Source organism: Bacillus solitudinis, from assembly GCF_002797395.1.
Lineage (GTDB): Bacteria > Bacillota > Bacilli > Bacillales > Bacillaceae_D > Halalkalibacter_A > Halalkalibacter_A solitudinis.
In genome coordinates this window covers 1,179,763-1,223,757 of record NZ_KZ454943.1, presented here as the reverse complement: position 1 = coordinate 1,223,757, position 43,995 = coordinate 1,179,763, and the positions used below count along the sequence as shown (strand labels likewise).

Genomic DNA, 43,995 nt, shown 5'->3' with positions numbered 1-43,995 from the left:
TCCTCAAATGCTTCTTCAGCCTATTGTTGAAAACGCTATTTTTCATGGAATTGTACCAACTGATAGAGAAGGTATAATTAAAATATCTGGACGGAAGATGGACGATGGAGTAGAAATAGTTATTCATGATAATGGTAGAGGAATGGAAAAGGAAAGATTAAGCCAGGTTCAACAAGCGGCATTCACACCTAATACGTCTGTTGGAATAGGTTTGCTTCATGTATTTGAGTCAGTCAACCTTTATTTTGAAAGTGATTCTACTGTAAAAGTCGAAAGTAGCACTAGTGGAACAATCGTTGAGCTTATCGTGAAACCGAAAAAACTGAGGTGAGGATCATGTATAACATCATAATCGTTGATGATGAGCCAGTCATCCGTTCTGGTTTAAAGGCTTCTGTAGAATGGGATAAAGAGGGATTATCTCTTCTAGGGGATTTTTCTAATGGGGAAGAGGCCTTTAGTATAATGAAGGAAAATCATGTGGACATTTTAATTACCGATATTAAAATGCCGATAATGGATGGCCTGACTCTCATGAAAAAAGCATTGAATCTCTACCCGAAATTAATAGTCATCTTAATTAGTAGTTATAATGAGTTTGCATATGTCAAAGAGGGTATAAAATACGGAGCAATTGATTACGTTTTAAAGCCTACATTAGAACAAGAAGAATTTTTACAATTAATTCAAAAATGCGTAAAAAGATTAGATGAAGAACAAAGTATTAAAAAAAAATTAACTCTTGTTGATCAGACTACGACCTTACGTGAACGGAAAATGGTAGAGCAAAAATTAAAACGTGTACTTTTAAATGATAATGATACTACTCATTATGAGGAAGTAAAAAAATTGATGTCTGGCTCTATTCTTGTTATATATATGAAGATGAACGATGTAGCAAACATTGAAGAGCAGTACGGGGGTTTATTTAAAAGCTTCATTCTCGAAGAAATTCAAGAGCACTTTTATACTAAATATGAGGAAGGTGTCTGCCTTACTATATGGAATGCAGATCTAGTCTTTTTCATGAATGTAGATCATGCCCCAGCAAAAACAATACATCAATTGAATGATGAAATGGTTAAGAAGTCTGGTTTGAGTTTTTCATTTGGTTATGATGTTATTACAGACTTATCTGAAGCGGATAAAGGTTTTAAACAAAGTGCCCTAGCTTGTGAAAGACGTTTTTTTCATCCTAAAGACATTGTTTTTTCCTATAAGGAGTCGAAAGAAAAGTCATTCAATCGATTTGATGCAAAACTGATGAAACAGTTTCTTTTGCCAACCGATGAGAAGAAGGTAGCTACGTGTATAGAAGAGAGATACGAGCAATGGAAGCAAGAAGAAATTCAGCCATCAGAAATTAAACAAGAAGCATGTGATCTATTAACAAACCTGTTTGGAAGTAAGCTCACCCTCTCCTTACTGCTTGATAAATGTGAAGATATCAAAAAAACAGAGTCATTAAATGAAATGTACTCTGCTCTTATTAAACAAATTGCAGAATGTATTCTCCTTATAACAAAGCTCCCTGTAAAGACTACTAAAGATAATGAGTTAATGGAAAGTGCGTTAAGCTATATTCATCATCATTATACAAGTGAGTTAACGCTCCAAATGGTTGCCGATCATATTCATATTAGTCGGAATTACTTTAGTATTTTGTTTAAACAATTTAGGGATCAAAAATTTATTGATTACGTTATCGAACTTCGGATTAAAAAGGCAACTGAATTGTTAATGAATACTTCGTTAAAAGTATACGAAGTTGCAGCAAGATCTGGTTTTAAAGATGTCAAGTACTTTAGTAAACTATTTAAAAGGATAACCGGCTATTCACCAGTTGACTTTCGGACTGAGCATCAAGAGTAGGAGGTGGCGATTATGAATATAATACGAAATGTTTTAAAGATTCTATGGTTGATCACTACAGTCATTATGACAACAGGTTGTGGAAACCAAACCATAATCGGAAACAGCCGTCCTGCATTAGATGCACAATCCTCAACAGAAGAGCTTGTTATTTGGCATACTTACAGTGAACAAGAAACACATGTGTTTGAAAATATCCTTATTCCATTATTTGAAGAGGAATTTCCAATGATTGATGTAGTGTCTGTTAGGAAACCCTATAATAATGAATTAAAGCAAGCCATTATTTCAAGAGCATCTTCTAATAAGCCCCCTGATATTATTCGAATGGACATTGTTTGGCTACCTACTTTTGCTCAACTGGGACTATTATATCCTGTGAGTGAGTTTGACGATTTTGATGAATTAAAGGAACAGTATTATGAAGAACCGTTACAATCCAACTATTATGACGGGAAACATTACGGTGTTCCTTTAAATACCAACACAAAAGTTTCAATTTATAACAAGGTGCTACTTGAAATGTCTGGGAGGGAAAGCCCACCTGAGACGATGAATGAGCTAATTGAAATGGTTGAAAGGAATCAGTTTGTCATTGGAATAGAAAATTTATCTACATGGGATTCACTACACTATTTTTATGGGCTTGGTGGCATGCTAACCGATCCAACTTATAAAAAAGCAACAGGATATTTGGACAGCATAAAAAGCATTACTGCTGTTAAGAAGCTTTTAACTCTTTATCAAACTGGGAATTTAGTAACAGCTGGTGGAAGATGGCAAGGTGTTTTAGAAGGGCGTTATTTTGTCATTGATGAAGGACCATGGTTTTACAGTGTTCATTCGCAAGAAAAGATTGATATTATTAATGAGTTAACGATTGCAGCACCATTCCCAATTAGTGATGGTAAAAGGGCCGTTTTAGGCGGAGAAAACTTAGTTATTTCAAAAGCGACAAAACATAAGGAAGCAGCATGGACATTTGTGAAATGGATGACAAACATAGAACCACAAACGTATTTAGCACAAACGGGTCTAATTCCATCGAATAAACATGTTGAATTAGCCGGTTTTTATGATCAATTCCCATATTATCAAGTGTATTTAAACAGTCTTGATGATGTACTTTTACGACCTACTGTCGCACAGTGGTGGAATATTGAAGAAATCTATGGTAAGTACTTTGAACTCATCTTTTCTGAAAGAATCAGTGTAGAAGATGGTTTATCTGAAGCGGCAAAAAAAATTGATGAAATTCTTGCAAAAGGGGAAAAAAGATAAATATGGAGAAGAATTGGTGGAAAGAAAGCGTTGTGTATCAAATATATCCTAGAAGTTTTATGGATAGTAATGGTGACGGTATTGGTGATATCAAAGGAATCACGTCAAAATTGGATTACTTAAAAGAACTGGGTATAGATGTCATATGGTTATCTCCTGTGTACAAATCACCAAATGATGATAACGGTTATGATATTAGTGACTATCAAACTATTATGGATGAGTTCGGTACTCTCGAGGATATGGACGAACTATTAGAAGAAATGCATGCTCGTGGGATGAAACTCATGATGGACTTGGTTGTTAATCATTCATCAGATGAACATGAATGGTTTGTAGAGTCTCGTAAATCAAAGGATAACCCGTATCGAGATTATTATATTTGGCGTCCTGGTAAGGCTGGAGAAGAACCGAACAATTGGACATCTTTCTTTAGTGGATCAGCATGGCAATATGATGATGCGACGGAGGAGTATTTCCTGCACCTTTTCAGTAAAAAACAGCCAGATTTGAACTGGGAAAATCCAACATTAAGAAGAGAAATTTATGACATGATGAAGTGGTGGCTAGATAAGGGAATCGATGGTTTCCGTATGGACGTTATTAACCTTATTTCAAAAGCAGAAGGATTACCAAGTGCTCCAGGTGGGAAAAAGTACGACTGGGGTGGAGAATTCTTTATGAACGGTCCACGTGCCCATGAATATTTGCAAGAGATGAACCGTGAAGTGCTTTCAAAGTATGACATGATTACAGTGGGGGAGTGCCCAGGTGCTTCCATTGAAGATGCTGCAAAGTATGCAAATCAAGAAGGTACAGAATTAAATATGATCTTCACGTTTGAACATATGGATTTAGATTCAGGTCCTGGCGGAAAATGGGACGTGAAATCATGGGATTTAACGGATTTGAAGGAAGTTATGACAAGATGGCAAAAAGGATTAGAAGGGAAAGGCTGGAACAGTCTTTACTTAAATAATCACGATCAGCCAAGGATGGTTTCGCGATTAGGGGATGACAAAGAGTATCGAGTGGAGTCTGCGAAAATGCTTGCAACATTCCTACATATGATGCAAGGGACACCCTATATTTACCAAGGTGAAGAGATTGGGATGACGAATGTTCGCTTTGAATCAATCGAAGATTATAACGACATTGAGATTCAAAACATGTACCGTGAAAAAGTGATAGAAGGTAGCGAGGATCACCAAAAAGTGATGGAAGCGATTTATGTGAAAGGGCGCGACAACGCACGAACACCCATACAATGGGATGATAGTGAAAACGCCGGCTTTTCTACTGGTGCTCCTTGGTTGAAAGTAAATCCAAACTATCGAGAAATCAATGCCAAAAGTGCATTAGAATATAGAGATTCTATTTTCTACTACTATCAAGAACTAATTAAACTAAGAAAAAAACATGACATCATTGTGTACGGCACCTATGATCTTATTTTAGAAGAAGATGAGAAAATTTATGCATATACACGTACGTTAGGTAACGAGAAACTCCTTATTATGTGTAACTTTACAGGAGAAAATACAAACTTTGAACTACCATCACATATTCAGTTTGAATCTACTCAATTGCTTATCAATAATTACCATGTTCAAAACAGTGTTGATCTTTCATCAATTATATTAAGACCTTATGAGTCTCGCGTATATCTTATAAACTAATGAGAAAAAAGCAGTTTAGTCTGCTTTTTTTTTTGTTTAGTTTGCAAAGCATACATCTATTAAACTCTTTTTCGAAGTAGGGTGTCTTATTTCTCTTTTAGGATATTGAAAAAAAGCACCTATATAAATAGATACTAAGTTTAAGACAAATTTATCTTAATAAAATGCACCTTCGTGATAATGTAAGCGGTTTACCGGAAGCGCTTACAGATAGATAATAAGCTTGTAATAGAAAGAATTTGATGTGATTTAAATGGGAGGGGTGAACGTGAAAACCGTCTAGAAGCTGTTGAAATACACGAAAGTTGGGCATTTCCTTAAGAAATGACTAAACGTTTCTTGTGAGAGTTATGTAATATATGAAAAATACTAAACACACGGAGGACATGATGAAAAGTAAAAACGTATTATTCCTAACTGCTTTGATGGTCTTATTACTTCTATTATCTGCTTGTACGGGAGAAAGTAGTACGAAAGAAACAATAAATGAGGAAGATACGGGTGAGATTACTGATTTTTCCAATTATATTGGTATAGACGAGGATGGTAGTGGCATACCAGATTGGCAGGAAAAAGAAATTGAATTAGTGTATGCAAGTAAATTCTATGGTGAAAATGATGAAACAAATCCGATATTTCTAAACATTCAAAAGTTCATGGAAATATACCCGAATATTACAGTCGTTCGTGATCGTCAGTTTGCAGCGGATGAAGAAGATCTTGTTCAAATGGAAATGCTAACTGCAAGAGCAAATGAACGGAATTTGCCTGATATTTTCTATTCCGCGATTGCAGCCGAAGCGTACGACAGAGAGTTAACGTTAGACTTAACTCCATATATAGAATCTGATTCGGAAGCTGATTGGATTTCTGAAAATGCTAAAAGTTTTATGAAAACCTATGATGGTGAAGAAATTTACGGGATTCCTTGGATGTCTGTCGCGCAATTTCCAGCAATAAACACAAAATTGCTTCGGGAAAATAACATTGCGATTCCATCTTATGACTGGACTTATCAGGACTACGAAGATTTAAGAAGTGAAGTGGCAAAGCTTACACCAGATAATCCTATCTTCCCAGGAATCATTGAATTTCAAGATCATGGCGCCCATTATTTTGATAGTATTCCAAATGGATGGTTAGGATACAATATTGAAACGCAAAAATGGGATTTTACTAACAGTAAAAAATATGGTGAATGGTTCGAACAAATGTCAAGGGAAGGAATAGAAGGATTACATTTCTATGATCTGACTGAGGAACAAAGAGCTCAGAAAGTAGGAAATTTAGGATGGGCATGGGGTGACGGTTTAGAAGCGATTAGCAATGTATGGATGTATGCGCTTAGTGGTGATGTTCAGGAAATAATAGTAAACCGTGAAATGGAGTTTGATATTTATCCAATGCCGGAGGCTCCTGAAGGCGGTACAACTAGCTTACGTGCTTACTATGATACCTTAAGTTTGTCGAGTGAACTAGAAGACGACCCAGTTAAAGCCGAAGCCGCGTTCCACTTGTTGAAGTGGCTTACGTACGGTGAGGAAGGATTGAAATCAAAATGGTCACTGATTGAAGAATATACAGGTCTACCTGAAGATGCCCCATTAAGAGCGGAAGTCGACTTGATGAATTTCGTTCAAGGTTGGCCGATTACAACGAATCCTGAAATATTACAGCAACACCCGCTTGTAAAGGGATTTCCTGAAGATAGCGAATTGGCGGTATATAACTTTGATGCTTTCAAAAATACGGAATTCCAACAGCAACTAGCTAATCCAATTCCATATCCAAGACAGATGCCGGCTGTTACAAACGTGTTTGGAAACTTAGATATTTGGGAGTTGCGAAACCAAATTAGAGATGAAGGTGTAAGGTACAGCGATATTGCTGCGGAGTGGGATACCATGATGAACGAGTATCTTGAAGAATACTTAAGACAATACACCAGATAATTAAACGGAATATTAATTGATCCATTTTAACAAATGATTTTAATTTAGGAAGGTCTAGGCTTTTCATTCACGATAAAGGAGTTTTCATCCAAAAAGTCAAATTAGTTTGCTTTAGCCAAACTTATGGCTGGAGGAAGACTCCTTTCCTATTATAGTAAGAAACTATCGATTTCTTTAGTAAAATTTGATTGTGTTAGGTTGGGATCAAATGACGATAAAAAAGAAAATCATATACTCAATTTCAGGTCTTTTAATGATTGCTTTTACTATTATTCTACTTATCGGTAAAGAAAATATGAATAATAGTTACGAAGAGCAATTATCAAAAGTCGATTATGAACGCAGTATGTCGGCGATTGAAACTTACATTAGTGCTTTTCAAACCGACAGCAATTATTATAGTGTCATGAAACAATGGGACAACGATCAGCAAGTCGTTCCTGATCAACGCTTTGACATTGATTATCTCAAAATTAGTGGTGGAGAAAGATATGAAAGCTCGAAAAGTAAAGGTTATGGAAGTGAAGTCATCTATCTTGAACCAGGAGATCAAATATCCTTTGATGTTGAAGCAACAGAGGAAGGACTGTATGAGTTTTGGCATGACTATTTAATTTTACAGGAAAGCCATTTAACACCTGAATTTGCTATTAAAATTAATGATGAAATTCAGTTCAATGAAATGAATAGGATCAGTCTTTCTATGGATTGGAAACCGATCGTTCTTGAAGGCGATCTTAAGTATGATAGATACGGTGATGAATTGAATCCTAGATCCGAGATGATTTCAGAATGGAAAAGGGACGGATTGATGGATCCTAGTCATTTTTTTACAGAACCTTTGAAATTCAAGCTCCGTAAAGGGATGAATTCAGTCACGATTTTATTGAATGAAGGTTATATTTTACTTGGAGATATCACGATCAAAAATACGGTTATTTCCACTCCAACCTATGAGGAATACCGCGCATTAACAAAGGGGCAAGAAGATGCATCGGAGAGAACTATTAAGATCGAAGCAGAAAATATGGCAACGAAAAGTAGGCAAAGCATTAGACCCCAGTATGTTAGAGATCCACAGGTTACGCCGTATGAGTACAAAACTAGAGTCCTTAATGTATTAGATGGTTACTCTTTTGGAGATAGCGGTGACAGTGTAGACTATCATTTTACTGTTGAAGAGAGCGGATATTATCATCTTACATTGAAATATTCTCAAGATACGAATAATGGGATGCCAACGTATAGAAAGATTGAAATAAATGATGAAGTGCCTTTTCAAGAGTTGGAATTATATATGTTTGACTATTCAAGTAACTGGAAGAATGAAACGCTAAAGGATACAAACGGCAATTATTATGAAATCTATCTAGACAAAGGTGAACATACGCTTACTTTGTCTAATAATAATTCGAATGTTAGGGATGTTTATCATGAACTGCTTATGACGCTGGAGGGAATTGATTCCATTTCTAGAGAGATGATGCGTTTAACCGGCGGTTTAGTAGATAGAAAGCGAGAGTGGAGAATTGAAAAGTATATTCCTGATATATCGGACTATTTATTTGGAATCGCAGGAAGAATCGAAGAACAGAAGCTTGCTCTCATAGAACAGACACAAAAGAATGATTTACCGGTGATCACAGAACTTGAGATTGCTCATAAATTGATCATGGAATTTGCAGAGAATCCTGATGATTTGCCACATTATATGACGAAATTCAATGAAGGTCCCTCTTCAGCGTACGGACGTATTCAAGCGATTTTGCCGATGCTTCTTTATAATCCGATGCATTTGGATACGTTTTATTTTCATAATCATATGGACTTACCTCGACCCAATGCGGGCGTTGTCACTAGTCTGAAAGAAGGTGCCAAGGCATTTGGCTATTCCTTTTTTAATCCAAAGTACAATGAGGCTGCAGTAGTTGATGATGATACCATTGAAGTTTGGGTTAACCAATCAAGATTGCATGTAGAAATTATGCAGCGAATGATTGACGAAGAATTCACACCCCAAACAGGAATAAATGTGAATCTATCTCTATTACCTGATGAAAACAAGGTAATCCTCTCGAATGCAGCAGATAGTACACCTGATGCCGCGTTAGGTATTAGTCATGGAAGGCCTTTTGAGCTAGCATTACGGGGGATCATTGAAGATTTAAGAACGTACGATGGTTTTTTTGAATTAGCAGAACAGTTTAATCCGAACTCCTTTATTCCGTTTATTTATGATGAAGGTGTATATGCGATTCCGGAAACGCAAGATGTAAAGCTGCTATTTTATCGTAAGGATATTATGGAGTTTTTGGGTGAAGAACCTCCGCAAACATGGGAGGAAGTTGTTAGTCTTATTCCAATGCTCCAAAGATATGACATGAATTTCTTTGTCCCTCTCGGAGCAGATAGTGCATACAAGGGATTTGATACAACAACTCCGTTTATTTATCAATTTGGAGGAGAACTGTATGACGAAACTGGAAGTACTAGCATCATCAATCAAGGGGGGGCATACGAAGCGTTCGACTTTATGACGAGCCTATTTACCGTCTATAATATGCCAGTTACAACATCCGAGTTTTACCAAAATTTCAGGAATGGTAAATCGCCAGTGGGTATAGGGGATGCGAATACGTATATTCAATTGAAGTATGCTGCACCTGAGTTGGCCGGACAATGGGGAACCTTACCGATCCCTGGGGTAAAAGACGATAAGGGAGTTATTGAACGCTGGGATCCAACGTACGGAAGCACAGGCATCATTTTTAGTGAGAGCGATAAAAAAGATGCATCCTGGGATTTTATAAAGTGGTGGACAAGTGCTAACACTCAAAGTGCGTTTTCATACGATATTCAATCGACATTAGGAAATCAGTTCCTCTATTTAACGGCTAATATTGATGGTTTTAGAAAGAGCGCGTGGCCTGCGGATTCCAGACTCGACATTTTAGACCAATGGGATTGGATCCAAACTACGGGCAAAGTTCCTGGCGATTATATGGTGGAACGTGAAATCAGTAATGCTTGGAATAAAGTGGTGTTCGAAAGAGAAAATCCAAGAGTCGCCATTGAACATGCAGTCAAAACGATCGATAGTGAATTGGAACGAAAGCTGAGTGAGTTTGGGTATATCGAGAATGGCCAATTAATTAGACCTTACATGGTTCCAACCATAGAAAATGTAGAGAATTGGGTGAGGATAGATGGAAAAGAACACTAATATAAATCAGCAGTCCGTAAATCGGCCGCCCCTAAATAGCTCTACTGAGCCAAAGAGCAGACAAATAAAGAAGCTGTTATATAAGGTCAAAAGTTCCCCTTATCTATTTATAATGCCTTACGCTACATTATTTACACTGCTCATTATCATGCCAGTGCTAGTCGCGGTAGTCTTATCTTTTACTTATTTTAATACCGTGGAATTTCCTGAATTTGTAGGATTCCAAAACTATATTGATTTATTTACAGGAGATACCGTTTTCTTGCAGCACGCAGTGTCGAGTACGTTATTATATGCGGTCATTGTTGGACCAATCGGATATATGATGGCTTTCTTTCTTGCCTGGATGCTTTCACAGGTTCCTCATAATGTCCGAACAATCTATACGGTTATTATTTATTCTCCCTCTGTAACAGGTCCTATCATGATGGCGATTGTATGGAGAGTTTTATTTAGTGGGGATCAGGTCGGCTATTTAAACTATTGGCTATTAGAATGGAACATTATTAAAGAGCCGGTGCAGTTTTTACAGTCACCTGAATTCTTAGTGCCGGTTATGATTTTTGTTGGACTTTGGGGAAGTATGGGTGTCGGTTTTCTCGCGATGTTAGCTGGTTTAATGAATATTGACAAAAGCTTGTACGAAGCTGCATACCTTGATGGGATTAGAAACAGGTGGCAAGAAATATTTTTCATTACGATCCCTTCGATGAAGCCACAGATGTTATTTGGTGCCGTAATGGCTATTATCGGCACATTTAATGCTTCTGGGATAGCCGCAACGCTTAGCGGAGGCACACCGCCTCCGCAATATGCCGGCTGGCTAATAGTTGACCACGCTAACGACTTTGGATTTATTCGGTACGAAATGGGTTACGCATCGGCAATTACCGTCGTACTATTGTTAATTGTTCTCATGTTCAATAAAATTAGCTACAAATTATTCGGAGAAAGCAAATAGTTCAATTACAAAACATAAAGAGTGGTGAGAGCTTTTGGCGAATTCAATTAAAATTAATCCGAGGAAGTTTCATAGAGATCAGTTGAAGTTTCATATTGCTTTGACGTTTCTTTCTATTTTTATGGCGCTTCCTATTATATTTATTTTTAACCATGCCTTTAAACCGTTTACAGAGTTATTTGCATATCCACCTAGGTTCTTTGTTCAATCGCCAACCTTGGAAAATTTCCGGTTGCTGATTAATTTTTCCGCTGAGTCGGGGATGCCCCTGTCAAGGTATGTATTTAATAGTTTGTACGTGACGATTCTAGTTATCTTGCTTACTTTGTTTATAAGCTCTTTGGCTTCATTCGCATTGTCCAAATTAGAGTTCAAAGGAAAAGAAACTTTTAATAAAGTTAATACGTTGGCATTAATATTTGTACCTTTAGCTGTTGCGATTCCGAGATTCTTTATTATTGTAAATTTAGGGATTTTCAATACGTATTGGGCGCATATTATACCGCTACTAGCAATGCCCATCGGGATATTTTTGCTCAAGCAATTTATTGATCAGATTCCAAACGAACTTCTTGAGGCTGCAAAAATCGATGGAGCAGGAAACATGAGAATTTACTGGAGTATCATCCTGCCTTTGGTCACGCCAGCACTGGTTACGGTAGCCATCTTAACCTTTCAGATCAGTTGGGGGAATGTTGAAAGCTCAGCTATCTTTATGGACAAAGAATCTATCAGGACGCTTCCGTTTTATATGGAAACATTAGTATCACAATCTGGCAATATAGTTGCTGGTGCCGGATTATCGGCGGTGGGCGGATTAATCATGTTTGTTCCTAATTTAATCTTATTTATTATTTTACAAAATAAAGTCATGAATTCCATGGCTCATACGGGGATTAAGTAATATGAGTATGTATTGGAAGATTATATTGTTACTAGGAATTATACTGATTGGCATTCATCCTAATTCGTATGCGTTTGCCGAAGCACCTTATTACACATATACGAGTGACGGTCAAGGAACCATTATTAAAACCCAGACGGGCTATACACCGGCCAATCAAATAAGCGTCATTAACGGTGAAAGATTAGGAATGCCAGAGCACGTATTTGTTGATAAAGAGGATTATATTTATATAACTGATAGTTCGCACAATAAAGTATATATATTGGATCGGCATTATCGCTACTATAATGAGTTGACGAGCGACAAGTTTAGTACTGTTCAAAGTTCATTTGTAACGGACGACTATATTTATGTTGTAGATAGCTCACAAAAAAAGATATTTATCTTTGACAAATCGACCCATGAATTTGTTAGAGAAATTGGTCAGCCTGATACACCCATTTTTAATGAAGGCTATGGTTTTAGTCCTACACATATTGCTGTTGATGTTAGAGGTAATATTTACGTCAGAAGCAGCGGATCTGTAAATGGTTTGATTATGCTAAACAGAGAGGGTGAATTTATTACATTTTTCGGTGCGAATCCGCTGAATGTGCCATTGTTAGACCAAGTTAGGTCATTCTTTTTAACAGAAGCACAACAAAGAAAACTCGAGAGGGTCTTTCCGGATGTGCCGAGTAATATCACAATTGATGAAAGGGGATTTATTTATACAGTTACATCATCCATTGAAACCAATCCGGTTAAAAAGTTTAACGTCTCGGGAACAAATTATTTCCCTGATGATTTAGTTGCAAACCATAATATGGAAAGTGTTTGGCTTGGAAAGCATAACAATGTGTACTCTATCACATCGGATGGATGGATATACGAGTATGATTCTGAAGGGGATTTACTGTTCTTGTTTGGGGGAAGCGATGTTAACTCAAGTCGGTACGGGCTTTTGAATCGACCAGTAAGCATTGCTTCTAATTCAGCTGATGATCTTATTGTCATTGACCAGGGAACTAGTAGAATCCAAACATATAGGTCAACACAATTCGCCGATGCAGTGCATAATGCAATGGGAGCCTATCAAGAAGGTGATTATACGAGGAGTAAAGAGTTATGGGAATACACGATGACGTATAACTCGATTTTTGATAATGCCCATATCGGTTTGGGTGACGCATTCCTTCGCGAAGGGGATCCTCATAAAGCATACGAAGAATTTTATGATGCTAAACACACCAAGGGGATTTCGGAAGCTTTTTGGGAAATTCGCCGATCATGGTTAGAAAATAACTTAAAAAACGTGTTCTTGATTATTGTATTTTTAGTGATTTTGGGTTCAACCCATAAGTTCTTGAACCGTAAGTATGACTATGGTCCAAGAGTATTAAAACGAATCAGTGTGCTAAGAAGAATAAAAATACTTGATGATCTGCTTTATATGTTTTCATTTATGAAGCAACCATTAAACGGTATTTATGAAATACAAGATCAAAACAGAGTAGCTAGACGGTCATCTAGTATAATTTATAGTTTAATCGCTGTTATTTTTATCATGCATCATATGTATACGAATGTACTATTTGTTCCGAAAAATCAGTATATCGTTTATGAATTATCCATTCTAATGTTTCTATTCGTTTTGTGGCTCGTATCTAATTATTTAATTTGTTCGATTAATGACGGCGAGGGTAGCTTTAAACATGTATATAATGGAACGGCGTATGCTTTGAGTCCAATTCTGATCATCATGCCCCTATTAATCTTATTTAGTAACGGGTTAACGTTAGAACAGTCCGTTTTCTATCATCTTCCGATTCAAGGCATGTTTATATGGGTCGTATTTTTACTGTTTTTCATGATTAAAGATATCCATAATTATGATGTCGGTGAAACAATCGGAGTGATTTCTAAAAGTATGTTTACCATGCTAATTATCGGGTTGTTTTTATTTGTTTTATATTCATTAGGCAATCAAATGATTGATTTCTTATATGATGTGGTTACGGAGGTGGATAAACGATGGTAAAAAAAGTAATGAAGTATGGTGTTGTACTTCTGATAGTAAGCATAATTGGAGTTACCTACTTTCAGTTCAATTCGCAAGGTGTTCCATACGCGATTGTTGTAGCTGAGGACAACTATGAAAATGTAATTGTTAATGATCAGACGGTTACATGCGACAATCAATTTGTTGAAGCGAACATTCCGGAACGATTTAAAAAAGTGACGGAAAATGAACAATTAGAGCTTTATCTAGAGGAAGAATCCGTTTCTATTGCTGTTAAAGATAAATGCAACGGTTATACGTGGTTCTCTTATGATGTTCATAGAGATATGGAGGCAGAAGGTTACAGTCAAGAAATGATCAGGTATGTTAGATCAGGAATTTCCTTAATGACCTATGATAAATTCACACCAGGCAGGAGAACCGTACTGGATAGTAATGTAGAAAAATCATATCAAATGACGGAAGATGGTTTTACGGTTTCAGTTGATTTTACGGATCAAAAAATAAAGTTTGATGCGGTTGTCACACTACAAGGAGGAGATTTACTTTTTCATGTTCCCGAAGAAAGTGTAGAAGAGTATAACCTTGATCTATGGAAGCCGGGAAATAATAATGTATCGATGAATGAAATGATTATATACCCGTTTTTTGGAAGCGCAAGCCACAAAGAAGACGGATATATCGTTATCCCTGATGGATCTGGAGCGATCGTAAGTCTAGATGAAACGCCAAAATATGCAACAGGTTATTCGGCTCCTGTTTATGAAAAGGACATGGGATATGAAAACACTACTTCCCCAAGCCGAAGAGGAATATCGGCAAAGCCATCAGAGAGTGTGTCACTTCCAATATTTGGGGTGATCCATGAAGTCGATAAAACGGGTGTGTTAGTTATCTCAGAAAGTGGAAGTAGCTATGCAACTTACAATTATAGATCAAAAGATACAAATACGTTATACTATCAATCGTATTTTACTTATAACTATCGTACCGCCTATTCTCAGTTTCAAAGTCGGGTCAATGAAGAACAACACGTTCTAGGCTTCCAGGAGAAACCCAATCAGTTTGATCTTGTTCAACGATATGTCTTCTTGAACGAGAATCAAGCAAACTATGTTGGGGTAGCTAAAAAATATCGAGATCTCCTTGAAAAGAAAGACGGTCTATCTAAGAATTCGGATCCTACTCATAATAAGATTCCTTTGAAAATTGATTTTATCAATAGTGAACTCACTATGGGGACGTTAGGTAAGGAGGACGTACCTGTGACAACCTATGATCAAGCACATGAGCTGAGTAAGACATTGTTGGATAAGGGATATGAGAATTTAAACGTTACGTTTAAAACATTTCTACCAAATGAGCTTACTTATAAGTTTGATGTTTTGGGGAGTCTAGGAGGACAGGAAGATTTAGAAGAAGTGATACAATTTTTCTCATCAAATAATATTAAATTTAACTACTATATGGATTATGCTCGGTCCTATTTTGAGAAAACGAGATATTCTGCGAGCAAAATGAACAGACAAGATTTAAGTGTGTACAATCGCCAGAATAATCTACTAAACTATTTGAATAATCCGAAGTTTTACAGCGTTTTGGCTGAAAAGGATTTGGAGAATTTGCAAAAAAATAAAATAGACTCATTGGCATTTGGTGGACTCTCGGGTAGCTTGTTTACTCATTACGACAATGGAACCATTGGGAGCAGTACTGATGGAATGGAGTATACAAAAAATTTAATGGAATATTTACATGATAACGAAATTCGAACAAGTATGTATTCGCCTGATGCTTATCTTTACCCATATCTTGATGATTATTTTGATACATCTATTCATTCGTCAGGGTTAATGTTCATTGATGATACCATTCCATTGGTTTCGCTAGTCTTAAGTGGTTATAAAGATATGTATTCACCTTATATGAATTTCTCGTCCAATGATACCGAGGCAAAATTGAGGTTAATTGAGTTCGGGGTTTATCCGTCATTTGTCCTTACAGGAGAATCGACTTACAAATTAAAAGGAACGGCTTCTAATGACATCTATGTTTCAGAGTATAGTTTTTTGGAGGAGCGAATCGATGCATACTATAACTTTGTCAATGAAGGGCTAGGTAAAGTCATAGACAGTGAGATGATTAACCATACTATAGTCGATCAAGGGATTGTCATAGTCGAATATAGAAACGGGAAGAAAATAGTTATTAATTATAATGATTCAAATTATTTATATGGTGATGAGGAAATTAAATCAAAAGGGTTTGTGATATTATGACGCTGATTATGAAGCAGAAAAAAGCTTTAACGGGTATGTTTTTTATCAGCCCGTGGATTATTGGTTTTTTGGTTTTGGTTGTGTATCCGTTGTACAGGACCATATTCATGAGCTTCAATAATGTTTCCTATGGGAGTAGATCAGGATGGAGATATAACTGGGTCGGTCTCGAAAACTATCAGAGAATTTTGTTTGAGGACGTCGATTTTGTGATTGCAGCTCAAAACTTTTTTATAAGTTCTCTGCTGTACGTACCGGTTGTTATTGCACTATCTGTCATCATTGCAGTGCTACTTAATCAAAAGATAAAGGGAAAAGCGTTTTTCAGATTACTATTTTTCTTGCCGGTCATTATTATGAGTGGTGAGTTGATGGAAAATATAAGTAGTTACGGTGGAATGGCGATCAGTGCAAACCGGGTGCTTTTAGATGTAATCTATACGATTATTCCATCCCGAAACGTTGTTTTGTGGATTGTTTCCCTTTTTGAACTGATTGTTCAGCTCTTGTGGTACAGTGCGATTCCAATTCTTATTTTCCTAGCTGCGCTTCAGAAAGTCGGCAAGGACATGTACGAGGCTGCGTCAATCGATGGAGCATCGGTATGGACATCTTTCTGGAAAATTACATTACCTACCATTTATCCTTTAATAAGCGTATGTGTCATCTTTGTAGTTGTTTTCTTAGCAAATTTTGAACTTAACCCGATCATTGGCATTATTATGGAGTCCACATATGACGGTTCAAGACGTGAGGGGTATGCTTCTGCGATCTCCATTCTATATACGATCGTTCAAATAGGACTGATCTCTATATTGTACTATGCGACTCGAAGTAGAAAGACAAGTGTGAGGTGATGGTAAATGTATAGTAACTTAGCAGAAACATATAATCGTTTCACGTACCAAGTTAAGAAAAACAGACAAAAAGTAAAGAAAATGTTCTTCGGTTCGCAAATGAGTGACGGACTCTTATACAAATTATCAACCTACACGATTTTGTTGATTTTTGGTTTTGTTTTTCTTTATCCTTTAATCTACATGTTTTCGGTAAGTTTGATGTCCAATTTAGATTTGGCTGATAGCACCATCGAATGGCTACCAACCAGCCTCTATACCTTTAACTATGAGTTGACATGGAGTGCGTTAAATATGCCGAACGCTTTTGTGACGACGGCACTTTTAGCTGGTGCATCTACAATATGCGTTATTATGTCCTCTGCATTAATAGGATATGGTCTAGCCCGATTTGATTTCAGAGGAAAGAATATGGTGTTTATGCTGTTGCTGTTTACGTACATCGTACCGAAAACATTATTTTTTATTCCGCGATATCAAATTTTTACGGACTTAAATTTGAAAGGGAATATCGGAGCTTTGGTAGTTCCTGCGTTAACGGGGCAGGGAGAACAAGCGGCACTATTTATCCTTATCTTCTATCAATTCTTTAAGATGATTCCTAAAGCGATGGAGGAGGCTGCATTTCTAGATGGAGCGAATGCACTAAGGACATTTTGGACAATAGCACTACCAATGGTTCGACCGGCCTTTATCATCGTTGGTGTTTACGCATTTTCGTTATATTGGAATGAAACGTTTTTAACATCCTTTTATTTAGAAGGGAAAATTCAGACGGTTCCTATGCTGTTAGGGAACCTGCAACAAACGTATGAAGGAGTGGCTCATGCAAGTGGTGCCGGCGATCCTGGTGTAAATCCAAACCTAAGTTTTACAGAAGCGATAGCCTTTGCAGGAACCATTATTTCAATTCTTCCACTAGCACTTATGTATCTTATTGTACAAAGATGGTTTGTGGAAAGTATTGATAAATCAGGTATTACAGGTGAATAACATGTTAAAAGTTTAATTCGGAACGGCTTGATTGTCTGAGAAAAATCTACTAATGATAGTAAGACTGTTGGTGAATACTGACAGTCTTTTTGGTAGATGGGGCAGGATCCTTAGTCCAAGTGAGCCAGTGCTGAAAAACGAGCAAAAAATACAATATTATAAAGCTGATTCGGCGGCTTTTTTCTATATAAGGGGGGGTAGAGAGAAGCTGTATTATCAATGTTTGAAAAATAGTAACTAGAGTACTACATAAAAGATACTTAATAGACTCATACTTGTAAGAGATAATATATACCTCTTTAAAAAAGAAGGCACTTACTTTAAATGGTAGGGTTTACATGATATCAAGGGTTCACGGATGTGTTCATCAGTCTGCTGTTAAACATGAAAAGTGGCTAGGGGATATTGCTACAGATCAAGCAGCATATCATCCAGGTGAAGCCGTTACGTTTCATCTTTCTTTATATGAAGAAATGGAAGAAAGAAGTTTAGTCGTACGATATCAACATTTAAATGGCCTTGTTCATGAAGAGGAGATACATGTAAGTGATGAGCGAGACTTTACTTGGGAATGGACACAGAGTGATAAAGACTTTAAAGGATACATGATTGAGGTATATTTGAAAAATGAAGAAGCGGATGTAATCGATCATTTGAATATCGCAGTGGATGTTTCTTCTGACTGGAGCAAATTTCCTATATATGGATATTTAGCGGATTTCCATAAAGCGGAATATGAAGAACAGCATGCTGTGATTGAAAGGTTAAATCGATTCCATGTTAATGGATTTCAATTTTATGATTGGCAAGATAGACATGATAATCCACTGAAACTAGAAAACGAAGAAGTCGCCTCAACGTGGATTGATATTGCCAATACAGAAGTTTGAGAGAGTGGGAGATTTTTAAGGATCCCGATCAAAATGAACAAGGTGAACATCCACTTCCAGAAGAATGGGGTGACATCTATTTATTTGACCCTTCAAACTTAGGTTGGCAAGAATTTATTTTTGAAAAAGAACAAAAAGGTTTTTGAGCATCTGGCATTGATGGATGGGATGTGGATCAGCTTGGTGATCGAGGACCTATTTGGAATGCGAATGGAGAAGAGATCGAACCTTGGGAAACATATCCTTTTTTTATCGAAAATGCAAAACATGCATTAGGAGTGGATTTCGTGTTTAATGCTGTGTCACAGTATGGACAATCTGAAATTGCTCAGTCCTGTATTATATTCCGTGATGATGTTGTAGAAGTAAAGAAAGAAGTCCATTGCTCATTTTATTCTTCAGTACTCTCTAAATTCTTATTTGGAAAATATTCATTGGCTAAAATATTTTCTCCAAGCTCGATATGTGAGTTGATAAGTGATCTTCCCATTACGTTAAGAGCAGAACAAGAGGTGAAAAAAGTTTGGATGGCTTCACCAGACATTTTAACGACTCTTCTGTAGTGCTAGAGTTTAAGCAAAAAGATGACCAAGTCACGATTACACTCCCATCATTAAAGTATTGGGATATGGTTGTTATTGAATATTAACCGTACTCCCTATAAATGGTTATTCATATTCTAGTATTCGAAAAGGGCTGTATTTTTCCTTTTTGAGCCTCCTTTTCTATTGTTTTATTACATTCTCGGTCTACTCCTAATTATTAGCCATGTGTAAAAGAACAAGAGGAGATCTTCCATCTACTATATAAAAAAATGATACATTTTTCGGAGCTTTAATTGCGTCGAGAGAATCTAATAAACATTCGAAAAAGGCATTCATACACTTTTTAGTGTGTTATATTCTTCAATTGGTGTCAAAAATTAAGCGCTTTCAAAATTAGTGATTTATTCGTCTTATGCTCACTTTATAATAGAAATTGAGTGTAAAAAACAATAGGTTTTAAAGGAGGATAAAACATGATTAAAAGTGATGTTGTTACTGTTGGGTTAATTGGTCTTGGTGGGATGGCGAATGCGCATCGTAGGATGATCTCTGAATTAGAACAACTACAAATGGAGGCTCTCTGCGATGTTAATGAGAAGCTTTTGAATGAAGTTGGAAATGAAGAAGGTATTAGTGAAGAGAAACGCTTTAATGATATGGAAGCTTTGATTGCAGATCCTGATGTTGATGTAGTTATTTCAATCGTGCCCAATCATTTGCACGCAAAGGTGTTAGAGTTATGTATTCACTATCAAAAACCAATTATGGCAGAGAAACCTTTCACCTTAAATTTTGAGGAAGCAGAGGATTTAGCTGTCTTGTATGAAAAACAACCGATACCATGTATGGTTGGATTTTCTTATCGTTATGTTCCTTCCTTTCGCTATGCAAAAAAGCTGTTAGAAGAAAATAAAATTGGTGAAATTCGTCATATTGCTGTTCGTTATCTCCAATCATTCGGAGCACCTCTATTTGAAGTACCTTATGCTTGGCGTTTTAGTAAAGCAGTTACAGGGACGGGGGCACTAGGAGATCTAGGTGCTCATATGATTGATAGTGCAAGATTTTTAGTTGGAGAATTTCAATCTGTATCAGCACTTATGGAAACATTTGTTCATGAAAGAAAAGATCCAATCAGCGGAGAGTTAAAAAAAGTTGATGTGGATGACTACGCTAGTTTTCAAGCTGTGCTTGAAAATAATATCATTGGTAATTTTCTTACTACAAGAAATGCAGTTGGATCGGGGAACCAGCACGAAGTAACGATATACGGTGATTATGGTACCATCCACGTTAATTGTGAACGTCCTGATGAGATTGACCTTTGTCTCAAGGATGAAGCGGAGGACAGGGCTATTTTTAAAACAAAGAAAGTACCTGAAAGTTATAAGAAACAACAATTGCAAGATTTTGCTGATTTAGTAACAAACAATCAGCAAGAGGGAACACCGACTTTCTATGATGGCTACCAAAATCAAAAAGTGCTTGAGCGAATCGTTCAGTCTTCCGAAAGTGGCCAATCTGTATATATTGATTAAAATCAATTTCTTAGGAGGATTTTTATGAAGGGAAGGAAACTGAACATAGGGTAGTAGGGGTAGGTTCATTTGCAGATGTCTGGTATCTTCCTATTTTGAAAGTCATCCAAGCGTTGAAATAAAATCTATTTGTAGCCCGAGTGGAACGAGTGCAAATAAATACGACGTTCTTTCAAACTTTCAATCGAATAAAGGTATAGATGGTTCGTTTTATACAAGCTGGATTTCCACTCAGGGAAATAGACGTCAAACCATCGAGTTGTCATTTTTCGGAAGTGAAGGGGCGATCCAACTTCTTTCGAGTGAATTAGGAGTGCTATTAAGATATTCCCATGAAAAAGGACTATGGCAAGAAATTCATTTAGGAAATGTAATGAAATGGGATGACTTGGCTGAACCGAGTGAAGAACGATTTAGGGCGTGGCGTTTAACCAATCGAAACGTAATATGGAAATGGGTTGATTTAATCCTTTCAGAAGCAGTAAACGTCACGAACAACCGGGGATTCCTACTTTTCATGATGGATACTCTATTCAAAAAGTCATTGTTGCAGTCATTCAATCAGCTGAGCTAGGAAAAGAAGTATCTGTTGAAGGGTGAAGTTTCTACTATACAAAGCAATTAAAAATGGAGGAAGTTAATATGATCAAGGTAACTGTATGGAATGAAAATCGTCATGAAAAAATAAATCCTAAGGTACAAGAGGTGTATCCTGAAGGGATTCACAATGCTCTTGCCAATTTTTTAGAGGAAGACTTTTCGGTGAGAACGGTCACTCTTGATGATCCTGAGCACGGATTAACAGATGACGTATTAAATGATACGGATGTCCTGATTTGGTGGGGGCATCAGGCCCATGATGATGTAGAAGATCGTATTGTGGAAAAGGTGAAAGAACGAGTGTTAGACGGGATGGGGTTCATTCCTTTGCATTCCGCTCACAACTCCAAAATTTTTAAAGTTCTTATGGGAACAAGAACGGGGCAATTGAAATGGCGTGAGGCTGATGACACAGAGCGTCTATGGGTTATCGAAGCAGGTCATCCAATTGTTGAGGGAATCCCAGAAGTCATTGAACTTGAAAAAGAAGAAATGTATGGTGAACGTTTTGATATTCCTCAACCGGAAGAATTAATCTTTATTAGTTGGTTTTCAGGAGGGGAAGTATTCCGAAGTGGTTGTACGTATAAACGTGGGAAAGGTAAGATTTTTTACTTTCGACCAGGTCATGAAACATACCCAACCTACTACAATAAAGACATTCAGAAGGTTATCTCTAACGCTGTTAAATGGGTAGCGCCAAACGTAAATAGTCCAACTTTAAAATTAGGAAATGTCCAACCATTAGAGTAGGCCATACTCGTGTTTTAGACTTTGTTCAGGCGAGGACGCTTATACAAAATGCATTTTTTTAAGCCTGATCCTGCTATAAACGGTTTTCTAGATAGCAGGCGCCAGGCGCAACGTGCGGAGCCAGTGTTACTTTTCGGTGCCCTAGGTTTTCCAAAGCTTGGTGTGATTGGCGTGGCGATCTCTACAGCTGTCAGTCAGTTAGTTGGATTGAGCAATCTATTTCGGAGTATATTGGTCACGTTATTCGCTGTTTTCTTTCTTAGCTTGTTTCGTGTACCGCTGGTTGAACTGTTCATCAAATCTCCTGAGATTATCCTAATTGCCTCTACTTTGCTTTTTGTTAGGCTTTTTGTTAGAACCAGCAAGAAACTATCACTTCAAGCCGTAGTTGATGCACGATATGCCATGGTCTCATCAGTCTTAATCATGTGGCTATTCAGCGTGCCTCTTACTTACTTTTTGTGTATTCATTTGGGGTATGGCTTATACGGGATTTTTGCTGCCTTCATTATTGATGAATGGGCGAGGGGATTGGCCTTTTAATTCGGTGGAGAAGCTAGAAGTGGAAGGGAAAAGTACTAGTTCAACAAAAAAAGGAGAAAGCTTCGATTTTAATAGGTTCTGAATCTAGTGGACATGTGTGTAGGAAAAGTTAAAGGATGTAATTTTAATGATGGATTTGGGGTGAGTTGATGATACATATTGTGAATGGTGATGTTGGGAGAAATAAAATCCAGGAACTAAATGGTGACATCATTGTGTGATCTACAGTTTAACCAATATTTCTCTCGTTTTTAAGTTCGCGTTAAATGCTTAACGTTCCACTAAGTTCTGAATGGTTCGAACGGACATAGGCTTTACTTTCCCTTGATAGTTCGTTACAAATACATAGAAATCATTGTCGGTCGCTTTATATCGGCTGTTTCTTATAGATAAATAGGCTTTTAAATCTTCAAGAGCTTCAGGCAAAATTTCAACCGTATCATTTTTTCCACCTTTACGAACCACGTCAATCTGTCTTTCATTAAAATCAATGGAATCCATTGTAAGACTTACTAACTCACTGACCCGTAAACCAGTTCCTAAAAACACGGATAATATCGCAATGTCACGCTCTTTATTCTTTTTAAAACATTCTTTTGCTTTCTTTTCAATCTTATTTTCGTATTCATGACGTACAGAATTCAAAAAACTACTAATCGATTCATCGTGTAATATTTTTGAACTAATCATTTTTGATCGTCTACTAGCAGTATCAGCATTTTTGGATATTTTAATTTTGGACATAACATTTCTATAAAAGTAACACTCACCATCTTCATTTTCCGTTTCTTTAGTAAGGTAGCTGAAGAGGGAAGTAAGGGCAGAGATATTTCGATTTACAGCTGCTTTAGACCGTTTTGAGAATATACCCTTCCGTACTTGAATATCTTCTTCACGTAAATAATCAATGTAACTCTCAATTTCATCTTTTTTTAAATGCTCCAAGACAGTGTAAGGGATGTCTTGAATCTTTTCATACGGAGCAATGCCTTCTCGGAGCAAGAATGCGAAGAACCGTTTATATTCATGAATATATCCTAAAAGGGTGGAGGGGGAACGTTCAGCACGTTTCTGAGCTTGGATATATTCTAGGACATAATCAGGAAATTCTTTGAGATGCTGATTTAATCGTTTTTCATGATTTTGATGTTCTAGTGAAGCCATCGAGTAAATCACCCTTGTCTAATTTTTTCTTATTTTGCACTAAATGTAATTTTAATGTAGAAAAATTATTAAGATAGGTTTTTTTTCCAACAGGAAGAATATCAGCGGATCTTATTTGCTATGGAAAGTCTAACGCTCCACATAATAAAGCTGGCCCTGAAAAATTATCAACGAAATTTATTACAGTAATCCAAAAAATTATGACATAAAACAAAAAATGAATCGCTTTTTAATTAAAGATATAATGTTTATCATTGGAATGAAAGCGCTTTATTTTTGTGGGGGGGTGAACATTTTTAGGTGTCTACCAAAATTCTGATTGCATGAATATGAGAAATCAGTAGGTAAAAAAGAGCGTTTTCGTATTGTGATAAATTTATAAAACAAAATAGGAGGAATTGTTATGAAACAAAAGATTATATGTCTATTGTTTTTGTTAATTTTTTTATTTTCAGTGAATCTACCCCAATCAAACTTTGCCCACGCTAATAATGTGGGTAATGTAGAGGTTTGGTACAGTTCGTACAATGATATTAATAATATTTATCGACTAGATAAGCAAAATAATTTAACCATAACGGAGGTTGACTCAGACATAACCAAACCAACAATTGTGGTGGACCCATCCATAGAGTATCAAAGTTGGCTTGGGTTTGGATCTTCACTTGAACATACTTCCATCTCCCAAATTATGAAATTAAATGACAATGACAGAGAAGAACTTTTACAGAAATTATTTAATCCGAACAATGGTAATAATTACAACTTGATGCGATTAGCAATCGGTTGTTCTGATTTTTGTGGGTACGCTGGATACACAGCTAAAGGACAGGAGTTTGATACACCATATTGGACGTATGCTGATAATAATGGACAACCCGATCCTAATTTAACAACATTCTCCATTCAAAAAGATATAGATTTGGGAGTTATAGATACTCTTCGAAGGTCTCTTGAAATAAATCCAAACCTAAAGTTTTTCGCTTCCTTATGGTCGCCGCCAGCCTGGATGAAGACTAATAATGAATTGGGTAATGGAGGAAGTGTTAAACCAGAGTATTATGAAGTCTTGGCCGATTATTACGTAAAATACATTCAGTCTTATGAAGCAGAGGGTATACCTATTTATGCAATTACTTTACAAAATGAGCCAACAGTTTCAATGCCTTATCCAACAACGAAGTTTACATGGGAAGAACAGGTAACATTTGCTATTCTCCTCAGGGAAACATTCGAGACTAATGGACTTAAAACGAAGATATGGGGTTTAGATGACAATGAATATAATACGTTTCCATTTGCTCATAATGTTCTTCGAAACGCTGAGGCAAATCAAGCAATAGATGGAGTTGCTTTTCATAATTACACTGAATTTAGTATGACCCCAGCAACTACACTAAAGGCACAGCATCCTGATAAAACAATGCATATTACAGAATTTACTGCTGGTGGTGATAAGTTAATTCACTTTTTGAGAAACAATATTTCTAGCTATAACGGATGGTTAACTTACTATAATCTAGTTCCAGGTCCAGGTCCTGGATGGTTTCAAGATTATGGTGCGGTTGACGACCCTGACCACATGGCACGGGGGCAAGTAACAGATAGTGAACAGAATCCGGAAACATATCAATTAAACGCAAGGTACTATACTTTCGGACAATTCTCACGTTTTATTCAGCCAGGTGCCATAAGAATAGAAAGCACAGATAAAGTAGATACTACTATTTCTAATGTTGCATTTAAAAATCTAGACGGAACACAGGTACTAGTTGTGACAAATCGTACACCTAGTCGATACAATAGCGAGGATGCAGATACACCTGATAAAACTATAAAAATTGTAACTCCAGATGGTCAGTTTACGGATACCATTCCAGGTAATACAGTTGCTACTTATAAATGGACTCCATCAACTGGGGAATTACTCTCGTCTGATGGTTGGTCAGCAACTGCATCTCATACGGAAAAAGCTTATACTGCAAGTCAGGCGTTTGATGAGAATACTAGTACTCATTGGACAAATGGAATAAATCAAGAAAATGGCCAAACCTATACGCTAAACTTAGGAGCAGTTCAAACTTTTAATCAAATTAGTCTTAATATGGGGAAGCTATCAGGTGATTACCCTACTGAATATGATGTTTCTGTTTCAGAGAATGGGAGTGATTGGAACGTTATTGTACCTTCTGGGGTGGGAACACCGGGAATGACAAATATAACGTTTAATGAGCAGAGTGCCCAATATATTAAATTTTCTTTAAATAACGAAGCTGATAAGTGGTGGTCTATATCTCAATTAGCCGTTTATAATAATCAAAAAGGATTATTATCTAGAAAAGATTGGACGGCAACAGCCTCTGGGACAGCGGAAGCAAATTTTGCTATAGACGGATTAACTGAGACCCGTTGGACAACAGAGTCCTCACAGACAAGTGGTCAGTGGTACCAAATTGATATGGGTTCAAGTCAAACATTTAATAAAATCGAGCTAGATGCTGGTTCATACGAAGAAGATTATCCACGAGAGTACAGTGTGTATATTTCCAATGATGGTTTGAATTGGGGAGAGCCTATAGCCGTTGGAAACGGTGGTAATCAAGTAGAAAGTATAGGATTTTCTAGTAAAAACGCAAGATATATTAAAGTTACTCAAACTGGTTCAGCAAACAATTGGTGGTCGATAAGTGAATTGAGAGTGTATCAAGAAAATCCTAATTTTCTTGATAGAAAAGATTGGACGGCAACTGCGTCTACTGGAGAAGGTACGTCATTAAATGCTTTAGATGGTGATATGGAAACAAGGTGGTCTACAAATCAGGCTCAAGCTAATGGCCAGTGGTTCCAAGTAGATATGAATAAACTCAATTTAATTCAAGGAATTGAGTTAACTGCAGGTACCTTTACAGGAGACTCACCAAGAGAATATAAAGTAGAAGTGTCTTATGACATGTCGAATTGGGTACAAGTTGCTTCCGGTAAAAGTCTCGAGCAAGAAACCTATGTCCCGTTTATTAACGAGGTAGCTGCACGATATATTCGTATAACTCAGGTAGGAAATGCTTCGGAAAACTATTGGTCTATTGTTAACTTCAATGTTATAGGGGGAAATCCACCATTTAGTTATCCTGGGATTAGTCATGAAGGGTGGTCTGCGACTGCCTCACATACTGAAACTGGAAGTGAACCGAACAACGCCATTGATGGGAATTTAAATACGAGATGGGCTTCAGGTATGTCCCAAACCGCAGGGGGATCCCAGTGGTTTCAGTTAGACCTCGGTGCAACACAAAGAATTAGTAGGATTGATATTAATGTAGGTACAAATTATATGCAACCATATCAAACTATGGATCATTTACGTGGCTATAATGTTTACGTACATGATGGAAATGACTGGGTTATGGTAGCTAGTGGAGAAGGAACATTTCCTGTGACAACTATTAGCTTTCCAGAGGTTGATACGCAATACATTAACATCCAACCTACTGTTAATACAGCGGAATGGTTTGGTATAAATCAACTAAATGTGTTTCATTAAACAATATTTGAATAGTATAGACTAAACTTAGCTTCGCATTAATTAGTAGGTAGGAATCTCCTACCTGCTACTTTCTGATCTGTACGTTTCTAGCGTTGGCCATACTTTTATTTTTATTTTGTAGACAGAGACTTCAAATATGCTGGCTAAATCAAAAAAAGTGTTAGTAAATATTTAATAGGTATGTAAGGGGAGTGAAAAAATTACTATGGTATAATATAGAAAATATGTCTGGCTAAGGATGGTGATTTATTATGCTAAGGGCTGTTGTATTTGATGATGAATATATAGTATTAAAGGGATTTAAACAAATGATTAATTGGAAAAAATATATGATAGACATCGTTGCTACGGCTGAAGATGGCCATACAGCTCTTTCAATTGTAAGAGAAGTTCTTCCTGACATCGTATTTACGGATATTAGAATGCCCGGGATCGATGGGTTGCAACTAATTGAAAGTATCTTGGCGATAGCCCCTGAAACGATTTGCATTGTATTTAGTGGTTTTCAAGACTATGAATATTTACGTAAGGCTATAAAACTTGGCGTGACCGATTACATTGAGAAACCTATCACTATCCCGAAAATTGAGGAATCCATGCAAAAAATTATAGAAAAGAAAAATCATCAAAATCACATAACTTCATTAAGATTAAAATGGAAAGACAGCGAACGTGATTTGTTAGAAAAAGCTACGTTAGATTTGCTACTTCAACATACTAAAGCAAATGAAAAATGGTGTAATTTATTCGGAGATGATGCTGACCGCATCAAAGCAATTACAGTACTTGCATGTTCTAAATTCCACAATACTATGTTATACGAAAATCTTCCATTTTATCGGATTATTTCAATTAGAAACGGTGAGCAATATCTTTATGTTGTTTTTCATTTAGACGAAGAAATAGATATCTTACAAGAACAATTGGTTGAATTATCGGATATAACAGAGGGGGTTATAGGAATTGGTCGTACATATGAAAATATAAACGAATTATCCGAAAGTTATAGAGAGGCTATAAAGGCACTTAAGCATGCCTTATTTATTGAAGAAAAAGGGTTATTCTTCTTCACCGATTTGGGAGAAGCTCCAACTCAGCCTAGAGACTTATCTGACAGGGAAGAAAATGTAATTAATTTTATGCGTAAAGGTAATTTAGATGCAGTTTTAACGGAACTTTCAAGATATATTCAGTGGTTAAGGAAAGAAAAGATTGATCCAGATGTAACTGAACGAGAGATATTAAAGCTAATTTATTTTGCGATGGAAGTAGTAAGGGATACTGCTGGGGAGAAGTCCTTATTGTGGGAGAAGAAATATGTTCCTCATGTGATGATAAGTGAACAAAGAAACTGGACAGATTTAGAACAGTGGTTACAAACTCAATTTAAAATGATGATGGAAATAACAATTGAGAGACGTCAGGAAAATAAGCATAGTTCTATTCCGAAAGCGCTAACATATATAGAGAGTTACTATAATCAAAATATAACACTGAAGGATGTCTCAGACCATATAGGTATGAACTTTACTTATTTTAGTTTGTTATTTAAAGAAGAGATGAAGATGTCGTATATAAAATATTTGACTAAGTATCGAATGGAGAAAGCTAAATCACTATTAAAAGGAGGGGAAAATGTTACAGAAGTTTGTAAAAAGGTAGGATACTATACAACTAGGCACTTTTCGCAAGTTTTTAAAAAATATTATGGTATGACTCCTGGAGACTATAAAAAGATTCACCAAAGAGATTGAATCCCTGTAGGCAAAAGTACTTACTTTAATTAAACTGGAGAAGGTATGAAACATAAATTAATAAAAATTTTAGCATTCTTTAATCCACGTAAAATTAGAAGTCGATTTTTTTTAGCAATATTATTACTATCGCTACCACCTACGTTTCTACTTGGATATATCTCGTACAATATTGCAGCTGAAACGTTAGTAGATAACAGTATAAAAGTTAACAATGACCATTTAAAAACCTCTAGTGATGTAGCTGATTTATTACTGGAGGATATGAGTAATATGCATCGATTAATCTTATCAAATTCAGAGTTAAGGCAAGATTTGATTGAAAGTGGTTCGAGGGACAACCAACCACATAAGTTTATTGGAGTACAAACATTGAGTAGATTGCAAAATTTGGTTTTTACAAATCTTATTGAAACAAAATACATTGATTCTATTTGTTTATTTGATAAAAAGTTTCGGTATGTCTGTTTTGGAAGTCCAACCTATCCTATTGTAAGTTGGAGTGAAGAAAATTACGAGAAAATTGTGGGAACAACTTGGTATAGGAAGATAAATGAGGCACACGGAAAGGAAGTGTTTTTTAGTTATAATGTCTTAAATGGAATGAATACTACAAATAGTTTTTCAAGTGCAAAATTATTAAGAGATCCCACCAGGGTACATGAGGAACCGATTGGTTTTTTAGTTATAAATATTAATCAGTCTATTTTTGAAAATATATTCAATCATAATCATCAGAAAAGTGTGTTTATGGTTGTTGATCCATCTAATGACCGACTAAATACAGTTTATGCTAGTGATTTAATGGTAACCCAAGAAACCAATTCCAGAGAAGATAATCTTACCTCAACTATTATTAAATTGGAGAACGATGGATATTTAGTTAGTCAGCATAAAAACCCAACAACTGGATGGACATTCTTTCATGTTATAGAATATGATGAGTTATTTAAAAACTCAGCTCGAATAAGAGATGTTACAACTTATATTGCATCATTAATAGGGATTGTTGCATTAGTTTTATCGTTTATTATTTCGGATTCTATTACAAGACCGTTGCGAAAATTAAAAAAAATGATGATGAAATGGTCAAGAGGCGCTCAAAACTTTAGTGAAGAATTTAAGGATGATGAGGTTGGTGAAATAGGGAATACATTTAAAGAGATTGCAACTGAGAACAAGATACTAAGTGATCGACTATTTCAAGCTCAATTAAAAGAAAGAGAAGCTGAATTAAAAGTATTGCAAGCACAGATTAAACCTCATTTTTTGTACAACACCTTAGACTCTATTTATTGGATGGCAATTCTTGAGGGTCACCAAGACATTGCAAAAATTGCAGTCGCATTGTCCGAAAGTTTTAAATTAAGTTTAAATAACGGGACAGAAACCATTCTCTTATCGAAAGAACTTGAACATATTAAGTATTACATGGATATTCAGAATATCCGTTTCAATAATCGCTTTGAATATATTGAAAATGTGGACCCAGGTTTATTGAAAAGAAAAATACTAAAACTTTTGCTACAGCCTATTGTAGAAAATGCAATCTATCACGGCTTAGAGCCAAAAGTAGGTAAAGGAACAATCCGTCTCACCGGAAGGATTAAACAAAATATAGTCGTTTTAACGGTAGAAGATGATGGTGTAGGATTCTCGAATGTATCTGATTTTGAAAAAGGATATGGCCTTGGAAATGTTCGTGATCGACTTAAATTGTATTATGGCCCCTCTAGCTCATTGACTATTTCAAGTAATCCTGAAAAAGGAACCCTTGTAACTATAAGTTTCTCAAATCAAGAAATTCGAGACTGATGAGTATATTCTAGAGGTTCTAATAATGAGAACTAATTTAAAATAGAGCTCTTCCAATTAACAATAACATAAGTATATCAGTGTTATTGCCTGAAATAGGGGGGGAGTTCTATATTCTTGTGTCCGAGTTAAATATTCTGAATAGTTTGAAATCAACACTGCAAAAAACGCTTTATTATTAACATATGAGGCTTTAAGAAAGCTAATGGTTTCTTTAAAAACCCACTGATGGTAGTTCAGTTACCAATAAACCAAAAAATGAGGTACCTCCCTAAAAAATGAAGCGCTTACAGTATGGTTAATATGACTATATACTTTGGTTATAACAAATCTACAATACTAATAAGGGGTTGAGGTAATGAAGCATTTTCAGAAAAGTTTATGGTCACTATTTTTATTATTATGCTCAGTTTTAATAATCTCCGCTTGTTCTTCAAGTGAAACAGAAGGTACTAATGATGACGCCTCAGTTGAACAATCAGAAGAAAAAGAGATTCGCTACTTAACGGCAAGTTTTGAAGACGAAGGTACAGCATCAATTATAAGTCAACTTGCAAAAGAGTATGCCGAACAACATGAGCATGTCACTTTTGAATTTGAAAATGTAGGCGGTGGTGAGCTACAACAACAAGTACAATTATTAGCAGCAAGTAATGATTTGCCAGCAATGTTTGCGTTCGATAGTGGGCAGCCTTTAAAAGCATTAATTGAAAGTGGGGCAGTTTTGAATATTGAAGAAACCTTTAAGGAACTTGACATTTACGATCAACTTAATCCTGCAGCTGCAAGTCTACTAACACAGCAGGTTGATGGAGACGGCTTGTACGCTGTTCCACTTGAAATGAATATTGAAGGATTCTGGTACAATAAATCAATTTTTGAAGAACATGGACTTGAAGTTCCAACTACTTGGGATGAAATGTTACAAGTTGCAGAAACTTTACATCAAGCTGGAATTCAACCTTTCTCGGTTGCAGGAATGGAAAAATGGCCTATTACAAGATTGATTAACGCATATGTCATGCGGTTATATGGTCATGATGTCATGGAACGTGTCAAAAATGGTGAAGTTAAGGTTACTGATGAGGGTTTTATTGAAGCAGCTAGAGTTATTCAGGAGATGGGCTTAAAAGGGTATTTCGGAAAGGGCGTCAACACAATTGATTATACAACTGCTACTGACATGTTTTTACAAGGAGAAGCAGCAATGTATTACATGGGAAGTTGGGAAGTTCAAGCGTTCAATAATGAAGAAAGAGCAATTATTGGGTCCGACAATATCGATTTCTTCAATATCCCACTTGTTGAAGGTGGTGTAGGAACACTTAATGACTATTCAATAAATACCGGTTTAACTACATCATTTTCTGCTGAAGCCTACGACGAGACTATGGCTGATTTTATGGAATATGTTTTTAGTAATTATGCTGACCGTGCAATGATTGAGTTAGGATTAGTTACTCCTTATACTGTTAGTCAAATGCCAGACGATATTCCTAGATTAACTCGTTTAGTTCAGGAAAATATTGATTCAGCAGAGAATGGAGCATTGTGGTTTGAAGCATACTTTACTGCTCAAGAACAAGCTGTTGCATGGGATCAAGCTCAATACCTTGTTGATGATGCTAGATTTACACCGGAGTTCTATATGGAAGAACTCCAAAAAGCAATGGATAAAGATTAAGTTAGGCTAGTATTAGGAGTATGGAAGAAAGCCTGAAAGCCTGAAGTCTAGCTCTTCAGGCTTTTGTAAAAGGAGTGAAGAACAGAGTGGAAAGACTATTACGAGATAGGAAGGCTATCTTATTATTTGTAGGTCCAGCATTATTGCTTTATACGCTAGTCCTATTTATTCCAATTGTTTGGTCAACATCATATAGTTTTTTTTCAGGTTCCCCTATTAAAGGGTTTGAGTTTGTTGGCTTAGATAATTATAAGCAATTGTTTGGAGATAAGACCTTTCTAAAAAGTTTAGAATTTAGTATTAAATATACAGTGATAGTCTCAATTGGTCAGGTGTTTATGGGACTAATGTTGGCGCTTTTGTTTGTGTTTTATTTGAAAAAGACTTCCTTTATTGTTAGAACTATGGTGTTTTTCCCAGTCGTTCTTCCTACTGTCGCTGTCGCTCAAATGTTTGGGAAAATATTTGAGATTGCACCAAGGTATGGACTAGTTAATGCTCTATTCGAATCCCTACAACTAGACTTTTTAATCCAACCTTGGTTAGGGCAGGCATCAACGGCCTTTTGGATTATTGCTGTAATGGAAATATGGAAGGCAATGGGCTTTTATGCTGTTATTCTGTTCGCTGGTCTATTAGATATTCCTGATGAAATACTAGAAGCAGCGAAACTTGATGGAGCAAAGGGATTTAACTTGTTACGGTTTGTTATAACTCCATTAATAAAACCAATAATTTTTGCCTCAATGATTTTTAGCTTAAATGGTGCTCTAAAAGTGTACGATTCAGTTGTAGCCTTAACAAATGGAGGACCAGGTAATTCAACAACACCATTAACACTATATATGTATGTAACTTCTTTTAGATTTAATGAATATGGTTATGGCAGTACTATCGCAGTTATTTTAATGCTAATAAGTTTGTTTATTACGTTATTCATATATAGCTTTAATAGAAAAGAATAGTGAAAAAGAAGGAGGGGTTAAATTGATCTCTAGCGATGAAAATGGCAAAGGTAAACTGTTAAGAAATGTCCTAATAAAATGTCTTATCGGGTTCATCGTTTTTATATCAGTAGCTCCGATAATATGGTTATTAATGAATTCAATTAAAGCACCTGATGAGTTTACACTACGTCCTGTATTTGCTTTACCAGAAAGTTTTCATTTTGATAACTATGTTAGAGCGTGGTATCAGGGTAATATGAATGTTTATTTTAAAAATAGTATTATTGCTACTTTTACTGCACTATTTTTAATCATAGTTTTAGGTATTCCAGCTGCATTTGCAATTGAAAAGATGAAATGGAAGTTAAAACACGTTGTATTAATGTCGTTCTTAGCAGGGATTATGGTTCCTATTCAAATGGTTCTCCTACCACTATTTTTAACATATCACAAACTTAACTTGTTAAATACACTTCCTGGTTTAATTATAATTTACATCGTTATCGGATTACCACTTACAATCTTTCTGTTTGCAAACTTTTTTAAATCTGTTCCAAATGAACTGTTCGAATCTGCCGTTATAGATGGAGCAAATATATATCAAGTACTATTTCGAGTGGCATTACCGTTGATAACAAACGCTATTGTTACCGTTGCGCTTGTACAGTTTTTCTTTATTTGGAATGATTTAATACTAGCTCAGACTTTTATTAGTGATAATAATCTAAGAACTATTCAAGTTGGATTATTAAGGTTTGTAGGGACTTATGGTCAGCGAGAATGGGGGCCTACGTTCGCATCCATATCAATGGCGGTTATTCCTACCCTTCTAATATATATATTCTTAAATAAATCAGTAATCAAAGGATTAACTAGTGGAGCAGTTAAAGGATGATGAACTAAACAATATGATAATAGAGGTGAATCTAAATGAGGAAAGTTAAGCTTGGTGTTATCGGTTGTGGGCATATTAGTGGGATTTACTTGAAAAATTGTTCGGAAAATTTCGATATTTTACAAGTGCATGCATGTGCAGATTTATTTTTAGAATTGGCACAAAAACGAGCGAAAGAATTTAATATTCCAAATGTATATACCGTTGAAGAACTTCTGAGCGATCCCGAAATTGAAATCGTTTTAAATCTAACAGACCCAAAGGTTCACGCTGAGATTAACTTAAAAATATTGGAAAGCGGAAAACATGTCTATTCAGAGAAACCATTGGCTCTAAATAAAAGAGATGCCGAATTAATTATCGAAACTGCACGAGAAAAAAATCTAAGAGTAGGGTGTGCACCAGATACATTTTTCGGTGCGGGGTTACAAACATGTCGAAAGATTATTGAAGACGGATGGATTGGTAAACCCTATGCCGCCAATGCACAGATTATCATGGGTCATGCCTTTGATGCAATGCATCCTAAATTTCCATCTCTTTTAAAATACGGGTGGGACCCTCTTTTTGATATGGGGCCTTACTATCTAACTGCATTAGTTCACTTATTAGGCCCAGCTAAAAAAGTTGCTGGTTCAGTGGGGTCTGTTCAAGAGGAATTTAAGGTATCCAATCCGAAGTCCGCCTTTTTTGATGAAGTGTATCCTATAGAAGCTCCACTGCATATAAGTGCGATAGTAGATTTTGAAAATGATGTTTCTGCTACTTTACAATTTTCAAAGGAAAGCTTTGGTTATACACCGAAACTCGAAATATACGGAACAGAAGGTATATTATCAGTTCCAGATCCAAATTTTTTTGGAGGAGATATTATTTTAAAGCAATCTAATGGTGAAATTAAGGAGTTTCCTTATTCGCATAGCTTTACCGAAGATGCTCGAGGTATTGGTATTGCTGATATGGCTTATGCAATAAATTCAGGAAGAAACCATAGAGCTAATGGAGAATTAGCACGTCATGTTTTAGATATCTCATTCGGAATATTGGAATCTTCGGAAAATGGACGCTTTCTTATGATAGAAGCACAATGTGAACAGCCTGAGAAAATGCCTTTAGGGTTGAAATATAATCATTTGGATAACTAATGTGAGATATGGCTATGGGTAAATTATAAATTGGGGGTGGGGAAATTTGTATCCTTTTAAAACAGCTATTAACACATCTACATTATTCCCTTTTAAATTAGGAATTGACAGACAAATAGAGGTGGCGGCCAATGCGGGGTATGATGGCATTGAGTTGTGGATGAACGATGTTGAAGCATTTTTAGAAATCGGAACTATACAACAATTAAAACAGATTATCAACTCTACAAATATTGAACTTGTTAATGCAATTGCCTTTTTTAAATGGATAGATGCTGATGTAAGTATACGAAAACAAGCCTTTGAACAAGCCAAGAATTATATGTATATACTCTCCGAACTAGGGTGTAAGGCCATTGCAGCCCCACCATTTGGGCAAATAAACAATGTAAAATATGAGGAGATTGCGGAGGCCTTCTCAGAATTAGTAAGTTTGGGAAGGAAAATGGGTGTAGAACCTTATCTAGAGTTTTGGGGAAAAGCAAAAAAAATTTCAACAGTAGGTGAAGCTTTATATCTTGCAGCGCAAAGTGGAGTTAGTGATGCAAAAATAATTCTCGATCCTTTCCATATGCATACTGGGGGAAGTCCACTAACCAGTATGAATTATATAAAGAAAGATAATATTGGTGTGTTTCACGTTAATGACTTCCCTGCAACTCCCGATAGATTGACTATCGAAGACAATAATCGACTCTTTCCTGGTCAAGGTATTTTAAAAACAGAACAAATAGCCAGTATCTTAAATGACATAGGTTATAAGGGGTATTTATCTTTGGAGCTTTTCATAGATAGCTATGGTGAAAAAAGTGCAGATGAAGTGGCTGAATTTGGCTTGAAGTGTGTAAAAGAGTCCTTTCAGGTATCATAAATACCCGTATTTTACATTCGGAGTGTAGGTCGAGAGTTAAATTATAAGTTAGGGGTGACATCAATGAAAGTGAAAGTCGGATTACAACCATTTACGATAGCTGATGAACTAGAAAATGATTTTTTAGGCAGTTTTGTTAAGGTTGCCCAGATTGGGTATCAAGGTGTCGAAGTAGGATACCCACTTAATAATGTTAGTAGTTCTCAATTAATAGAACACTTTGAATCTCTCAATTTAAACATAATAAGTTGTCATGTCATGTTAGAACATCTGACCGAGGAATTTGAACATGTCATGGAATTTATGAAAGAAATTAAAGCTAACTACCTTGTGCTTTCGTACCATGAATTTCATTCAAAAAAAGAGGTCTTAGAAACAGCTGAATTTTTTAATGAAATAGGGAGTAAGTGCAATAGTCAAAATATTCAGTTTTTATATCATCATCATGCCCATGAATTCATAAAATTTGAGGAAGAATGTGGACTTGATATTTTGATAAGGAAGACAAATCCTAGTTTGGTGCAATTTGAGTTAGACACGTATTGGATAAAAAAAGGTGGAAAAAATCCTATTGACTATATTAAGAAACTAAAGAACCGATGTCCTTTGTTACATATAAAGGATATGGAGGCAGGACCAGAAGAATTTTTTGCTGAAATTGGGGAAGGGATTCTTGGCTTTGATGAAATTATTAATGCAGCACTTAATACAGGAACAGAATGGTTTATAGTAGAACAGGATAAGTGTCGCAGAAACCCAATGGAAAGTATACGGATTAGTTATAATAACTTAAAAAAAATGGAGGTCCTTTCATGAAAGAAATTATTAATGTTGGATTAATTGGATATGGTTTTTCTGGCAGGACTTTTCATGCTCCGATTATTACGTCTGTTCCGAATATGAACTTAATGACGGTAGTAGAAAGGAATAAAAAAGATTCTAAAACTGATTATCCAAGGGTGACAGTTGTACAGGATGTTGAACAACTATATAAGGATGAGCGTATTGATGTACTGGTGGTTACGACACCAACTACTAACCATGTTGAATTTGTCAGGGATGCCTTATTAGCTGGAAAACATGTAGTTGTTGAAAAACCGTTTACCACAACAGTTGAAGAGGCTAATGAATTAATTGAATTGGCGCGTCAATCTAATAAGATGTTAACTGTCTATCACAACCGAAGATGGGATGGTGACTTTATGACAGTTGCAAAGGTTTTAGAAAATGGTTGGATTGGGCAAATAAAAGAATGTGAATTCCGCTGGGAAGGATTTGACCCGATTCCCACGAACGAAAATTGGCGTGAAAAACCAGGACAGGGGACAGGTGTTTTTTATGATTTAGGTGTTCATTTAATTGATCAAGCTTCTTATCTGTTTGGTGATCCTGAAACTATTTATGCTGATATCGGTACTCAAAGAGAAGGTGGAAGTGCGGATGACTATTTTCATGTAACTCTAGGTTACGAGAATCATCTTAAAGTACATTTAAAATCATCTAAAGTTGTTAGAGAAGCGGGACCTCGCTATTCTCTTCATGGAAAACATGGGTCATTTGTTAAATTTGGTACCGATCCACAGGAAGTTGACTTGATTACTGGAAAACGAACAATATTAGATTCTATGTGGGGAAGAGAATCAAAACAATCTTGGGGGAAGTTAACGACATCAATAAATGGTATCAGTTTTGAGGGACTGGTTGAAACAATTCCGGGTTCTTACCATTCGTTTTACCAAAATGTTTACGAGCATTTAACAGAAAAAGTTCCGTTAGCCGTAAGACCGGAGGAGGCACGTAGAAGTATAAATATTATTGAGCTAGCTTTGCAAAGTAGTAAAGAGGGTAGAAGAATCAACTATCTTGAAAAGTGGTAGTCGAGAGTTAATTTAGAAAATAAATTTAACAGGAAAGGAATGAAAGCATGAGTTATCAAAAAATAACCAAACATGTAGTCGTTCCAAATACAGATTTTCAGAGGAAGTCAGAGGAATTAGCTCCACAATTATTTTCGGAAAAAGTAATCCCTGCCAAGATAGTAAAAACGATTAAGGACAAAAACACCATTCATGGTTGGAAGGTAGTGGAGTTAGGGGCATTTACAGCACTAAGGCAAAAAGAATTTGGTAAGGGAGAATCTTTTTGTCTTGATTTTGGTCAGCATGTAGTGGGATATCTATCCTTGAATATTAAGCCAACAGGGAGTCCACCTGATGCTCCCTTACATATTCGCCTAACATTTGGAGAAATGCCCATCGAGGTGTCAGAGCCGTTTTCAAGCTATGATGGCTGGATCAGTAGTTCTTGGCTTCAGGAAATAACGTTACATGTCGATGTTTTACCTAATGTTATCCACCTTCCGAGGCGATATAGTTTTAGATATGTAAAAGTTGAAATCCTAGATACCTCAAAAAAATATAATGTGTCGTTTGATGAAATTTACTGTACAACAGTTACCTCTGCAGACGTGAAAGACTTAGAGGTTTACAACCATTCAGACGAAGATTTGAGAAAAATTGATGAAGTCAGTATTAAAACTTTACAGGATTGTATGCAGGAGGTTTTTGAGGATGGTCCTAAGCGCGATCGTCGTTTATGGCTAGGGGATTTACGTTTACAAGCTTTAGCAAATTATGAAACATTTAAGAACAATAATTTAGTCAAAAGAAATCTCTATCAATTTGCAGCTGTTCCAAATCAAATAGGAGAGGTATCAGCAAATTTATTTATTGCTCCTTCATTAATTCCGGATGACACTTTTTTGTACGATTATTCTCTTTTTTTTACGGTAACACTTTATGATTATTATATGGCATCCAATGATTTAGAAACATTAGAAGAATTATGGGATGTAGGATATCGTCAGGTTGAAATTGGACTAGAGAGAGTAGATGAAAGCGGATTAGTCGAAGACGATTCTTCTTGGTGGGCATTTATTGATTGGAATTCTGAATTAAACAAACAAACATCGGCGCAGGCTGTATTAATTTATACACTTAGACGAAGCATTGAGTTAGCTAATATTCTTGGAAAATATGAGCAAAAGGCTTATCTAATTGCGAGTTTAGTAGAAATAACGAAAGCTAGCATCACTTATTTGTGGGATGAGGAAGAGGGATTGTTTATAAGTGGTAACGATAGGCAAATTTCCTGGGCTAGTCAAGTATGGATGGTATTATCTGAAGTTTTTGACAATGAGAAGAACAGGGAAATACTCCAACGTTTAATAAAGACAAACCCAGATGTGAAAATGAACACACCATACATGCATCATCATTTAGTCGAGGCGTTATTGTTGGTAGGGGAGAAGAAAAAGGCTGTGGATTATTTAAAGCAATACTGGGGTGGCATGATTAAGGAGGGGGCTGATACCTTCTGGGAGTTATATAATCCGGCTGACAAAACTTATTCCCCGTACGGAAATAACTTAATTAATAGCTATTGTCATGCCTGGAGTTGTACACCGACCTATTTAATTCGAAAATTTGAACTCTAGATAAATAGAACTCCAATAAGGTAGTACCCAATTAGTGAGATAAAATCGTATGCTCGAATACTAAAAAAATGAAGGACTTGATTATAACATGACATATAACTCAATTCGTCCAGGACAGACTTGGTTAGATACAAATGGAATGAGAATTCAGGCACATGGGGGATCTATTATAACTGTAGGTGACACTTTTTATTGGTATGGTGAAAATAAAGAAAAGACGAAACCAGGAAGTGGAATTTGGCATTGGGGGGTTAAATGTTATGCATCAAAAGATTTATATAATTGGGAGGATAAAGGCATAATTATTCCACCAATTGAAGAAGATGAGAGCTCTCCACTGCACCCCTCTCAGTTTATGGATAGACCACATATTATATTTAATGAAAAAACGGGAAAGTTTGTATGCTGGTTGAAAGTGATGAAAAAAGAAGGTACGCAGGAATCAACAGTTTTAACAAGTGACGATATTTTAGGGCCGTACACAGTAGTACAAAGTGATATTCGTCCATTAAATATGAGCGCAGGTGATTTTGATTTGGTGGTTAGTCCTGATGGTAAAGGATACTATTATTTTGAAAGAGTGCATAGTGAAATGATATGTGCAGATTTAACAGATGATTTTTTGGATGTAACAGGATATTATTCCACTCATTTTCCGAATATTCAGCCTCCTTATGTACGTGAAGCCCCAGCTTACTTTTATAGAAAAGGACTTCACTATATGATTACTTCTGGTACAACGGGATATCATCCTAATCCTTCCGAAGTAGCTTGTTCTAGGACATTTCATGGACCATGGAGGATTTTAGGTAACCCTCATACAGATGACTCTTCTTGCACTTCTTTTAACTCTCAAGTAACATCTGTATTTAAACATCCCTTTAAAAAAGATTTATATATTGCACTGGCTGACAGATGGCTTCCAAGACTACCAGAAGTAGCGAAAGAAGACTTTTATAATGGTAATAGGTATAGAACAGCCGACAAGAGATTTAAATTAATGTTTGACCCAGAAAAAGAGTTTGTATTAGATACAGTTGACAAAGAAACGGATATTGAAAGACAAGAGTATGGTCTAAGTTTAGAGGTTGATACATCTTTAGCTGATTATGTCTGGCTTCCAATAAGATTTGATGGAGAGATGGCTTATTTAGATTGGAAAGATGAATGGAAAGTGGAAGATTATGATTAATTAGTAAAGTAAAAGGCGAATAGAAGATACGATGAGTCAAGCAATTGCTCGAGAAATTAAGAATAAGGACAGATAGATATATTATAAAAAGATACTTACCACTAGAAGGTAAGTATCTTTTTAGTTTTTGCGTTGAATGTTCTATGTTAGTAAAACCTAGTGATAAATATAATCTCAAAGTATATATCTTATTATCTTAAAGCATTGAATGTGCTTACTCGCGACTAAGTAGTGGAACATGGCCATTAAGAGGTGATGGATTCATTCTTCAACTTTTTGACCTAGTTATTGTCAGAGGTTTCTTTATCTTTGGACTAGTCGCCACAGTTATATCTTCTCAAGTAGTAGCTTAATTGCTTCAATTTTATATGGTTTAGTACTAGTTGTTTATGTTCTTTGCTGGACAACCAAATAAACATAGTAGTGTAAATAATCAAGGAGCTTGTAATAGATTAAAGCCGCTTTAAGAGTTGAAAAGTTAGTGCAGAAGTGAATTTTTTCAGCACCATGACTAATTAAATTAACTTCTAGAATTATTTGTAGTAACAGCCTAAAACAGTACAGCCAAAAGAATTTCATTACAAAAGTTGTCTTATACTTGATGGTTTGGTTGATTATAAGTGATTGTATTCTCCAGTTATTAACTTATAATTAAAATACAAAATAAAGGTGAGTTGAGGGACAACATGAATAAATGGAAGAATTTAAGCCTAAAAACCAAAATATTTTTGACATTTTCAACTTAGTTTTATTGTGGGCTATGACAGTACAGGAAACAATATTCTCCGCCGATCTAGTTATGAAATTAAAACAGATGCTGATATTGACCAAGTTCATGCTGTTGGTAAGGCGCTGAGTTCATTAAGTGAGTCTACACTTTATGATCAACGCGTTATGGAAACTAGTGAACTGCTGAATTAACCTCAAAAAATGTAGGTGGGGACGTTATTTATAGTTTTGAAAAAGGATGGACTAAATAAAGATAACTTTATGCCCGTTAGAGTGAGAGGATAAGGATTCTTGCTATTGTACTAAGGAAAATCATAATGAATTCGTATGATATTCCTTAGTAAGTAATGATGTTTATTTTTCTTTACTATCATTGTTCTTACGAAATTCACTTATATTCTTCATTACCTGCTTATGTTCTTTACGGTCGAGGTTTGTATAAAGTGCAGTTGTCTCAATTGAATTGTGACCCAGTTGGTCACGAAGCAATACAATATTACCTCCACTATTTTTCAAATGGTCGCCAGCAAATGAGTGACGCAACTTATGAGGGCTTAACGCGCGTTGTCCATTATTAAATGCCTTAGAATATCGTTCCACTAGATTCTGAATAGTTCTTACGGATATCGGTTTAGCTTTCCCTTGATAATTGGTCACGAAAACATAGTAATCTGAATCCGTAGCTTTATAACGGCTATTTCTAATCGCTAAATATGTTTTTAAGTCTCCAAGCGCTTCAGGCAATATTTCTATGGTATCGTTTTTTCCACCTTTACGAACCACATCTATCTGTTTTTCGTTAAAATCAATGGAATCTAGGGTAAGACTTGCTAACTCACTAACTCGTAAACCTGTTCCTAAAAACACCGATAAGATGGCAATGTCTCGCTCTTTATTTTTAAGGAACCGATCTTTTGCCTTTTTTTCTATTTTATTCACGTGTTGGTTACGAACATAATCCAAAAAATCCGTTATAGAATCATCATGCAGGATTTTAGAACTTATCATCTTAGAGCGTCTACTTGCGGTATCTGAGCTCTTTGATATTTTTATTTTTGACATAACATTTCGATAAAAATAACACTCACCATCTTCGTTTTCCGTTTCTTTTGTAAGGTAGTTAAAGAGGGAAGTGAGGGCAGATATGTTCCGATTAACAGCTGCCTTAGAGCGTTTGGAGAAGACACCTTTCCGAACCTCGAGGTCCTCCTCACGTAAATAATCTATGTAACCCTCAATCTGGTCTTTTTTTAAATACTCTAAGACAGAGTAAGGGACGTCTTGAACTTTCTCATATGGCGCAATTCCTTCTCGTAGCAAGTAGGTAAAGAACCGTTTATATTCATGAATATATCCTAAAAGGGTGGAGGGGGAACGTTCAGCACGTTTCTGAGCTTGGATATATTCTAGGACATAATTAGGAAATTCCTTTACATGCTGATTTAATCGCTTTTCATGATTTTGATGTTCTAGTGAAGCCATCCAATTAATCACCCCTTTATAATTTTGTCTTATTTTGCATGAAATGTAATTTTAACGAACATATATTCTCATTTTAATCTAATTTTATTCATACATCAATCGTTTTTCTCAATTTCAGGATCGATTTACAAAAAAATATAAAAAAGAGTAATTTGTTAAAAAGGGATTTCTCAACAAATTACTCTTTATTTATTAAGGTTTTACAGCTTTGAGGTAAATATTTAAACTATCACGAACGCAGCCAGTGATTAATTCAATAAAAGGGCTGTAGATTTGTTTTACACTTGCCAACTCAAGCGTTTCGTAATATTTTAAACGTTGTTCATGTTCAGCTTTGACAATAGCAGGGGGGTAACCATTTTCCATTAGTATTAAATTCATTAAGAGTCTGGCCGTTCTGCC

General features: G+C 36.0%; 32 protein-coding genes and 2 pseudogenes. 31 read left to right on the top strand and 3 right to left on the bottom strand.

The features are described 5' to 3' along the window. The 18 genes and pseudogenes from CEF19_RS23450 to CEF19_RS05920 form a co-directional block, all read left to right on the top strand. Positions 1-331: sensor histidine kinase (locus tag CEF19_RS23450; protein WP_264755122.1), on the top strand; the 331-nt coding region annotated here is incomplete at its 5' end. Between the two features lie 5 nt (positions 332-336). Then, a complete protein-coding gene (locus tag CEF19_RS06000; RefSeq protein WP_100405248.1) occupies positions 337-1,872 on the top strand; it encodes a response regulator transcription factor in 1,536 nt (511 codons plus the stop codon). A 12-nt stretch (positions 1,873-1,884) separates the two neighbouring features. Further along, positions 1,885-3,153, top strand: a complete 1,269-nt coding sequence (locus tag CEF19_RS05995; protein WP_100405247.1) for an extracellular solute-binding protein — start codon at positions 1,885-1,887, stop codon at positions 3,151-3,153. Positions 3,154-3,155: 2 nt separating this feature from the next. Further along, complete coding sequence (locus tag CEF19_RS05990) at positions 3,156-4,832, top strand: glycoside hydrolase family 13 protein (RefSeq protein ID WP_100405246.1); 1,677 nt, start codon at positions 3,156-3,158, stop codon at positions 4,830-4,832. A 386-nt stretch (positions 4,833-5,218) separates the two neighbouring features. Further along, on the top strand, positions 5,219-6,784 hold the full coding sequence (locus CEF19_RS05985) for an ABC transporter substrate-binding protein (protein WP_227521926.1): 1,566 nt from the start codon (positions 5,219-5,221) through the stop codon (positions 6,782-6,784). A 208-nt stretch (positions 6,785-6,992) separates the two neighbouring features. Beyond that, positions 6,993-10,007 (top strand): extracellular solute-binding protein, encoded by a 3,015-nt coding sequence (locus CEF19_RS05980; RefSeq protein WP_100405244.1) that lies wholly within the window; start codon positions 6,993-6,995, stop codon positions 10,005-10,007. After that, entirely contained in the window at positions 9,991-10,968 is a 978-nt protein-coding gene (locus CEF19_RS05975; protein WP_100405243.1) for a carbohydrate ABC transporter permease, read from the top strand. The genes CEF19_RS05980 and CEF19_RS05975 overlap by 17 nt, the downstream gene beginning before the upstream one ends. A 34-nt stretch (positions 10,969-11,002) precedes the next feature. Then, the gene (locus CEF19_RS05970) at positions 11,003-11,872 is read left to right on the top strand and encodes a carbohydrate ABC transporter permease (protein WP_100405242.1); all 870 of its coding nucleotides are present in this window, start codon (positions 11,003-11,005) and stop codon (positions 11,870-11,872) included. Position 11,873: 1 nt separating this feature from the next. After that, positions 11,874-13,895: a YIP1 family protein gene (locus CEF19_RS05965; protein WP_100405241.1), complete on the top strand. Its 2,022-nt coding sequence runs from the start codon at positions 11,874-11,876 to the stop codon at positions 13,893-13,895. After that, on the top strand, positions 13,889-16,156 hold the full coding sequence (locus tag CEF19_RS05960) for a DUF5696 domain-containing protein (RefSeq protein ID WP_100405240.1): 2,268 nt from the start codon (positions 13,889-13,891) through the stop codon (positions 16,154-16,156). The genes CEF19_RS05965 and CEF19_RS05960 overlap by 7 nt, the downstream gene beginning before the upstream one ends. Positions 16,157-16,164: 8 nt before the next feature. Then, positions 16,165-17,013, top strand: a complete 849-nt coding sequence (locus CEF19_RS05955) for a carbohydrate ABC transporter permease (protein WP_227521925.1) — start codon at positions 16,165-16,167, stop codon at positions 17,011-17,013. A gap of 6 nt (positions 17,014-17,019) precedes the next feature. After that, on the top strand, positions 17,020-18,006 hold the full coding sequence (locus tag CEF19_RS05950) for a carbohydrate ABC transporter permease (protein WP_100405238.1): 987 nt from the start codon (positions 17,020-17,022) through the stop codon (positions 18,004-18,006). 338 nt (positions 18,007-18,344) lie between these two features. Continuing rightward, positions 18,345-18,896 (top strand): glycoside hydrolase family 66 protein, encoded by a 552-nt coding sequence (locus CEF19_RS05945; protein ID WP_100405237.1) that lies wholly within the window; start codon positions 18,345-18,347, stop codon positions 18,894-18,896. Beyond that, a pseudogene (locus tag CEF19_RS05940) lies at positions 18,893-19,459 on the top strand (glycoside hydrolase family 66 protein). The gene CEF19_RS05945 and the pseudogene CEF19_RS05940 overlap by 4 nt, the downstream one beginning before the upstream one ends. A 455-nt stretch (positions 19,460-19,914) precedes the next feature. Next, on the top strand, positions 19,915-20,979 hold the full coding sequence (locus CEF19_RS05935) for a Gfo/Idh/MocA family protein (RefSeq protein ID WP_100405235.1): 1,065 nt from the start codon (positions 19,915-19,917) through the stop codon (positions 20,977-20,979). 313 nt (positions 20,980-21,292) lie between these two features. Next, a complete protein-coding gene (locus CEF19_RS05930) occupies positions 21,293-21,553 on the top strand; it encodes a hypothetical protein (protein WP_100405234.1) in 261 nt (86 codons plus the stop codon). A gap of 68 nt (positions 21,554-21,621) precedes the next feature. Beyond that, positions 21,622-22,332, top strand: a complete 711-nt coding sequence (locus CEF19_RS05925) for a ThuA domain-containing protein (RefSeq protein WP_100405233.1) — start codon at positions 21,622-21,624, stop codon at positions 22,330-22,332. 48 nt (positions 22,333-22,380) lie between these two features. Beyond that, positions 22,381-22,875, top strand: a complete 495-nt coding sequence (locus tag CEF19_RS05920; protein ID WP_100405232.1) for an MATE family efflux transporter — start codon at positions 22,381-22,383, stop codon at positions 22,873-22,875. Between the two features lie 270 nt (positions 22,876-23,145). Here the strand turns inward: CEF19_RS05920 and xerS (CEF19_RS05915) are convergent, their stop codons facing one another. Continuing rightward, positions 23,146-24,039 carry a tyrosine recombinase XerS gene (xerS, locus tag CEF19_RS05915; protein WP_100405231.1) on the bottom strand — a complete coding sequence of 298 codons (894 nt, stop codon included), beginning with the start codon at positions 24,037-24,039 and terminating at the stop codon, positions 23,146-23,148. A 403-nt stretch (positions 24,040-24,442) separates the two neighbouring features. Between xerS (CEF19_RS05915) and CEF19_RS05910 the strand changes: the two genes are divergently transcribed. From CEF19_RS05910 to CEF19_RS24195, 13 genes are all read left to right on the top strand, one after another. Next, the gene (locus CEF19_RS05910; RefSeq protein WP_100405230.1) at positions 24,443-27,580 is read left to right on the top strand and encodes a discoidin domain-containing protein; all 3,138 of its coding nucleotides are present in this window, start codon (positions 24,443-24,445) and stop codon (positions 27,578-27,580) included. Between the two features lie 254 nt (positions 27,581-27,834). Continuing rightward, positions 27,835-29,337, top strand: coding sequence for a response regulator (locus CEF19_RS05905; protein WP_100405229.1), 1,503 nt, complete (start codon positions 27,835-27,837; stop codon positions 29,335-29,337). 45 nt (positions 29,338-29,382) lie between these two features. Continuing rightward, complete coding sequence (locus CEF19_RS05900; protein WP_100405228.1) at positions 29,383-31,152, top strand: sensor histidine kinase; 1,770 nt, start codon at positions 29,383-29,385, stop codon at positions 31,150-31,152. Positions 31,153-31,510: 358 nt separating this feature from the next. After that, positions 31,511-32,836: an ABC transporter substrate-binding protein gene (locus CEF19_RS05895; protein ID WP_100405227.1), complete on the top strand. Its 1,326-nt coding sequence runs from the start codon at positions 31,511-31,513 to the stop codon at positions 32,834-32,836. A gap of 86 nt (positions 32,837-32,922) precedes the next feature. After that, positions 32,923-33,801 carry a carbohydrate ABC transporter permease gene (locus tag CEF19_RS05890; protein WP_100405226.1) on the top strand — a complete coding sequence of 293 codons (879 nt, stop codon included), beginning with the start codon at positions 32,923-32,925 and terminating at the stop codon, positions 33,799-33,801. A gap of 22 nt (positions 33,802-33,823) precedes the next feature. Continuing rightward, on the top strand, positions 33,824-34,678 hold the full coding sequence (locus tag CEF19_RS05885) for a carbohydrate ABC transporter permease (RefSeq protein ID WP_198510247.1): 855 nt from the start codon (positions 33,824-33,826) through the stop codon (positions 34,676-34,678). Positions 34,679-34,713: 35 nt separating this feature from the next. Beyond that, positions 34,714-35,823, top strand: coding sequence for a Gfo/Idh/MocA family protein (locus CEF19_RS05880; RefSeq protein WP_100405225.1), 1,110 nt, complete (start codon positions 34,714-34,716; stop codon positions 35,821-35,823). A 46-nt stretch (positions 35,824-35,869) separates the two neighbouring features. Then, positions 35,870-36,694, top strand: a complete 825-nt coding sequence (locus tag CEF19_RS05875) for a sugar phosphate isomerase/epimerase family protein (RefSeq protein ID WP_100405224.1) — start codon at positions 35,870-35,872, stop codon at positions 36,692-36,694. 63 nt (positions 36,695-36,757) lie between these two features. Continuing rightward, positions 36,758-37,510 carry a sugar phosphate isomerase/epimerase family protein gene (locus CEF19_RS05870; RefSeq protein WP_100405223.1) on the top strand — a complete coding sequence of 251 codons (753 nt, stop codon included), beginning with the start codon at positions 36,758-36,760 and terminating at the stop codon, positions 37,508-37,510. Continuing rightward, a complete protein-coding gene (locus tag CEF19_RS05865) occupies positions 37,507-38,571 on the top strand; it encodes a Gfo/Idh/MocA family oxidoreductase (RefSeq protein ID WP_100405222.1) in 1,065 nt (354 codons plus the stop codon). The genes CEF19_RS05870 and CEF19_RS05865 overlap by 4 nt, the downstream gene beginning before the upstream one ends. Positions 38,572-38,618: 47 nt before the next feature. Further along, a complete protein-coding gene (locus CEF19_RS05860) occupies positions 38,619-40,190 on the top strand; it encodes an alpha-L-rhamnosidase-related protein (RefSeq protein WP_100405221.1) in 1,572 nt (523 codons plus the stop codon). 88 nt (positions 40,191-40,278) lie between these two features. Continuing rightward, positions 40,279-41,382, top strand: a complete 1,104-nt coding sequence (locus CEF19_RS05855) for a family 43 glycosylhydrolase (protein WP_100405220.1) — start codon at positions 40,279-40,281, stop codon at positions 41,380-41,382. A gap of 750 nt (positions 41,383-42,132) precedes the next feature. Beyond that, on the top strand, positions 42,133-42,303 hold the full coding sequence (locus CEF19_RS24195) for a DUF1659 domain-containing protein (protein WP_100405219.1): 171 nt from the start codon (positions 42,133-42,135) through the stop codon (positions 42,301-42,303). Positions 42,304-42,465: 162 nt separating this feature from the next. Here CEF19_RS24195 and xerS (CEF19_RS05845) read toward each other — a convergent pair whose 3' ends face one another. Together xerS (CEF19_RS05845) and CEF19_RS05840 are read right to left on the bottom strand one after the other, a co-directional pair. Next, a complete protein-coding gene (gene xerS, locus CEF19_RS05845; protein WP_100405218.1) occupies positions 42,466-43,593 on the bottom strand; it encodes a tyrosine recombinase XerS in 1,128 nt (375 codons plus the stop codon). A gap of 192 nt (positions 43,594-43,785) precedes the next feature. Beyond that, positions 43,786-43,995: pseudogene (locus CEF19_RS05840) on the bottom strand (Fic family protein); the annotation flags it as partial.

Coding starts and splice junctions, on each gene's coding strand:
- CEF19_RS05925 (WP_100405233.1), top strand. CDS start 21,622: ATGATCAAGGTAACTGTATGGAATGAAAATCGTCATGAAAAAATAAAT.
- CEF19_RS05995 (WP_100405247.1), top strand. CDS start 1,885: ATGAATATAATACGAAATGTTTTAAAGATTCTATGGTTGATCACTACA.
- CEF19_RS05910 (WP_100405230.1), top strand. CDS start 24,443: ATGAAACAAAAGATTATATGTCTATTGTTTTTGTTAATTTTTTTATTT.
- CEF19_RS05975 (WP_100405243.1), top strand. CDS start 9,991: ATGGAAAAGAACACTAATATAAATCAGCAGTCCGTAAATCGGCCGCCC.
- CEF19_RS05865 (WP_100405222.1), top strand. CDS start 37,507: ATGAAAGAAATTATTAATGTTGGATTAATTGGATATGGTTTTTCTGGC.
- CEF19_RS05860 (WP_100405221.1), top strand. CDS start 38,619: ATGAGTTATCAAAAAATAACCAAACATGTAGTCGTTCCAAATACAGAT.
- CEF19_RS05965 (WP_100405241.1), top strand. CDS start 11,874: ATGAGTATGTATTGGAAGATTATATTGTTACTAGGAATTATACTGATT.
- CEF19_RS05870 (WP_100405223.1), top strand. CDS start 36,758: ATGAAAGTGAAAGTCGGATTACAACCATTTACGATAGCTGATGAACTA.
- CEF19_RS05920 (WP_100405232.1), top strand. CDS start 22,381: ATGCATTTTTTTAAGCCTGATCCTGCTATAAACGGTTTTCTAGATAGC.
- CEF19_RS05980 (WP_100405244.1), top strand. CDS start 6,993: ATGACGATAAAAAAGAAAATCATATACTCAATTTCAGGTCTTTTAATG.
- CEF19_RS05895 (WP_100405227.1), top strand. CDS start 31,511: ATGAAGCATTTTCAGAAAAGTTTATGGTCACTATTTTTATTATTATGC.
- CEF19_RS05905 (WP_100405229.1), top strand. CDS start 27,835: ATGCTAAGGGCTGTTGTATTTGATGATGAATATATAGTATTAAAGGGA.
- CEF19_RS05900 (WP_100405228.1), top strand. CDS start 29,383: ATGAAACATAAATTAATAAAAATTTTAGCATTCTTTAATCCACGTAAA.
- CEF19_RS05880 (WP_100405225.1), top strand. CDS start 34,714: ATGAGGAAAGTTAAGCTTGGTGTTATCGGTTGTGGGCATATTAGTGGG.
- CEF19_RS05950 (WP_100405238.1), top strand. CDS start 17,020: ATGTATAGTAACTTAGCAGAAACATATAATCGTTTCACGTACCAAGTT.
- CEF19_RS06000 (WP_100405248.1), top strand. CDS start 337: ATGTATAACATCATAATCGTTGATGATGAGCCAGTCATCCGTTCTGGT.
- CEF19_RS05960 (WP_100405240.1), top strand. CDS start 13,889: ATGGTAAAAAAAGTAATGAAGTATGGTGTTGTACTTCTGATAGTAAGC.
- CEF19_RS05855 (WP_100405220.1), top strand. CDS start 40,279: ATGACATATAACTCAATTCGTCCAGGACAGACTTGGTTAGATACAAAT.
- xerS (WP_100405218.1), bottom strand. CDS start 43,593: ATGGCTTCACTAGAACATCAAAATCATGAAAAGCGATTAAATCAGCAT.
- CEF19_RS05935 (WP_100405235.1), top strand. CDS start 19,915: ATGATTAAAAGTGATGTTGTTACTGTTGGGTTAATTGGTCTTGGTGGG.
- xerS (WP_100405231.1), bottom strand. CDS start 24,039: ATGGCTTCACTAGAACATCAAAATCATGAAAAACGATTAAATCAGCAT.
- CEF19_RS05955 (WP_227521925.1), top strand. CDS start 16,165: ATGAAGCAGAAAAAAGCTTTAACGGGTATGTTTTTTATCAGCCCGTGG.
- CEF19_RS05990 (WP_100405246.1), top strand. CDS start 3,156: ATGGAGAAGAATTGGTGGAAAGAAAGCGTTGTGTATCAAATATATCCT.
- CEF19_RS05945 (WP_100405237.1), top strand. CDS start 18,345: ATGATATCAAGGGTTCACGGATGTGTTCATCAGTCTGCTGTTAAACAT.
- CEF19_RS05985 (WP_227521926.1), top strand. CDS start 5,219: ATGATGAAAAGTAAAAACGTATTATTCCTAACTGCTTTGATGGTCTTA.